The 57,671-nt window shown below is 69.2% G+C and carries 39 protein-coding genes and 3 tRNA genes (2 of these 42 only partly in view); 16 read left to right on the forward strand and 26 right to left on the reverse strand.

What is annotated here, in order from left to right; genetic code table 11:
- Both ACAM58_RS18095 and ACAM58_RS18100 read right to left on the reverse strand, forming a co-directional pair.
- Positions 1-283, reverse strand: the 5' end (the start) of a protein-coding gene (locus ACAM58_RS18095) for a 3-deoxy-D-manno-octulosonic acid transferase (RefSeq protein ID WP_278876723.1). It extends 1,094 nt beyond the left edge of the window; only the first 283 of its 1,377 coding nucleotides appear in the window; its start codon is at positions 281-283; the stop codon falls past the left edge of the window.
- A gap of 5 nt (positions 284-288) precedes the next feature.
- The gene (locus ACAM58_RS18100; RefSeq protein ID WP_369663190.1) at positions 289-1,671 is read right to left on the reverse strand and encodes a phosphomannomutase/phosphoglucomutase; all 1,383 of its coding nucleotides are present in this window, start codon (positions 1,669-1,671) and stop codon (positions 289-291) included.
- Positions 1,672-1,783: 112 nt separating this feature from the next.
- Between ACAM58_RS18100 and ACAM58_RS18105 the strand changes: the two genes are divergently transcribed.
- Genes ACAM58_RS18105 through ACAM58_RS18115 form a run of 3 tightly spaced genes read left to right on the forward strand, consistent with a single transcriptional unit; the run spans position 1,784 to position 4,899 of the window.
- The gene (locus ACAM58_RS18105; protein ID WP_027730095.1) at positions 1,784-3,388 is read left to right on the forward strand and encodes an Ada metal-binding domain-containing protein; all 1,605 of its coding nucleotides are present in this window, start codon (positions 1,784-1,786) and stop codon (positions 3,386-3,388) included.
- Between the two features lie 6 nt (positions 3,389-3,394).
- Positions 3,395-3,889, forward strand: a complete 495-nt coding sequence (locus tag ACAM58_RS18110; protein WP_369663191.1) for a methylated-DNA--[protein]-cysteine S-methyltransferase — start codon at positions 3,395-3,397, stop codon at positions 3,887-3,889.
- A 35-nt stretch (positions 3,890-3,924) separates the two neighbouring features.
- The gene (locus ACAM58_RS18115) at positions 3,925-4,899 is read left to right on the forward strand and encodes a DMT family transporter (RefSeq protein ID WP_369663192.1); all 975 of its coding nucleotides are present in this window, start codon (positions 3,925-3,927) and stop codon (positions 4,897-4,899) included.
- On the opposite strand, the gene ACAM58_RS18120 is transcribed toward ACAM58_RS18115, so the two are convergent.
- On the reverse strand, positions 4,874-5,527 hold the full coding sequence (locus ACAM58_RS18120; RefSeq protein WP_015866507.1) for a DUF1345 domain-containing protein: 654 nt from the start codon (positions 5,525-5,527) through the stop codon (positions 4,874-4,876). The two genes, ACAM58_RS18115 and ACAM58_RS18120, sit on opposite strands and share 26 nt — an antisense overlap.
- Before the next feature lie 224 nt (positions 5,528-5,751).
- Between ACAM58_RS18120 and ACAM58_RS18125 the strand changes: the two genes are divergently transcribed.
- From ACAM58_RS18125 to ACAM58_RS18145, 5 genes are all read left to right on the forward strand, one after another.
- The gene (locus tag ACAM58_RS18125; protein ID WP_015866508.1) at positions 5,752-6,591 is read left to right on the forward strand and encodes a hypothetical protein; all 840 of its coding nucleotides are present in this window, start codon (positions 5,752-5,754) and stop codon (positions 6,589-6,591) included.
- A gap of 98 nt (positions 6,592-6,689) precedes the next feature.
- Complete coding sequence (locus ACAM58_RS18130; protein WP_369663193.1) at positions 6,690-7,580, forward strand: phosphate/phosphite/phosphonate ABC transporter substrate-binding protein; 891 nt, start codon at positions 6,690-6,692, stop codon at positions 7,578-7,580.
- A 46-nt stretch (positions 7,581-7,626) separates the two neighbouring features.
- Positions 7,627-8,331: a glutathione S-transferase N-terminal domain-containing protein gene (locus ACAM58_RS18135; protein ID WP_015866510.1), complete on the forward strand. Its 705-nt coding sequence runs from the start codon at positions 7,627-7,629 to the stop codon at positions 8,329-8,331.
- Positions 8,332-8,571: 240 nt separating this feature from the next.
- The gene (locus tag ACAM58_RS18140) at positions 8,572-9,195 is read left to right on the forward strand and encodes an RNA polymerase sigma factor (protein ID WP_369663194.1); all 624 of its coding nucleotides are present in this window, start codon (positions 8,572-8,574) and stop codon (positions 9,193-9,195) included.
- 15 nt (positions 9,196-9,210) lie between these two features.
- Positions 9,211-9,429 carry an iron dicitrate transport regulator FecR gene (locus ACAM58_RS18145; protein ID WP_369663195.1) on the forward strand — a complete coding sequence of 73 codons (219 nt, stop codon included), beginning with the start codon at positions 9,211-9,213 and terminating at the stop codon, positions 9,427-9,429.
- Between the two features lie 10 nt (positions 9,430-9,439).
- On the opposite strand, the gene ACAM58_RS18150 is transcribed toward ACAM58_RS18145, so the two are convergent.
- Both ACAM58_RS18150 and ACAM58_RS18155 read right to left on the reverse strand, forming a co-directional pair.
- The gene (locus ACAM58_RS18150) at positions 9,440-9,676 is read right to left on the reverse strand and encodes a hypothetical protein (protein ID WP_369663196.1); all 237 of its coding nucleotides are present in this window, start codon (positions 9,674-9,676) and stop codon (positions 9,440-9,442) included.
- Entirely contained in the window at positions 9,673-11,364 is a 1,692-nt protein-coding gene (locus ACAM58_RS18155) for a cyclic peptide export ABC transporter (RefSeq protein WP_369663197.1), read from the reverse strand. The genes ACAM58_RS18150 and ACAM58_RS18155 overlap by 4 nt, the downstream gene beginning before the upstream one ends.
- Before the next feature lie 133 nt (positions 11,365-11,497).
- On the opposite strand from ACAM58_RS18155, the gene fhuF reads away from it, so the two are divergent.
- The 5 genes from fhuF (at position 11,498) to ACAM58_RS18180 (ending at position 18,003) form a co-directional block, all read left to right on the forward strand.
- Positions 11,498-12,343, forward strand: a complete 846-nt coding sequence (gene fhuF / locus ACAM58_RS18160) for a siderophore-iron reductase FhuF (RefSeq protein WP_369663198.1) — start codon at positions 11,498-11,500, stop codon at positions 12,341-12,343.
- Positions 12,344-12,440: 97 nt separating this feature from the next.
- Entirely contained in the window at positions 12,441-13,286 is an 846-nt protein-coding gene (locus ACAM58_RS18165) for a formyltransferase family protein (RefSeq protein WP_278876732.1), read from the forward strand.
- The gene (locus ACAM58_RS18170) at positions 13,283-14,317 is read left to right on the forward strand and encodes a GNAT family N-acetyltransferase (RefSeq protein WP_369663199.1); all 1,035 of its coding nucleotides are present in this window, start codon (positions 13,283-13,285) and stop codon (positions 14,315-14,317) included. Before ACAM58_RS18165 ends, ACAM58_RS18170 begins: the two co-directional genes overlap by 4 nt.
- Positions 14,318-14,351: 34 nt before the next feature.
- Complete coding sequence (locus ACAM58_RS18175) at positions 14,352-15,671, forward strand: lysine N(6)-hydroxylase/L-ornithine N(5)-oxygenase family protein (RefSeq protein WP_369663200.1); 1,320 nt, start codon at positions 14,352-14,354, stop codon at positions 15,669-15,671.
- Positions 15,672-15,831: 160 nt separating this feature from the next.
- Positions 15,832-18,003 (forward strand): TonB-dependent siderophore receptor, encoded by a 2,172-nt coding sequence (locus ACAM58_RS18180; protein WP_369663201.1) that lies wholly within the window; start codon positions 15,832-15,834, stop codon positions 18,001-18,003.
- On the opposite strand, the gene ACAM58_RS18185 is transcribed toward ACAM58_RS18180, so the two are convergent.
- The 11 genes from ACAM58_RS18185 to ACAM58_RS18235 form a co-directional block, all read right to left on the reverse strand.
- A complete protein-coding gene (locus ACAM58_RS18185; RefSeq protein WP_369663202.1) occupies positions 17,991-22,067 on the reverse strand; it encodes an amino acid adenylation domain-containing protein in 4,077 nt (1,358 codons plus the stop codon). The genes ACAM58_RS18180 and ACAM58_RS18185 overlap by 13 nt on opposite strands.
- Positions 22,064-29,944 carry an amino acid adenylation domain-containing protein gene (locus tag ACAM58_RS18190; protein ID WP_369663203.1) on the reverse strand — a complete coding sequence of 2,627 codons (7,881 nt, stop codon included), beginning with the start codon at positions 29,942-29,944 and terminating at the stop codon, positions 22,064-22,066. Before ACAM58_RS18190 ends, ACAM58_RS18185 begins: the two co-directional genes overlap by 4 nt.
- Positions 29,944-33,276, reverse strand: a complete 3,333-nt coding sequence (locus tag ACAM58_RS18195; protein WP_369663204.1) for an amino acid adenylation domain-containing protein — start codon at positions 33,274-33,276, stop codon at positions 29,944-29,946. Before ACAM58_RS18195 ends, ACAM58_RS18190 begins: the two co-directional genes overlap by 1 nt.
- Positions 33,273-37,835: a beta-ketoacyl synthase N-terminal-like domain-containing protein gene (locus ACAM58_RS18200; protein WP_369663205.1), complete on the reverse strand. Its 4,563-nt coding sequence runs from the start codon at positions 37,833-37,835 to the stop codon at positions 33,273-33,275. Before ACAM58_RS18200 ends, ACAM58_RS18195 begins: the two co-directional genes overlap by 4 nt.
- Complete coding sequence (locus ACAM58_RS18205) at positions 37,835-43,162, reverse strand: amino acid adenylation domain-containing protein (RefSeq protein ID WP_369663206.1); 5,328 nt, start codon at positions 43,160-43,162, stop codon at positions 37,835-37,837. Before ACAM58_RS18205 ends, ACAM58_RS18200 begins: the two co-directional genes overlap by 1 nt.
- A gap of 20 nt (positions 43,163-43,182) precedes the next feature.
- Complete coding sequence (locus tag ACAM58_RS18210) at positions 43,183-44,175, reverse strand: TauD/TfdA family dioxygenase (RefSeq protein ID WP_369663207.1); 993 nt, start codon at positions 44,173-44,175, stop codon at positions 43,183-43,185.
- Positions 44,172-44,861: a 4'-phosphopantetheinyl transferase superfamily protein gene (locus ACAM58_RS18215; protein ID WP_369663208.1), complete on the reverse strand. Its 690-nt coding sequence runs from the start codon at positions 44,859-44,861 to the stop codon at positions 44,172-44,174. Before ACAM58_RS18215 ends, ACAM58_RS18210 begins: the two co-directional genes overlap by 4 nt.
- Positions 44,839-45,579 carry a thioesterase II family protein gene (locus tag ACAM58_RS18220; protein WP_369663209.1) on the reverse strand — a complete coding sequence of 247 codons (741 nt, stop codon included), beginning with the start codon at positions 45,577-45,579 and terminating at the stop codon, positions 44,839-44,841. The genes ACAM58_RS18215 and ACAM58_RS18220 overlap by 23 nt, the downstream gene beginning before the upstream one ends.
- Positions 45,580-45,584: 5 nt before the next feature.
- Positions 45,585-45,842: an MbtH family protein gene (locus tag ACAM58_RS18225; RefSeq protein ID WP_369663210.1), complete on the reverse strand. Its 258-nt coding sequence runs from the start codon at positions 45,840-45,842 to the stop codon at positions 45,585-45,587.
- Between the two features lie 104 nt (positions 45,843-45,946).
- Complete coding sequence (locus ACAM58_RS18230; RefSeq protein ID WP_062366144.1) at positions 45,947-46,150, reverse strand: hypothetical protein; 204 nt, start codon at positions 46,148-46,150, stop codon at positions 45,947-45,949.
- 96 nt (positions 46,151-46,246) lie between these two features.
- Positions 46,247-46,792, reverse strand: coding sequence for a sigma-70 family RNA polymerase sigma factor (locus ACAM58_RS18235; protein ID WP_062366142.1), 546 nt, complete (start codon positions 46,790-46,792; stop codon positions 46,247-46,249).
- A gap of 304 nt (positions 46,793-47,096) precedes the next feature.
- Between ACAM58_RS18235 and ACAM58_RS18240 the strand changes: the two genes are divergently transcribed.
- A complete protein-coding gene (locus tag ACAM58_RS18240; RefSeq protein ID WP_369663211.1) occupies positions 47,097-47,963 on the forward strand; it encodes a plasmid replication/partition related protein in 867 nt (288 codons plus the stop codon).
- On the opposite strand, the gene ACAM58_RS18245 is transcribed toward ACAM58_RS18240, so the two are convergent.
- Positions 47,944-48,528, reverse strand: a complete 585-nt coding sequence (locus ACAM58_RS18245; RefSeq protein WP_015866532.1) for a YSC84-related protein — start codon at positions 48,526-48,528, stop codon at positions 47,944-47,946. The genes ACAM58_RS18240 and ACAM58_RS18245 overlap by 20 nt on opposite strands.
- A 294-nt stretch (positions 48,529-48,822) precedes the next feature.
- On the opposite strand from ACAM58_RS18245, the gene ACAM58_RS18250 reads away from it, so the two are divergent.
- Both ACAM58_RS18250 and ACAM58_RS18255 read left to right on the forward strand, forming a co-directional pair.
- Positions 48,823-50,118, forward strand: coding sequence for an ArgE/DapE family deacylase (locus tag ACAM58_RS18250; protein ID WP_369663212.1), 1,296 nt, complete (start codon positions 48,823-48,825; stop codon positions 50,116-50,118).
- A 118-nt stretch (positions 50,119-50,236) separates the two neighbouring features.
- Entirely contained in the window at positions 50,237-51,478 is a 1,242-nt protein-coding gene (locus ACAM58_RS18255; RefSeq protein ID WP_369663213.1) for a phosphatase PAP2 family protein, read from the forward strand.
- A gap of 64 nt (positions 51,479-51,542) precedes the next feature.
- Here the strand turns inward: ACAM58_RS18255 and ACAM58_RS18260 are convergent.
- The 9 genes from ACAM58_RS18260 to folC all read right to left on the reverse strand — a co-directional run.
- Positions 51,543-51,619 (reverse strand) — tRNA-Asp (locus ACAM58_RS18260).
- Positions 51,620-51,688: 69 nt separating this feature from the next.
- A tRNA-Glu gene (locus ACAM58_RS18265) sits at positions 51,689-51,764 on the reverse strand.
- A 51-nt stretch (positions 51,765-51,815) separates the two neighbouring features.
- Positions 51,816-51,891, reverse strand: a tRNA-Ala gene (locus tag ACAM58_RS18270).
- A gap of 72 nt (positions 51,892-51,963) precedes the next feature.
- Positions 51,964-53,352, reverse strand: coding sequence for a glutamate--tRNA ligase (gene gltX / locus ACAM58_RS18275; protein ID WP_278877852.1), 1,389 nt, complete (start codon positions 53,350-53,352; stop codon positions 51,964-51,966).
- Between the two features lie 7 nt (positions 53,353-53,359).
- Positions 53,360-54,580: an O-succinylhomoserine sulfhydrylase gene (locus ACAM58_RS18280; RefSeq protein ID WP_278877849.1), complete on the reverse strand. Its 1,221-nt coding sequence runs from the start codon at positions 54,578-54,580 to the stop codon at positions 53,360-53,362.
- Between the two features lie 11 nt (positions 54,581-54,591).
- Positions 54,592-56,094, reverse strand: coding sequence for an amidophosphoribosyltransferase (gene purF, locus ACAM58_RS18285; RefSeq protein WP_015866537.1), 1,503 nt, complete (start codon positions 56,092-56,094; stop codon positions 54,592-54,594).
- Positions 56,095-56,106: 12 nt separating this feature from the next.
- Positions 56,107-56,592 carry a CvpA family protein gene (locus tag ACAM58_RS18290; RefSeq protein WP_015866538.1) on the reverse strand — a complete coding sequence of 162 codons (486 nt, stop codon included), beginning with the start codon at positions 56,590-56,592 and terminating at the stop codon, positions 56,107-56,109.
- Positions 56,593-56,610: 18 nt separating this feature from the next.
- On the reverse strand, positions 56,611-57,483 hold the full coding sequence (locus ACAM58_RS18295) for an SPOR domain-containing protein (protein WP_307596313.1): 873 nt from the start codon (positions 57,481-57,483) through the stop codon (positions 56,611-56,613).
- A 62-nt stretch (positions 57,484-57,545) separates the two neighbouring features.
- Positions 57,546-57,671: the end of a bifunctional tetrahydrofolate synthase/dihydrofolate synthase gene (gene folC / locus ACAM58_RS18300; protein WP_369663214.1), read on the reverse strand. The gene runs 1,182 nt beyond the window's last position; only the last 126 of its 1,308 coding nucleotides appear in the window; the start codon falls outside the window, past its right edge; the stop codon is at positions 57,546-57,548.

The following is a 57,671-nucleotide window of genomic DNA, read 5'->3' on the forward strand; positions in this document are numbered from 1 at the left end:
CGCGGCCGGTGGCGGTGCCGTGCGTGAGCAGGATCGGTATGCCCGGGTACTGCCTGCGCAGCTCCGCGATCAGGATGGCGGCCGCGCGCGTTTCGCCGAGCGAGACCGCATGCACCCAGCACTGGCCCTCGCCGGTGGTTGCATCGTCGTAGTGGCCGAAGCGCTCCTCCACGGCCACGCCGTAGCCGGGCTCGGCCTCGGCCCTGCGCCGCAGCTTGCGGCGAACCAGTGGTTGCACGGCGGTGGTGAAGGCGCCGTAGAGGCGCAGCAGCAGCGAACGCACGGTGCTCAGTGCGACGCTTCGGCCAGCGTCGCATCGGCCTTCACGGTCTTGAGGAGCGCGAGCATCTCGGCCTCGATGCGCTTGAGAGCCGCATCGGTCTGGCCTTCGAAGCGCAGCACCAGCACCGGCGTGGTGTTGGATGCGCGGATGAGCCCGAAGCCGTCGGGCCAGTCGACGCGCAGGCCGTCGATGGTCGAGACCACCGCGGGGGCCGCGAAGCTCGCGCGCGCGACGAGCTTGTCGACCACCGCATGCGGTTCGCCTTCGGCGCACTTCACGTTGAGCTCGGGTGTCGAGAAGCTCGTGGGCAGCGCGTTGAGCGTGTCGCTCGCATTGGGCGTCTTGCTCAGGATCTCGAGCAGGCGGCAGCCCGCATAGGTGCCGTCGTCGAAGCCGAACCAGCGCTCCTTGAAGAAGATGTGGCCGCTCATCTCGCCGCCCAGCGGCGAATCGATTTCCTTCATCCTGGCCTTGATCAGCGAATGGCCGGTCTTGAAGATCATCGGCTTGCCGCCCGCGGCCTCGATGGCCGGCGCCAGGCGCTGCGAGCACTTCACGTCGTACACGATGGTGCCGCCCGGCACGCGCGAGAGCACGTCCTGCGCAAAGAGCTGCATCTGGCGGTCGGGGAAGATGTTCTGGCCATCCTTGGTGACGATGCCCAGCCGGTCGCCGTCGCCGTCGAAGGCCAGGCCCAGTTCGGCGTCGCCCGAGGCCAGCGCGGCCATCAGGTCCTTGAGGTTCTCGGGCTTGCTCGGATCGGGGTGGTGGTTGGGAAAGTTGCCGTCGACCTCGCTGAACAGCTCGGTCACTTCGCAGCCGATGGCGCGGAAGATGGCCGGTGCCGAGGCGCCCGCAATGCCGTTGCCGGAATCGACCACGATCTTCAGCGGGCGGGCCAGCTGGATGTCGCCGACGATGCGCTTCGTGTAGGCGTCGGTCACGTCGACCTTGCGCACGCTGCCGCCGGGGGCGAGCCTGGCGCTGCCTTCTTCCATCACCTTGCGCAGGCCCTGGATCTCGTCGCCGTAGATGGCGCGTCCGGCCAGCACCATCTTGAAGCCGTTGTAGTCCTTGGGGTTGTGGCTGCCCGTGACCTGGATGCCGCTCGTGCACAGCGTGTGGGCCGCAAAGTAGAGCATCGGCGTGGTCACCGCGCCCACGTCGATCACCTCGATGCCGGTGGCCACCAGGCCGCTGATCAGTGCCTTGGCGAGCGCGGGCCCCGAGAGGCGGCCGTCGCGGCCCACGGCCACGGTCTTTTCACCGGCGGCGCGGGCGGCGCTGCCGAAGGCCCGGCCGAGCGCTTCCGCGACCTCGGCATCGAGCGTGACGGGCACCACGCCTCGGATGTCGTAGGCCTTGAAAATCGACGCACTGAGTTGCATGAAGAGGCATTCCCTGTAGGTTCTGGAGAACGGGCCATTGTAGGCAAGCGCCTGGGGGCCCACATGTCCGAAAACGGCCAGTTGAAACGAGTCGAAACCGTATCATTTGCCCATGCCTACCTCACATGCATCCACCGACGCACTCGAGAGCGACGCCTGCTACCTGGCGATGAAGACGCACGATGCGCGCTTCGACGGCTCCTTCTTCACCGCGGTGACCTCCACCGGCATCTACTGCCGGCCGGTCTGCCGCGTGAAGCTGCCGCGGCGCGAGAACTGCCGCTTCTTCCGCCACGCGGCGCAGGCCGAGGCCGAGGGCTTCCGCCCCTGCCTGCGCTGCCGGCCCGAGCTCGCGCCGCGGGCGGCGAGCTGGTCGACCGAAGATGCCTCGCGCATCCTCGCGCTGCAGGCCGCGCGGCTCATCGACGAGCCTGATGCCTGGTCCGAGGAGGGTCCGGGCGCGGCGCAGATCGCCGCGCGGCTCGGCGTGAGCGACCGCCACCTGCGGCGCATCTTCGAGGCGCAGTTCGGCGTCTCGCCGCTGCAATACCTGCAGACGCGCCGCCTGCTGGCCGCCAAGCAGCTGATCGCCGACACGCGCCTGCCGATGACGCAGGTGGCGCTGGCCAGCGGCTTTGCGAGCGTGCGCCGCTTCAACGCCGCGTTCCTGGAGCACTACGGCCTCAATCCGAGCGCGCTGCGGCGTGCCGGCGGCGCCGAGGGCGGCGGGGGCAAGGCCATCGAGGTGCGGCTGGGTTTTCGGCCGCCCTACGACGTGGGCGCGATGCTCGGCTTCTTCGCGCGGCGCGCGCTGCGCGGTGTCGAGCTGGCCACCACGGCCGACGGCAAGGAGCCGGCCAAGGGCAGCACGCCCACCTTCGTTCGGCTGGCCCGCACGCTGCGCGTGCAGCAGGGCGGACAGGCACACGCCGGCTGGCTGCAGCTGCGCTTCGACATGGAGCGCGAGCAGATGCTGCTGTCGGTCAGCGACTCGCTCGCCGCGGTGCTGCCGATCGTGATCAGCCGCGCACGCGCCATGCTCGACCTCGATGCCGAGCCGATGGCCATCAACGCCGCGCTGCACGAGGCCTTTCCGCACGGCGATGGGCTGCGCGTGCCGGGCACGGTCGACGGCTTCGAGCTGGCGGTGCGCGCGGTGCTGGGCCAGCAGGTCACCGTGGCCGCGGCGCGCACGCTGGGCTCGCGGCTGGTGGAGGCTTTCGGCGAAGCCATTGCCACGCCCATCGAGGGCCTCGACCGCCTGTTTCCCACGCCCGCGGCACTGGCGGCCGCGAGCGGCGATGCACTCGGCAAGCTCGGCATCGTGCGCCAGCGCCAGGCCGCGCTGCAGGCCATCGCGCGCGAGGTCGCGGGCGGCAGGCTCGCGCTGCATGCGGGCGCCGACGTGCCTTCGACCATTGCCGCGCTGCAGGCGCTGCCCGGCATCGGCGCCTGGACCGCGCAGTACATCGCGATGCGCGCGCTGCGCTGGCCCGACGCCTTTCCCGCGGGCGACGTGGCGCTGCAGAAGGCGCTGGGCGTGAGCACCGAGCGCGCGGCCAGCCAGGCGTCGCAGGCCTGGCGGCCCTGGCGCAGCTATGCGGTGCTGCGCGCCTGGCATGCGCCGGCGCCCTCCTCTCCCGCTGCCGCCACTGCAGCCTCGTCGGCGGCGGCAGCGCCTTTCAACAACCTCACTACGGCAGGCGCCTCCGCCTGAAATGCCATGAAGTTCAAGAGCAAAGTCATCTACACCTCGCACATCGACACGCCGCTCGGCGGCATCACGATGGCGGCCACTGACGAAGGCCTGGCAGGCGTCTGGTTCGACCGGCAGCGCCACTGGCCCGACACCACGGGCTGGCAGACCCAGGACGACCATCCCGCGCTGGTCGAGGCCGGCGCCCAGCTGCGCGACTACTTCGCGGGCAGGCGCGACAGCTTCGACGTGAAGCTCGACCTGTCGCACGGCACCGCGTTCCAGCAGAGCGTGTGGCAGGCGCTGCTCGCCATTCCGGCGGGCAAGACCATGACCTACGGCGCGCTGAGCGCGAACGTGGGCAACCCGGCCGCGGTGCGCGCGGTGGGCGCGGCCGTGGGGCGCAACCCGATCAGCGTGATCGTGCCCTGCCACCGCGTGCTGGGCGCCGACGGCTCGCTGACCGGTTACGCTGGCGGGCTCCACCGCAAGACCGCACTGCTGGAACTCGAAGCGAAATAGAGAGCGCGCGCCCGCCCGAGGACCGCGAAGACCCCATGAGCACGACAACAAAAGACAACAGCACCACCGCCCTTCCCTCGCCCAAGCCCAACAAGCCCTGGCTCATCGACCTCGTGCTGCTCGGCGCGCTCTGGGGGGCGTCCTTCCTTTTCATGCGCATCGGCGCGGCCGAGTTCGGCGCCTTGCCGGCGGCCGCGGTGCGCGTGGCGGTGGCCACGCTGTTCCTGCTGCCGCTCCTGTTCATGCGCGGCCACGGCACGGCGCTGGCGCAGCACTGGAAGGCGTCGATGGCCATCGGCGTGCTGAATTCGGGCATTCCGTTCGCGCTGTTCTGCTTTGCGCTGCTGACCATCAACAGCGGCCTGGCGGCGGTGATCAATGCCACGGTGCCGATGTTCGGCGCGCTGGTGGCCTGGGCCTGGTTTCGCGACCGGCCCGATGGCTCGCGCATCGTGGGCCTGGTCATCGGCTTCGCGGGCGTCGCCATGCTGGCAAGCCGCAGCGCGGGCCTGCATGCCGACGCCAACGGCAACGCCGCGCTGTGGGCCGTGCTGGCCTGCCTCGGCGCCTGCGCCAGCTACGGCGTGGCGGCCAGCGCCACGCGGCGCTACCTGGGCGGCGTGCCCGCGCTGGCCACCGCCACCGGCAGCCAGATCGGGGCCACGCTGTTCCTCGCGCTTCCGGCGCTGTGGTTCTGGCCCGCGCAGATGCCGAGCCTGCGCGCCTGGCTCGCGTTGCTGGCCCTGGGCATCGCATGCACCGGCCTTGCGTACATCCTGTTCTTCCGGCTCATCGCCAATGCGGGACCGGCGCGCGCGCTCACGGTGACTTTCCTGGTGCCGGTGTTCGCGGTGTTCTACGGCGCCGTGTTCCTGGGCGAGAACATCACGCAATGGATGCTGATCTGCGCGGGCGTGATCGTCTGCGGCGTGGCGCTCTCCACCGGCATCGTGAAGCTGTGGCCGCGCGCGGGCGGCGCGGCCGCTACATCGCCCCCGCGACCACGTTGACCGACAGCGCGAGCACCAGCATGTTGAAGGCGAAGGCGAGCACGCTGTGCACCAGCGTGATGCGCCGCATCTCGCGCGAGGTGGCCTGCACGTCGGACACCTGCGTGGTCATGCCGACCACGTAGGCGTAGTAGAGAAAATCGAAATAGTCCGGCTCTTCCTTGCCCGGAAAATCCAGCCCGCCGTCGGGCGAGCCGTCGCGCTGGTCGATGTAGTAGCGGTGCGCGTAGTGAAAGGCGTAGATCGTGTGCATCATGAGCCACGAGCCCACCAGCGCCACCAGCCCCAGCGCGATGTGGCCTGCCCGCGCCGGCCCGCTCATCAGCTTGACCTGCTGCAGCAGCATCGCGATGGCCACCACGCTCGCCGCAATGACCACCAGCATCGAGACCAGGATCACCACGTTGGGCTGGTCCAGCGACTGGGCGCGCTTGCGGGTCTGCGCCGCATCGAAGGTGTCGGCCAGCCACCACGTGAGCAGCAGGAACACCGCCGCGCTGGTGCACCAGCCCGCGAGCCCGCGCGCCATGGCGTCGAGCGGCCAAGGGATGGCCGCAACGGCGATGCCCGCCACGCCGGCATAGAGAAGACGCTGCGGCCCGGTGGTGGTGGACAGACTTTTTGGCATCTCCAAAGCTTACCTTGAGTACTTTTTGAGGTGTGCGAACGCCTGGGTCGCCATCGTCCTACACGCACAGCGGCAATCGGCGCATGGGCTTTGCGCAAGGGGGCTATTAACTTGGCGCTCATCAACAGGGAGCAACCGCCCGGAAGACTGGCGCGCACACAAATTGCGTGTCGATCCCGAGGCGTATTTTTTTGTCTTTTCCTCCTCCTCTTAAGGATCTCTCCATGCTGTTGCTCCGCTCCTGCCCGCTTGCCAGCTCTGCAAGGCTGACGAAGCTGGGCGCATTGGCTGGCGCCGGATTTCTCCTTGCTCCCGCACTGGCCTGGGCCGAGCCGTCGCCCGCGCTGGACCGTTTCAGCTTCTCGGCGGGGGCCTTCAGCGCCGATCCCAAATTCAACGCATCGGTCAGCTCGCCGTACGGCGCGCTGCGCACGCGCGACCTGGAGCCCGGCCGCGTGACCATGCCGCGCATCACGGCCGACCTGCTGATCGGTGACAGCCATGGCCTCTCGTTCGACTACTACCGCTACAAGCGCGACTACTTCGGCCAGGCCGCGGGCAGCGATTCCTTCGGCGGCTTCGGCACGTTCAGCGCGGTGGGCAATGCCAACATCAACGTGAAGCTCGACTTCGCCAAGCTCTCGTACAAGTGGTGGCTCGGCTCGGGCAACACGGTGTTCGGCCTGGGCGCCGGCGCCGCCTACTACAGCATCGACGTGGGCACGAACGCCAACGTCGCGGTGAACGGACGGATCCGTACCTTGAACGAGGATGCGAGCGACAACGCCGTTGCGCCGCTGCTCGAACTGGGCGTGCGGCATGCCATCAACCCCGACCTGCGCCTGTTTGCCGACCTCTCCGGCGTGCGCAAGGGCGGCGGCCGCTTCCACGGCAACATCTACAACGCCAGCGCGGGCGTGGAGTGGTTCCCGGTGAAGAACGTCGGCCTGGTGCTGGCCTATGGCGTCACCAACATCGACCTGGCGCGCCAGAGCAGCACGGCGGAGACCCGCGTCAAGGTCAAGCTGCACGGGCCTTCGGCCTTCCTCAAGGCGCGATTCTGAGGCCCCCGCCGCGCGGCTGCCATGCCACGGGCGGGCGGCTGCGCGCATAGGTGCTTGCGATCATCGGCGGCCGGGCGGCGGCCCCCTATGATCTTTTGATGTACATCCCAGCCCCCCTCCGCTCCGGCCAACCCGACGGGAGCGCCGCCAGCGCGCCCCGCGCCCGCCATCCGAACCCGCTCCGCCTTGCCGCCCCGGCGGCGGCAGCGCTGCTGCTGGCAGCGGGCGCCCCGGCGCACGCGCTGGTCATCGGCGTGACCGAAGGCGTGAGCTACCAGACCACCGAAAGCCAGATCGCGCCCCGCTTCGAGCCCATTGCCGAGGTGCTGAGCAAGGCGCTGAAGCAGCCCGTGACCATCAAGGTGCTGATCTCCTACACCAGCGCGCGCGAGGCCCTGAAGGAGCAGCAGGTCGACCTGGCCTTCATCCACCCGGCCCACGTGGCGCTCGAGGCCGTCAAGAGCGGCCGCTACCAGGCGCTGGCCTGGACCAGCGGCTTCACCGCCTACAAGGTGTCGCTGCTGTGCAAGGAGCCGCAGCCCATCTCCAACTGGAAGAGCATCTCCGGCAAGGGCCTGGTGATGCCCGACGCGGATTCGATCACCTCGGTGATCACGCGCGCCATGCTGCGCGAGCAGGGCCTGCAGCCGGCCGCGCTCAAGCTCACCAACACGCGCTACCAGGACGCGGTGCCCTTCTATGTGCAGAACGGCTTTGCCGCCTACGGCGCCACGGCGGCATCGGGCGTGGTCAAGACCTGGAAGGAAGGCGGCGGCAATGTGTGCGCGGAATCGCGCGCGGTGCCCATCAAGCAATGGCTGGCCTCGCGCAAGCTCGACGTCGCCACGGCCAGCGCGGCACGCGAAGCCCTGCTCGGCCTCGCGCAAAGCGATGCCGGCAAGCGCGCGCTCGCCACATCGACCTACACTGGCTTTGTCGCACCCTCGGCCGAGGTCGAGACGGCCCTGATGAGCTGGCTGGGCATCTGACCCCCTGCGGGCGCGGCGTTCCAACTCCGCTTTTCATGAATCGCCCATGACCGACCTGTCCCGCTTTCCCATCACCCAGAAATGGCCCGCACAGCATCCTGACCGGCTGCAGCTGTATTCGCTGCCCACGCCCAACGGCGTGAAGGTGTCGATCATGCTGGAGGAAACCGGCCTGGCCTACGAGCCGCACCTGGTGAGCTTCGAGACCCACGACCAGATGTCGCCGGAATTCCTCTCGCTCAACCCGAACAACAAGATCCCCGCGATCCTCGACCCCCACGGGCCCGGCGGCAAGCCGCTCGCGCTGTTCGAATCGGGCGCCATTCTTCTGTACCTGGCCGACAAGACCGGCAAGCTGATTCCGCAGGATGCGGCGGGCCGCTACGAAACCATCCAGTGGCTGATGTTCCAGATGGGCGGCATCGGCCCGATGTTCGGCCAGCTCGGCTTCTTCAACAAGTTTGCCGGCAAGGACTACGAGGACAAGCGCCCGCGCGACCGCTACGTGGCCGAATCGAAGCGCCTGCTCGGCGTGCTCGACAAGCACCTGGCCAACCGCGCGTGGATCATGGGCGACGACTACACCATCGCCGACATCGCCTCGTTCCCGTGGATCCGCAACCTGATCGGCTTCTACGAAGCGGGCGACCTGGTGGGCTTCAGCGAGTTCAAGAATGTGGCGCGGGTGCTCGAAACCTTCGTGGCGCGGCCGGCGGTTGTGAAGGGTCTGGGCATTCCCAAGCGCGGTTGACCGGCCTTCGGGGCCGCAGCGCGCGCCCCAAGCGAAAACAAAGCTACTCACTTTTCGATCCGAGTGTCTTTTTCAGGCACGCGCACGGGGTTCCTGCGCCTTTTTCAGCTTCGTTAAGAAGCGGTTAAGGTTACACTTCAATAAGAATAATTCTTATTCAATCGCCCCAGCCACCCCGCATCGCGCGGCGGTGGCCGGCCCAGGGAACCCACACGTTGATGCTTGCGAGAAGGCGATCGGATGCGCGACATCGTCCAGGAACTGCTGGCCCACTATGCGGACTTGCGCCGGCAGCTGACGCGCGACCTGCGCGACCCGCACTACGCGGCGGACATCGCGCAATCCAGCTTCGAGCGCGTGTATGCGCACGCGCTCAAGATGAACAACGGCATCCGCATCGACGATGCGGCGCCGGGCGGCACGCAACAAGGCACCGGCGGCATCGAGTCGCCCCGCGCGCTGCTGTTTCGCGTGGCGCGCAACCTGTGCGTGGACGATGCGCGCCGCCGCAAGGTGGCGCAGGACTGGGTCGGCACGCATTTCAACTCGGGCTCGCGCCAGGTGGCGCCTTCCTGCGAATTCATCGCGTCCCAGCAGCAGGTGCTGGCGCGCGTGGTCGAGACGCTCGAAACGCTGCCTCCCCGCCGGCGCGAAGTGTTCCTGCTGTTCCGCGCCTACGGACACACGCGCGCCGAAATCGCGCAGCAATTGAACATCAGCGAGATGGCGGTCGCCAAGCACCTGCTGCGCGCCGCCATCGACTGCTCGCGCGCGTTCGCCCGGCTGCGTTCGGAGCTGGTCGAGCAGCCGGCCGTCTCGATGCGCCCGGGCTTCGACGCAATGTTCGCCGAAGACTTCGCCTGAGCGGACGGCTGCACCGTGGCGAGCGTCCCGAACGAGAAGCTCATCGAGCGTGCCCTCGCGCTGATCGTGCAGAGCGAGATCGCCGCTGCGCACGACGCCGCCATGGCCGCCCGCCTGGCGCTCGCGCGGTGGCGCAGCCGGTCGGCGGAGCATGCGGCCGCGGCCCAGGAAGCGCGCCGCCGTTGGGACGCGCTCGGCGGCATCGCAGCGGATCTGCGCGACCGGCAGAAGTAGCGGCCAGGCTTCACTGCAGGCGCCCCCGGTCACGCAGCGCCTCCTGCATCGACGGCTTGATCAGCGCGGCCCCGGCCAGCGCCCACAGCGTCAGCACGTCGTCCAGCGCGCAGATGTTCCCGGGGTCCACGCCGAGCCAGCGGATGAGCTCTTCGGCGCGCTCCGGCGAGGGCGAGTCGTGCAGCGTGCAAAAGAGCGTCCACGCGGCGTCGAAGGCGGGATCGTCGGGCACACGGTCACGCATCATGCAGCCAGGCTTTCGGGCGGGACGTACGCCTTGTCTTCCTCGATCTTTCCGGCGCGCATCGTGACCACGCGGTCGGCCAGGTGGAAGTACCTGTCGTCGTGCGAGATCACCACCAGCAGGTGCCCCTTGGCGCGCAGCTCGGGCAGGAGCTCCGTGTAGAACAGGTGCCGGAACGCCGGATCCTGGTCGGCGGCCCATTCGTCGAACACCAGCACCGGTCGGCCTTCCAGGTACGCATGCACCAGCGCCAGCCGCTTGCGCTGCCCGGTCGAAAGATCGGTGGTGGTGAAGGCGCCGTCCTTCACGCTCACCTTGTGCGCGATTTCCAGGCGTTCCAGGTAAGGCAGCGCGGTCTGCGGCAGCGTGGCCGTGCCCGCGCCCTCTTCGCCGGCCGCCAGGTCCTCGAACAGGTAGAAGTCCGAGAACACCGTCGTGAACAGCTGCCTGTAGTCGTCGCGCCCCTGTGGCGTCACCACGCCGCCGTCGAGCAGCACTTCGCCGCCGTGCGGTGCATAGAGGCCGAGCAGCAGCTTGATCAGCGTCGTCTTGCCGGAGCCGTTGTCGCCCACGATGAACACCATCTCGCCGGGCCGCAGCAGCAGGTCGATGGGCCCGAGCGTGAAAGCCTCGCCGCCTTCGGGCGCATCGAAGCGGTAGCACACGCCGCGCATGGCGATCTCGCGGTGGAGCATCACGCCGTTGGATGCGCGCTCCAGGTGCAGGTGCGGCTCCGGCGTTGCAAAGCGCGCCGACAGGTCGGCAATGCGCCGGAACGCGATCCTGGCCCGGCCCACGCCCGGCAGCGCGCCCGCGATCTGGTCCACCGGCCCCTTCAGGAACAGCATCACCAGCACGAAGCCGCTCAGCACCGCGGGCTCGGTCGGCCGGAACGCGGCCCAGCCCAGGATCAGCGCGATCAGCAGGAAGAACAGCGCCGAGCCGAAGGCCGTCGCCATCACATAGGTGTTGATGGCGCGTCCGTTCACGGTGCGGATGCTGTCCACGATGCGCTCGATCTGTCCGCCGAACATCCGCGTGCGGCGCGCGCGGTGCATGCGGAATTCCTTCGCGCCTTCGCTGATCGCGCGGTAGGTCTTGTGCAGCTGCTCCTCGTATTCGCGCGCTTTCCAGAAACCCACCTCGGCGCGCACCTGCGCGCGCGTCTGGATGGTCGCGCCGATCGCGAGCGCCACCACCAAGAGGCAGAACAGCGGCAGCGACAGGTAGGCGAGGTACGCCAGGCAACCCAGCGCAATCGCGAACGCGATGAGCGTGGACGACAGCACGAAGGCCACGTCGCTGATCATGTCCACGTCCTGCGACAGCACCGGCATCAGCCGGTGCGTGCGGTAGCGCTCCAGTGCATCGATGGGCGCCGAGAGAATCTTCTGCGCGAGGCTCTTGCGCACTTGCGCCACCAGCCGCTGGCCGACGAAGTTGGTCGACACGTCCGAGGCCATGCGCCCCAGCAGCGCCACCGCGCACAGCCCGACGAAGGTCAGCAGCAGCCCGCCCGCCATGCCGCCCTCGCGGTTGAGCACCTGGTTGATGGTGCCCAGCAGCGCGACGGTGGCCGCACCCGCGCAGATGCCCGTGACCGCGGACAGGAGGACCCACGGTAGAAACGGCTTGAGCAGGCGCCCGAGTTCGGAGGTGTTGCCACGGGGGGTCGTGGTGGTCGGTGTCATGCAAAGGCTCTTTCCGCCCACCCGGGGCAAAACGGCTTGAAAACGGCCATGCCCTGTCGACATCGCCCGTGCGGCTGCACGCCGCTTACTGCATAGACGGTTGGGTCCGGCCAATGTTCATGCGCGGCGCCGGATGAACACCCCCGCCGCCAAACCGTCTTCAAGGGATGCATTCCCCGCACCTCTTGCAGGCCGCCTCGTGATCGCGCTGCTGGAACCCCTGTTCCCGGGTGCACTGGCCGTGCATGCCGAGCGGCTGCAGTGCGCGGACACGGTACCGGCCGGCGCACTGCGCGTGGCCGACCTGGCGCATTCGCGCTCGCTCCTGGCCGACGTGCTGCACCTTCACGCGCGAGCGCGCGGCGCGGCCGGCGCGCGCGACCTGCGGCCGGTCGCCTCGGCATGGAGCCTGGACTATCTCTCCGCGTTGCTGCCGCCCGTGGTGGCCGCCGCCAGCGTGCTGCAGCACGTGCTTCCCGTTTCAGCGGAGCACATCTGGGTGCGGCTCGACGACAAGGGCGCGCCCGCGAGCTTTCATGTGCTGCACCTGGGCGATGCGCGCCGCGGCGCCGACACCGCCCAGCGCTATGCGCCGCTGCTGTGGCAGCACCTTCAGCCGCTTTTCACTGCCCTGTGCAGCCTCACGCGGCTTGCGCCCAAGATCCTGTGGGGCAACACCGCGCGCCACCTCGAACCGATCTTCGACATGGCGCTGGCCGCGACCGGCGGTGCAGCCCACATCGCACACGACCGCGACCGTCTCCTGCACCACCCCGCCTGGCCGGACGAGGCCCGGCCACTCAACCCCTTGCACGCCCGCTGCCGCGAGGTGCGGCCGGCCGGCGCCGGCCAGGGCCGGCCGGTCAAGCTGCACCGCCAGTGCTGTCTCTACTACCTGCTTCCGCGCGAGGACTACTGCGGCGCCTGCCCGCTCGCGCCGCAGCACCGCAAGAGCGCCGGCGAAATCCTGCAGCCGTGAACAGATGGCGCGCTGCCACGTCTTCTCTCCTGAAGGCCCCACGCCTGCCCGCTCCCGAGCCAACTCCAACGCCGATCCATCCTTTCACGCCACACCCATGTCCAAGGCAAAGCTCGTCTACATCCTGTCCTTGAGAAACGCGGCCGCCGACAAGGCCGGCCAGTACATCGACTTCAAGGGCACGCAGCGCTATATGGCGTCCCCGCTCGAATACCTGGCCAAGGCACTGGACGAAAGCCCGCTGGGCGAGGCCTATTCGCTCGAAGGCATCGTCTACGACGACGACGAAGGCTCGCCGCGGGACCGCGCGGCGCTACAGGACTACGGCTTCTCCTGCCAGCCCGGCCGCCAGTGGATATTTCCGGGCGACCTGAAGACGCAGGGCAAGCTCGTCAACGGCATGCTCCACGCGGTGCCGTCCGAATACCGGCGGCTTCCGCTCGATGCGAAAGAACGCCCCGCCGCCAAGAGCGCCTTCGAGCGCCGCCTGCTGGACAAGCTGCTCACGCTGCAGGCCGACATCGTCGTGCTCGACGGGCTCCTGGTGATCCTGGACGAGCTCGTGCGTCCGGGTGCGCCGTTCCACCGCAGGATCGTCAACATCCACCCCGGCATCACGCGCATCGAGTCGCCCTACGAGCGCCGCGGCGCCCGCGCCACGCTCGATGCGCTGCACGGCGCCAAGGGCCGCAAGGTCGTGAACTGGCAGACGATGGAAAGCATCGCCGCCCCGCCGCTCCTGAAGACCGGCGCTTCGCTGCACTACGTGGACAACGGCATCGACTCCGGCGAGGTCATCCACGACGTGCTCGGCACGCACATCGACCCCGCGGACTCGATCCTCGAGCTGCGCTGGAACAACTTCAACCACAGCCTCTTTCCGGCGCTCCACCAGGGCCTGGCCCTGCTCGCGAGCCGCCGGTCCACCGAAGGAACCCCATGACCCTCACCTCCTACGCCGACGGCACGCCGCACGACATCACCCTGGACGGCGGGATGCTTGCCGTGCGCAGCCGCCAGGGCGACACGCGCTCGCTCTGGCGGCTCGCGACCGGCGGGGCCGATGCCGCGCTCCAATGGGTCGACGGCAGCGCGGCCTCCACCCCTCACCTGCTCGCGGCCCTGGAAGCCGCCTTCGAGCACCTTCCTGCGCACAAGAGCCTCGCGGTGGCGGCGCCCGCGCTGGCCGAGGAGCTGGCCCACACCGGCGTGCTGCTCGCGTCGCCGGACGGCGGCGTGCGCGCCTTTCGCGACATGCTCTGGCAGCAGCCGCGCCTGTGGCTTCCCGCCGTGCATGCCCCGATGGCGCAGCGCTATGCGCTCAGCAACGGCAAGGTGCATCCGCTGCGCACGCCCAAGCCCCGCGGCGTGCTCTACCAGCGCTTCATTCCGTGGCTCGGCAAGACCTTCTCGTTTCGCAGCATCGACTTCGAGCGCGACCTGGGCATCTTCAACCGCTGGATGAACGACCCCGAGGTGGCCGAGATCTGGGAGGAGGAAGGCGACCTGGACAAGCACCGCGCCTATCTCTCGGGCATCGATCGCGACCCGCACATGTACTCGATGATCGCGAGCTTCGATGGCGAGCCCTTTGCCTACTTCGAGATGTACTGGGCCAAGGAAAGCCGCATTGCGCCCTTCTACGACGTGCAGGACTACGACCGCGGCTGGCACGTGCTGGTCGGCGAGCCGTCGTTCCGCGGCAAGGCATTCGCCACTGCGTGGCTCACTTCCATCTCGCACTACATCTTCCTGTGCGACCCGCGCACGCAGCGCGCCGTGGGCGAGCCGCGCATCGACCACGTGCAGCAGATCCGCAACCTGGACAAGTCGGGCTACGCCAAGGTGAAGGAATTCGACCTGCCGCACAAGCGCGCGCAGCTCGTGATGATGCTGCGCGAACGCTACTTCATCGACGGCCTCTGGCTGCCGCGCAGCGACGCGCCGGCAGCCACTCGCGCCAAGCCCGTCTAACTCCCCAACCGCTTCGCAGCAAAAGGAATCCGCCATGGTCATCCACGACGTCATCGGCATCGGCTTCGGCCCCTCGAACATTGCGCTGGCGATCGCGCTCGACGAGAAGCGGCGCGACGGGCACCGGCTCGACGCGATGTTCATCGAGAAGCAGCCGGCCTTCGCCTGGCACAAGGACATGATGCTGGAGCATGCGCACATGCAGATCTCCTTCCTGAAGGACCTGGCCACGCTGCGCAACCCGACCAGCCGCTTCACCTTCATCAACTACCTGCACGAGAAAAAGCGCCTGCAGGACTTCATCAACCTGAAGACCTTCTTTCCGAGCCGCCACGAGTTCAACGACTACCTGGCCTGGGCCGCCGCGCAGTTCGAGGATGCCTGCGTCTACGGCGAGGAAGTTTTCGAGGTGCTGCCCGAGCGCGAGGCCCATGGCGACGACGTGACGCTGCTGCGCGTGCGTTCGCGCGACCGCACGGGCCGCCAGAGCGAGCGCCTCGCGCGCAACCTCGTGGTGAGCGTCGGCGGCATGCCGAACATTCCGGACTGCTTCCGGGCGCTGCGCAGCGACCCGCGCGTGTTCCATTCGAGCACCTACCTGCAGGGCATCGCCGCGCAGGACGGCGCGCAAAGAATTGCCATCGTCGGCGCCGGCCAGAGCGCCGCGGAGATCTTCATGGACCTGCAGGGCCGCCCCCATGCGCCGCAGGTCGACCTCGTCATGCGGGCCCGCTCCATCCGTCCTTCGGACGACAGCCCGTTCGTGAACGAGGTGTTCAACACCGAGTTCACCGACTACATGTACAGCCGGCCCGACGACGAGCGCGCCGCCCTGCTCGCGGAGTTCGGCCACACCAACTATGCGGTGGCCGACCTGGAACTGATCCAGCAGATCTTCGAGATGTTCTACCAGCAGAAGATGCGCGGCGAGAACCGCATGCGCTTCCTGCGCCGGCACGACATCCACGCCGCCCGCGCCACCGCCGACGGCATCCACCTGACCATGTGCGACCAGAACACCGGTCGCGAAAGCACCTCCCGCTACGACGCCGTGGTGCTGGCCACCGGCTACGCGCGCGAGCAGCACAAGGAACTGCTGACGCCCCTCGCGCCGTACCTGGACGGCTTCTCGGTGGACCGCCACTACCGCGTGCGCAGCACCGGGGACTTCCGCCCCGCCATCTTCCTGCAGGGCGCCTGCGAGTCCTCGCACGGCCTGAGCGACACGCTGCTGTCGGTGACCTCGGTGCGCACGGGGGAGATCGGCAGCGCGCTGCTGAAGGCCAGCGCCGCCAACACGGGCCGGAGCGAGCGCCAGGCCGTCCGCATCCAGGCAGCCGCCGAAGCCCGGTGACGCGGGCGGACGGCACGCGCTGAAGCATGGGGTACAGGGTGTCTCTCTTTTTGTAGTTCAAACGTCTCATGTACGGAAGCGCCAGAACTGCGGAAACGGCAGGCCTTGCGCTGAAACCCGAACACGTCGTTTTTTCACTGCTCCTGGAGTACCTCAACCTATGCGTCCCCTGCCCCGACCCCGCCTGCTGAGCGCCGCGCTTGCCTCGGCCTTCGGAACCGCCTGCACCCTGTGGGCGGCCCCCGCCTTCTCGCAGGACAGCAGCAACCTGCCGGCGGTGACCGTCACGGCCGATACGGAAGCGTCGGCCAAGGGCCATGTGAACGGCTACGTGGCCAAGCGCAGCGCCACCGGCACCAAGACCGACACCCCGATCCTGGAAACCCCGCAGTCGATCTCGGTGGTCACGGCCGACCGCGTGGCCGCCATCGGCGCCACCACCGTGAAGGACGCGCTGGGCTACACCCCCGGCGTCACCACCACCGTCTTCGGCGCCGACTCGCGCTACGACTGGATCTCGATCCGCGGCTTCGACGGCTACGCGCCGGGCTTCTACCTGGACGGCATGCCCCTGCGCAACAACGGCAACTGGGGCGTCTGGCAGATCGAGCCCTATGGCATGGAGCGCATCGAAGTGCTGCGCGGACCGGCCTCGGTGCTCTACGGCCAGGCCAGCCCCGGCGGCGTGGTCAACGTCGTGAGCAAGCGCCCCACCACCGAGCCGCTGCGCGAAGTGCAGCTGCAACTGGGCAGCAACAACCGCACCCAGGTCGCCGCCGACTTCTCCGGCCCCATCGATGCCGAAGGCAAGCTCAGCTACCGCCTGACGGCCGTGGGCCGCGACAGCAAGCTGCCGGCCGCCAGCATGGACGACGACCGCTTCTACATCGCGCCCTCGCTCACCTGGCGCCCCTCGGCGGACACCACGCTCACGCTGCTGTCGCACTTCAACCGCGTGCGCGGCGGCGTGTACACGCGCGGGCGCCCGACGGTCGGCTCGCTGGTCCCCACGCGTTTCGGCAACTACATTCCCGACTCGCTCTTCGTGGGCGACCCCAACTTCAACCACTTCGACGTGGACCAGTGGATGGTCGGCTACGAGTTCGAGCACCGCTTCAACGACACCTTCACCGCGCGCCAGAACCTGCGCTACGGCCGGCTCGACGTCGACTACGGTGCCGTGCAGGGCCGCGCGATCGTGCCGCTCAACAGCAACGCCGCCGACCCGCGCAACTACCAGATGCTGCGCCGGAGCATCTCGGGCAGCCGCGAGAGCGTCTCGACCTTCACGCTGGACAACCAGCTCGAAGCCAACTTCGTCTCGGGCGACTGGAAGCACAAGGTGCTGATCGGCCTGGACCACCAGCGCACCGGCATCGAGCAGGCCAGCTACAGCGGCGGCAGTGCGCCGAGCATCAACATCTACGCGCCCGTGTACGGCGGTCCGTTCTTCGTGCCCGCGCCCTATGTGGACGCCAACACCCGCCTGACGCAGACCGGCCTGTACATCCAGGACCAGATCAAGTGGGGCGAGCGTTGGAGCCTCACGCTGGGCGGCCGCTACGACCGCGCCTCCACGGTCATCCACAGCAACCTGGACGGCACGCGCAGCGACATCCCCGAGCACAAGTTCACCAAGCGCGGCGGCCTGGTCTACACCTTCCCGAGCGGCTGGGCGCCCTACCTGAGCTACTCCGAATCGTTCTCGCCCTCGGCGCGCCTGAACCCGGACACCCAGAGCCCGTTCAAGCCCGAGACCGGCCGCCAGTACGAAGCCGGCGTGCGCTACCAGCCCGTGGGCACCACGGACAGCTACAGCGCCGCCCTCTTCGACCTGCGCCGCCAGAACTACATCACGGCCGACGCCAACTTCCGCCCGCGCCAGACCGGCGAGGTGCTGGTGCGCGGCCTGGAGCTCGAGGCGGCCTTCCAGCCCGTCAAGCGCATGAACGTGACGGTGTCCTACGCCTACACGCCCAAGGTCGAGATCACGGCCAGCAGCACGCCGAGCGAAATCGGCACGCCGCTGCTCGCGGTGTCCAAGCACCGCGCCGCGCTCTGGGCGGACTACCGCTTCGACAACGGCATCAAGGTCGGCCTGGGCGCGCGCTTCACCGGCTCGAACCGCGGCGACCTGAACAAGGCGCCGGTCCAGGTGCCTTCGTACACCGTGTTCGACGCGATGATCGGCTATGACATCGATCGCTGGAGCCTTGCGCTGAACGTGCGCAACCTGGCCGACAAGACCTACTTCGCGAACTGCGACCAGTACGGCAACTGCTACTACGGCGACCAGCGCAAGGTCACGGCCACGGCCACCTACCGCTGGTAGGCCGCGGACTGGGCCGGCTGCACGGCGCCATGCGCCGCATCGGCCCCGCGCAGCAGCGCCTTCAGCGACGCGCACAGCGCGGGGTGGCGAACGATGTCCAGGTGATCGGCCTGCGGCAGCACTTCGGCCGACACCACCGGCGCATGGTCGGCCCAGTTGCGCAGCGTCTCCTCGCGGCGCAGCGAGCTGTCCGCGAGGAACACATGCAGCGGCAGCGGCGACCGCGCGCAGGTGTAGCGCGCGGCCTGCACGCGCTTGTCGATCGTCGCCCACAGCAGGTACTCGGCCGCCTCGTCCTCGGTGCCGTCGAGCGGCAGCGGCTGCGCCGGGTTCAGCACCTGCTCGGCCACCCAGGCAAGCTCCTCGCCGTCCATGCGGGCGAACAGCGCCTTCCAGTGAGCGGCCATTTCCGAGCGGCCCAGCCACTGCGCGAGCACCTCGTCGGCCTGGGCGCGCCGGGCGGCGTCGAGCGGCGCCGAGGCGCGCAGCGGCGCGGTCTCGAACACGTCCAGCATGCCGGTGAACACGATCTCGATGCGTCCCTGCAATTGCCGCGCAAGCTCGAAGGCCAGGTCGCCACCCGACGACCAGCCCAGCAGCGCGCAGCGCCCCTCGGTGGCCGTGGCGAGGATGAAACTCGCGTACTCCGCGGCCAGCGCCTGCAGGTCGAAACCGCGCCAGCGCTTGCGCGTGTAGACGTGGCTCACGAAGCCGTACACCACGCGCTCGCCCTGCAGCGCCTCTGCGAGCGGCAGGAACTCGCGCGTGTTCACGATGAGGCCCGGCAGGCAGAACAGCGGCACGCCGGTGCCGCTCGCACTCAGGCAGACGGCATCGTGCGAACCCTCGAACTTCTGCCGCAGCCGCTCGGCGAGGCTGCCGAGGCTGCTGGCCTGCATCACATCCGGCAGGCTCAGCTGGCCGCCGCCGGGCAGCTGCTTGCGGATGCGCGCCACCAGCTTCAGGCTCAGGATGGAATCGCCGCCCAGCGCGAAGAAGTTGTCGCCGCGCGCAATGCGGTCCACGCCGAGCACCTGGCTCCAGATGCGGGCCAGCGCCTCTTCGGTCGGGCCCTGCGGGGCGTCGAAATGGCGCGCAGGCTCGGGCTGCGCCGGGCGCGGCAGCGCCTTGCGATCGATCTTGCCGTTGGCCGTGAGCGGCAGCGCGTCGAGCAGCACGATGCGCTCGGGCACCATCCACGCCGGCAGGCTGTCCGCCAACGCGTGCCGGAGCTCTTCCACATCGAGCGAAGTGCCCGGCCTGGCGACCACGTAGGCGCGCAGCACCGCGCTCTCCTGCGCGCCCTGCTCCGCGACGACCACGGCATCGGCCACGCCATCGAGCTCGCGGATGCGGCCCGCCACTTCGCCCGGCTCGACGCGGTAGCCGCGAATCTTCACCTGGTCATCGCTGCGGCCGAGAAACTCCAGCGTGCCGTCGCTGCGCTGGCGCACGCGGTCGCCCGCACGGTAGATGCGCTGCCCGTCGCCGAAGGGCGAGGCAACGAAGCGATCGGCGCAAAGACCGGCGCGCGAAAGATAGCCGCGCGCCACGCCGGCACCCCCGATGTAGAGCTCGCCCGCCATGCCGGGCTGCACGGGCTGCAATGCGTCGTCGAGCACCCAGGCGTCCATGTTCGCGATCGGCTTGCCCAGGGGCAGGTTGCCGGTATCGCCAGCCTGCGCCGGCGCGGCATGCGTCAGCATGCCGACCGCGGTCTCGGTCGGCCCATAGTGGTTGAAGATGCGCAGGTCCGGCCGCAGCGCGCGAATGGCCTGCAGCGTTGCCGCGTCCGTCGCCTCGCCGCCCAGCACGAGCGCGTGCGACGGCAGCACCGCGGCCGCGCGCTGCGCGTTCAGCAGGCCCTTCAGGTGGCTGGGCACGATCTTCAGCACGCCGGCGCGCGTCTTCGCCATGCTGTCCGCAAACGCATCGGGATCGAAGGCCGCCTCGCTCGAGACGAGGTGCAGCGCACCACCCGAGCACAGCGCACCGAACAACGAGGTATGGCCAAGATCCGCCGCGACGGTGGACACCATCGCGAAACTCTCGCCCTCGGGCAGCGCCAGCCGCGCGAGCACGCCCTGCACATAGTTGGCCAACGCGCCGTGGTGAACGACCACGCCCTTCGGCCGGCCGGTCGACCCGGAGGTGTAGATCAGGTAGGCCGCCTGCGCGGGGTGCACCGCACGCGCGCGATGCGGCATGAAGCCGCCCGGCACGTCGAAGCCCACCTGCATGCATGGCAATGCTGCCTGCCGTGGCTTCCCGCCGGACACCAGCACCAGCGCGGCGCCGCAATCGGCCAGCAGCTCGTCGATGCGCTGCTGCGGTAGCGCCGCGTCGATGGGCACGTAGGCGCCGCCGGCCTTCAGCACCGACAGCACCGCCAGCACGAACTCGGGCGTGCGCTCCATGCAGACGGCCACGCGCTGCTCGGCACCAATGCCGCGGCTTTCGAGCTCGGCCGCCCAGTGGCCGGCCGCGCGCGACAGTTCATCGAAGCTGTGCGCGCGGTCGCCGAAAGTGAGCGCCGTCGCGCCGCCGCGCCTTGCGGCCGCCTGGTCGAACAGGGCCAGCACGTTGTCGGCAGGCCAGGATGCGCGTTCGCCGCGCAGGCTCGAATCGCCGGACAGTTGCGTTGCGGCCAACGCGCGCGCCGGATCGGCCGCGACCTGCGCAGCCAGGCTGCACAGCGCATCGGCCAGCCGCTCGATGGTCGCGTGGTCGAAGATGTCCGCGGCATACGCGAGAACAAAGGACAGCGCGCTGCCGGTGTCGACCAGGTCGAAGCTCAGGTCGAAGTGCACTTCGTCCACGCCGATGCCGTGCGCGGCAGCGGCCGGATCCGCGGGCACCGCCCCCGCCGCCTGCTGCGTGGACTTGATCTGGAACAGCGGATGCAAGCCCGGCATGCGCTCCAGCGCCAGCGCCTCGACGAGCATGTCCAGCGGCAGGTCCTGGTGGCTCTTGGCTTCGAGCACGCGTTCGCGCACCTGCGACAGCAGCGCGACGAAGCCGGCCGCGGGGTCCACCTTCATGCGCAGCACCAGCACGTTGGTGAAGTGGCCCACCAGGGCGGCCAGCTCGGAGCGGTCGCGCGTGGTCGACGGCGAGCCGATGCACACATCGCGCTCGCCGCAGTAGCGGTAGACCAAGAGGCCGAGCAGCGCGATCGCCACCATGTACGGCGATGCGGCGTGCTTGCGCGCCAGCTCCTTCAGTCGCTGCGACACATCGGGCGGCAGCGCGAAGTTGATCTGGCCGCCGCGCGCATCGCGCGCCTTCTGGCGCGGGCGGTCCAGCGGCAGCGGCGTGCTTTGCGGCGCATCCCGCAGCTGTTCGCGCCAATACGCGGTTTGCCTTTCGAGTTCGCCGGCTTCGAGCCACTGGCGTTGCCACACGGCGTAGTCGGCGTATTGCAGGGCCGGTGCCGCAGGCTGTGTGTTTCCGGCGGGCGCCGCGAGCAGCGCCTGCAGTTCGCCGACGAGCAGCGCCACCGATTGGCCGTCGGCCGCGATGTGATGCACCGCGAGAAAGAGCTCGGGCGCGCCATCGGCAAAGACGTTCAGTTCACCGCGAAAGACAGGTCCGTGCTCCAGGTCGAAGGGCCGCGCGCCAAACTCGGTGGCGGCAGCCGCCAGCTCGCGCTCGCTGTCCGCGCGCGAGCCAGCCCATTCGCGCACCGCCCAGCCGAAGCGATGCGCGGGGTCGATGTGCTGCAGCGGCTGCCCTTCGGCGCCGGCCGGGTAGGTGGTGCAGAGCACCTCGTGCCGCGCCACCAGCTGGGCGAGGCAGGCCTGCACCTGCTGCGGCGTGCACGGCAGGGGCAGCGCCAGCCGCCCCGACAGGTTGTATGCCGGCGACTGCGGCGCGCGCTGCCACACCAGCCACAGCGCGCGCTGCGCATAGGCCATCGGCACCGGTGCCGCGGGGTCGCGCGGCACGATGGGCAGCGTCTCGAAGCCCACGCCGCTCGCGCGCAGCTTCTCCAGAAACACGCGCTGCCTGGCCGCGGGCAAGGCAGCGAAGCGGCGCGAGAGCGCGGTCATTTCCAGGCTCATAGGTCTTCCATCTCCAGTTCGCCCAGCAGGGCGTCGATATGGCCGATGCCGCGGTCTTCGGAGACCGTGGCGCCGTCCGGCAGTTCAGCGGCCGCGGCCGAGACGGCGGCGGCGAATGCCATCAGCGAGGGTTGCTCGAACACCGTGCGCAGCGGCAGCTCGATGCCGAAGCGCCGCCTGGCACCCGACACCAGTTGCACCGCCAGCAGCGAATGGCCGCCGAGCTCGAAGAAGTTGTCGTGGCGCCCGACGCGCTCCACGCCCAGCACCTCGGACCAGATCGTCGCGAGCGCGGTCTCGACCTCGCCCTGCGGCTCGGCAAAGTCCGTTGCGCTGGCCAGCTCCGGATCGGGCAGCGCCCTGCGGTCGACCTTGCCGTTCGCGTTGAGCGGCACCGCGTCGAGCGGCACGATGGCCGAGGGCACCATGTAGTCGGGCAGGTGCTGCGAGAGCCGCTCGCGCAGCACCGCAACGTCCAGCTCATGGCCGGCCCGCGGCGACACATACGCGACGAGCCGCGCACCCGCCGGCCCGTCCTTGGCCAGGACCACTGCTTCGCGCACCTCGGGCTGCGCCTGCAGCCGGGCTTCGATCTCGCCAAGTTCGATGCGAAAGCCCCGGATCTTCACCTGGTGGTCGATGCGCCCCAGGTAATCGAGCTGCCCGTCGGCACGCCAGCGCACCAGGTCGCCGGTGCGGTACAGCCGGCTGCCCGGCTCGCCGAAGGGCGCGGCGATGAAGCGTTCCGAGCTCAGGCCGGCGCGGTTGAGATAGCCGCGCGCCAGGCCTGCGCCGGACACGTGGAGCTCGCCCGCCACGCCCACGGGCAGCGGGTTGAGGTCGCCGTCCAGCACCCACAGGCCGAGGTCCGGGATGCACACGCCCACGGGGCTGCGCTTCTCGTCGAGGTCGGCCCGCACGATGGGCCGGTAGGTGACGTGCACCGTCGTCTCGGTGATGCCGTACATGTTGACCAGCTGCGGCTGCGCATCGCCGAAGCGATCGATCCAGGGCCGCAGGCTCTCCGGCTCCAGCGCCTCGCCGCCGAAGATCACGCAACGCAGCGCAAGGCGTTCGCCGCCGTCCAGCGCCGGGCTGTGGATCAGCTGGCGGAAGGCCGACGGCGTCTGGTTCAGCACGGTCACGCGCTGTGCGCGCAGCAACGCCAAGAAGTCGTCGGGCGAGCGGCTCACCCAATACGGCACGATCACCAGCCTGCCGCCGGTGCACAGCGCACCGAAGATTTCCCACACCGAGAAGTCGAAGGCGTAGGAATGGAAATTCGTCCACACGTCCTGCGCGCCGAAGCGGAACCAGCCGTCGGTCGCGCCCAGCAGGCGCGCCACGTTGCGGTGCGTGAGCTGCGTGCCCTTGGGGCGGCCGGTCGAGCCCGAGGTGTAGATCACGTAGACGAGGTGGTCGGCGTGTACCGTCACCTCGGGTGCGTGCGCCGGCTCGCCGCGCAGGTCGAGCGTGTCGAGCGCCAGCACCTGCAGGGCATCGCCCAGCGGGAGCTTCGCCTTCACATGGCTTTGCGTGAGCAGCAGGCCGATCGCGCTGTCCTCGATCATGTAGGCCAGGCGGTCGGCGGGGTACTCGGGGTCCAGCGGCACATAGGCGCCGCCGGCCTTCAGGATGGCGAGCAGGCCCACCACCATCTCGATGGAGCGCTCGACCGCGATGCCGACCTTCACCTCGGGCCCCACGCCTAGCGCGACCAGCCGGTGCGCCAGGCGGTTGGCATGGGCGTCGAGCTCGCCGTAGCCGAGCGCCTCGTCGCCGAGCACGAGCGCGGTGGCTTGGGGGTTCGCCCTGGCCTGGCGCTCGATCCAGCGGTGCACGGGCTCGGCGTCGTTGTGCGTATTGCGCATGGCCTCGCCCGGCGGCGGCAGCTTGTCCGCGAGCCCCACATCCCCGAGCCGCGCATCGGGCGCGTGGGCCAGCAGGCCGAGCAGCCTGTCCATGTGCGCGGCCAATGCATGCACCGCCGCTTCGTCGAACTGGCTGCGCGCGTGGCTGTAGCCCAGCACCAGCGTGTCGCCCTGGTGTACGGAAAGGGTCAGCGGATAGTTGGTTTCCTCGCGGTTGCGCACCTCGCCGAAGCGCAGGCCGCCGGGTGCCTGCTGCTTCAGTGCCTGGTCGAGCGGATAGTTCTCGAACACCACCAGGCTGTCGAACAGGTCCTGCCCGCCCTGCCCGGCCCAGCGCTGCACTTCGTACAGCGGCGTGTGCTCGTGGTCCTGCGCCGCGAGGTTGCGCGCCTGCAGCGCGCGCAGCCAATCGCCCACGCGTTGCTCCGGCTGCAGCGTGGCGATCACCGGCAGCGTGTTGATGAACAGGCCCAGCATCTGCTGCGCGCCGGGAAGATCCACCGGCCGGCCCGCCACCGTGGCACCGAAGCTCACGCTGCGCTGCCCCGTGTGGCGCGCCAGCAGCAGCGCCCACGCGGCCTGCACCAGCGTGTTGAGGGTCACGCGTTCGCGCCGGGCCGCTTTGAGCAGCGCGCGCGTGCGCGGCGCGTCGATCTCGTGGCGGTGCATGCCGTGCCCGCCCTGTTCGGCCGCGGGCTTGGGCAAGGTGTTGGCCAGCCAGGTGGGGCCGTCGAGGCGGGCGAGTTCCTGGCGCCAGTGGCGCTCGTCGGCGGCGCCGTCGCGCCCTTGCAGCCACGCGATGTAGTCGGCATAGCGGCCGCCGGGGGCCGCGGGTGCTTCGCCCGCGTAGTGCCGCAGCACCTCGCCCATGAGCTGCGACGTGCTCCAGCCGTCGAGCAGCAGGTGGTGCATGGTCCAGACGAAGTGGTACCGGTCATCGCGAACGCGCACCAGCACCAGCCGCATCAGCGGCGGCTGCGCAAGGTCGAAACCCTGCGCAAGCTGCTCGCCGGCCAGTGCGTCCAGGGCCTCGGGCGCGTCGGCGCGCCCCCGCCAGTCGTGTTCGGCCAGCGGCACCTCGACCTGCCTTGCCACCCATTGCCACGCAGCTTCGCCCTGGACGAATCCGGTGCGCAGCACCTCGTGCCGCTCGAGCACCGCGCGCCAGGCCGCCTTGAAGCGCTCGGCATCGAGCCCGTCGATGTCCACGCGCAACTGGTTCAGGTAGGCGCTGCCGCCGGGCGCGAGCAGGCTGTGGAACAGCATGCCGGCCTGCATCGGCGAGAGCGGGTACAGGTCCGCGAGGTTCGCCACCGGCAATGCCAGCGCATCGAGCTGCGGCTGGCCGATGGCGGCCAGCGGAAAGTCAGCCGGCGTCACCCCTTCGGCACCGCTTGTGCAATGCCGCACCAGCGCTTCGAGTTCCTCGCGGAAGCGCTGCATCCAGCCCTCGACCGCGTCGCGGTCGTGGCGTGCGCGGCTGTAGCTTGCGCGCAGCGAAAGCTCGCCGCCGTAGACCTGGCCGTTGATCGAGAACTCGTGCGTGAGCGGCGCGCCGCCATCCACCGGCGCGCCGCTGGGCTCCTGCGCAAGGCTCCATTGCGCCTGCGCATCGGCACCGCTGTTGTCGAACTGGCCGAGGTAGTTGAAGACCACCTGCGCCCTGGGCAGTGCGCGCAGCGCCTCGCGCTGCGCGGCATCGCCCAGGTGCTTGAAGACACCATGCCCCACGCCCTTGCGCGGAACGCGGCGCAGGTCTTCTTTCACGCGCTTGAGTGCCTCGCCTTGCGCGCCGAGCGGATCGAGTGCCACCGGGAACAGCGTGGTGAACCAGCCGACGGTGCGCGACAGGTCGATGTGCGCGAACAGGTCTTCGCGGCCATGGCCTTCCAGATCGACCAGCACCCTGCCGTGCCCGCTCCATGCGCACAGCGCGCGGCCCAGCGCCGTCAGCAACAGGTCGTTGGCCTGTGTGCGGTAGGCCGCGGGCGCATCCTTCAGGAAGGCCTCCGTGGTGGCCTGGTCAAGCCGCAGCTCGACGCTCTCCTGGTCGGCCGCGGTGTTCGATCCATGCGGACGCGCGCATGGCAGCGCGGCCGGCACATCGGCCAGCGACTGCCAGTGGGCGAGTTCGTCGCCATGGGCCTTCGCATAGCCCTGCAATGCGACGGACCAGTCCTTGCAGCTGCTGCTGGTAGCAGGCAGCGCGACAGGCTGGCCCGCAAGGCTCTGCCAGTAGGCGGCCTGCAGGTCTTCGAGCAGGATGCGCCACGACACGCCATCGACCACCAGGTGGTGAACGACGAGCAGCAGCCGCGAGTCGCCGTCCGGCAGCTCGATGGCGAGCGCGCGGACCAGCGGGCCGTGCGCAAGATCCAGGCTGCGCTGCGCCTCTTCGCACAGCGGCGCCACCTGCGCGGCATCCGTCGCGTGCCGCACCCACACCAGCTCCGCGGACTGGTCTTCGGGCACGCTCTCGACGGCCTCATAGGTTTGGTGCCACAGCCCGCCGGCGTCCTGCCGGTAGCGCAGGCGCAGGCTGTCGTGCTGCTGCACCACTGCGCGCAGCGCCTGCCTGAAGGCCGGCAATTGCAGCGGCTCGCGGTTCTTCAGCAGCAATGCCTGGTTCCAGTGCGCCCGCACCGGCATGTCCATCTCGAAGAATTCATGCTGGAACGGCAGCAGCGGCGCCTCGCCCTGCACGTCGCCCACCGCGGCACGCAACGCATCGGCCGGCATTGCAACAGCCGCGAGCTGCGCCACCGTCTGCCGCTCGAAGATCTGCCTGGGCGCGACCTTCCAGCCCGCCAGCCGCAGGCGCGCCACGATCTGCAGGCTCAGGATCGAATCGCCGCCGAGCTCGAAGAAGTTGTCGCCCCGGCCCACGCGCGAGAGACCCAGCACATCGGTCCATACCGCCGCAATGGCTTCTTCGGCCGCGCCCTGCGGTGGCTCGAAAGCCTTGCCGTGTTCGGCGGCCGGCTCCGGCAGCGCCTTGCGATCGACCTTGCCGCTCGGGGCGAGCGGCAGCGCATCGACCACCACCAGCGTGCCCGGCACCATGTAGTCGGGCAGCGCGCGGGCGAGCCGCTCCTTCAGCTCGGCCGCATCGACAAGGCGGCCGGCTTGCGGCGACACATAGCCCACCAGCCGCGCACCGCCCGGCCCGGGCCTTGCGACCACCACCGCTTCGCGCACTTCGGGCTGGGCCAGCAGCTGCGCCTCGATCTCGCCAAGCTCGATGCGAAAGCCCCGGATCTTCACCTGGTGGTCGATGCGCCCCAGGTATTCGAGCTGCCCGTCGTCGCGCCATCGCACCCAGTCGCCGGTGCGGTAGAGACGCCCGCCTCCGGCATCGAAGGGGTCCGCCACGAAGCGCTCGGCCGTGAGCGGCGCGCGATGCAGGTAGCCGCGCGCCAGGCCCTCGCCGCCGAGGTACAGCTCGCCGGCTACGCTGCGCGGCACCGGGTTCAGGTCCGCATCGAGCACGTAGGCGCTGCGGTTGCCCACGGGCCGGCCGATGGGCGCATAGCCCTCGGAGAACGCCGCGGTGTTTGCAACCTTCCAAAGCATCGGCGTGACGACCGCCTCGGTCGGGCCGTAGCCGTTGATCAGCAGCGCGGGCTTCAGGTGCCGGCACACGGCGTCGAAGCCTTCGCGCGACATCGCCTCGCCGCCGAAGGAGTACAGGTGCACCGGCGGGCAGCGGCCGGTGTCGCGCGCCCAGTTGGCCAGCTGCCGCAGGTAGGCCGGCGGGAAGCCGGCGTTGGTCACGCCGTGGCGCTGCATGGCGTCGAGCGTCTGCTCGGCGGTCCAGAGCGAGGCATCGCGCAACAGCAGCGAGGCGCCGCAGCACAGCGCGGTGAAAAGCCGCTCGTGCGCCCCGTCGAACGAGAACGACAGGAAGTGCAGCTCGCGCGACCGAGGTCCCATCTCGTAGAGCACCGCGGTCTCGACGCAGTGCGCGGCGAACTGGCCGTGCGACACCATCACGCCCTTCGGCATGCCGGTCGAGCCCGAGGTGTAGATGACGTAGGCGAGGTTGTCCGCATGCACGGGCACATGAGGCGCGTCGTCGGGCTCGCCGGCCAAGTCGGCGGTGTCCAGCTGCAGCACGCGCAGGCCGTCCCGCAGCGGCAGGCCGGCCATCACATGGCTCTGCGTGAGGAGCAGCGCAATGCCGCTGTCCTCCACCATGTAGGCCAGGCGGTCCGCGGGGTACTCCGGGTCGAGCGGCGCATAGGCGCCGCCGGCCTTCAGGACGCCGAGCAGGCCGACCACGATATCGAACGAGCGCTCCACCGCGATGCCGACGCGCGTCTCGGGCTTCACGCCCATCGCGATCAATCGATGAGCCAGGCGATTGGCGGCCCGGTCGAGTTCGCCGTAGCTCATCACCTCGTCGCCGAAGAGCAGCGCGGGCGCATCCGGGTTGGCCTTCGCGTGCCGGGCCATCAGGCGATGCACGGGCTCGGTGCTGCGACCACCGGAGTCGTTCACGCCCCATGCCGCGAGCCGCTCCTTCTCGCCCGCGGTGAGCAGGTCGATGTCTCCCACCGCCTGTTCGGGCCGTTCGGCAAGTGCGCGCAGCACGCCCAGGTAGTGCGCGGCCATGCGGGCGATGCTCTCGGCGTCGAACAGTTCCTGCGCCACATGGAAACTCGCTTGAACGCAGCCTTGCGCGTCTTCGATGGTGCTCAGGGTCAGCTCGAACTGGGCCGTCTGCGTGCCGATCTCGTAGTCCTGCAGCGTGAGGCCGGGCAGCTTGGCGAGCGCGGCCTGGTCGCGGCGCTGGTGGTTGAACATCACCTGGAACAGCGGCGCGGTGCCCAGGCTGCGTTCGGGCTGCAGGGCCTCGACCAGCTGTTCGAACGGCAGGTCCTGGTGGGCCTGCGCGCCGAGTGCCGCCTCGCGCGTGTTCTGCAGCGCCTGCCGCAGGCTGGTGCGGCTGCCCAGCACGTTGCGCAGCACCTGCGTGTTGACGAAGAAGCCGATGACGCGCTCCGACTCCACCCGGTGGCGGTTGGCCACGGGCACGCCGACGCGGATGTCCTGCTGCGCGGTGTAGCGGTGCAGCAGCACCTGCAGCGCGGTGAGCAGCACCATGAAGAGCGTGCAGCCCTCGGCCTGCGCGCGCCGGTGCAGCGCATCGACGACGGACTGGGGCAGCGCCATCTCGTGGCGGGCGACGCGGTACTTGCCGTCGCCGCGCCGCGCGTGGTCCGTGGGCAGCTGCAGCACCGGGTGCTCGGCGCCCAGCTGGGCCTTCCAGTAGTCGAGCTGGCGCTCCTTCTCGCCCGCTTCGAGCCAGTGGCGCTGCCACAGCGCGTAGTCGGCGTACTGGATCGGCAGGGGCGCGAGCCGCGGCGTTTGCCCGGCGGCGCGCGCGTGGTATTGCGCGGCGAATTCGTCGACCAGGACCTGCATCGACCAGCCGTCCGACACGATGTGATGCATCACGACGACCAGCAGGTGCTCGCCTTCGGCCAGGCGGATGAGCGCCACGCGCAGCAGCGGCCCGGCCGTGAGATCGAACGGTGTTTCGGCAAGGCGAACGGCCGCCTCCCACGCGCGGGCCTCGCGCACTTCGGCATCGATGTCCGAGAGATCGGTGAACGGAATCTCCAGCGCCATGCGCTCGCGAACCAGTTGCTCGACATGCCCTTCGGCATCGGCCTGGAACACCGTGCGCAGCGACTCATGGCGTTCGAGCAGGGCGTCGAAGCTGGCCTGCAGCGCTTCGCGGTCGAGCAGGCCCCTGAGCTTCAGCCCGCCCGAGATGTGGTAGGCCGAACTGCCGGGCTCCAGCTGCCACAGGAACCATTGGCGCAGCTGCGCATACGAGGCGGGGCACCGCGCCTGCGCCGCCGTATCGCGCGCAAGGATCGGGAACTGCCCGATGGCCAGGCCCTCCGCGCGGATCTTCTGGTAGACCGCGCGGCGCTGCGCCGGATCGAGGCCCGAGAAGCGCTTGCCGATGTGAAGGTGGGTTGCCGTGATTTCCATCAAGCGATCTCCAGACTGTCGATGAAGGAATCAATGTCCGAAAGGGATTGGGCGACGGGCTTTCTGGCCGCCGCCGCGGCAACGAGGCCCGCCATGGCGGCGAGCACCGGGTGCTGGAAGACGTCCTTCACCGAGAGCTCCGCGTGCATCGCGCCCTGCACGCGGGCCACCACCTGCACCGACATCAGCGAATGGCCGCCGAGCTCGAAGAAGTTGTCGTGGCGGCCGACGCGCGCCACGCCGAGCACTTCGGCCCAGATCGCGGCGAGCGCTTCTTCCACCTTGCCCTGCGGTGCTTCGTAGACGCGCGCGCTCGCCAGCTCGGGCGGCGGCAGCGCCTTGCGGTCCACCTTGCCGTTCGGGTTGAGCGGCAAGCTGTCCAGCGCGACGACGAGCGCCGGCACCATGTAGTCCGGCAGCACGCGGCCGAGGCGTTCGCGCAGCTGCGCGGCATCGACGGCCCGGCCCGCCTGCGGCGAGACATACGCCACGAGCTGCGCACCCGCCGGCCCCTGGCTCGCGGCGACGACGGCCTCGCGCACTTCGGGCTGCGCGAGCAGTTGGGCCTCGATCTCGCCGAGTTCGATTCGAAAACCGCGGATCTTCACCTGGTGGTCGATGCGCCCCAGGTAGTCGAGCTGCCCTTCGCTGTTCCATCGCACGAGGTCGCCCGTGCGGTAGAGGCGCGCGCCCTCGGCCATGCCGAAGGGGTTCGCCACGAAGCGCTCGGCGGTGAGCCCCGCGCGCTCCACATAGCCGCGCGCAAGCCCGATGCCGCCCAGGTAGAGCTCGCCCGCCACACCGGGCGCGACGAGGTTCAGGTCGGCATCGAGCACGAAGGCCTGCGTGCCGGCAATGGGCCGGCCGATCGGCACCTGGGTGCGGCCGTCGCGGCGGCAGGTCCAGTGCGTGACGTCGATGGCCGCCTCGGTGGGGCCGTAGAGGTTGTGCAGCGCCGCTTGCGGCAGCCGCTGGAAGACGCCCAGTTGCGCCTCGGCTGGCAATGCCTCGCCGCTGCAGACGATCTGCCGCAGGCTGGTGCAGGCCTCGATGCCATCGTGCGCCAGGAAGGCCTGCAGCATCGAGGGCACGAAGTGCAGCGTGCTCACGCCGTGGCGCTGGATCAAATGTGCAAGGCGTGCGGGCTCGCGGTGATCACCGGGCACCGCCACGGCCAGCCGCGCACCGGCCATGAGCGGCCAGAAGAATTCCCACACCGACACGTCGAAGCTGAACGGCGTTTTCTGCAGCACGGTGTCCGCGCCATCGATGGGGTAGGCCGCCTGCATCCACGCCAGCCGGTTGTGCAATGCGGCGTGCCGGTTGGCCGCGCCCTTGGGGCGGCCGGTCGAGCCCGAGGTGTAGATCACATAGGCGAGGTTTTCGCCGCTGAGTGCGACCACGGGGTCGGTCTGCGCCATGCCCTCGAGATCCAGCGTGTCGAGCGCGAGCGCCGCGACGCCGGCCGGCAGCGCAAGGCGATCGGCCAGGCTGCTGTGCGTGAGCACGAGGCCGAGCTTGCTGTCTTCGACCATGTAGGCGATGCGCTCGGCCGGATACTCGGGATCCAGCGGCACGTAGGCGCCGCCGGCCTTCAGGACCGCGAGCAGGCCGGCCACCAGTTCCAGGCTGCGCTCCAGCGCAACGCCCACCTTGACCTCGGGGCCCACGCCCTCGGCGATCAACCGGTGCGCGAGCCGGTTGGCGCGGCGGTTGAGTTCGCCGTAGCTGAGCGATGCATCGCCGAAGAGCACCGCGACCGCATCCGGATGCCGGGCCGCCTGCTGTTCGATGAGGCGGTGCACCGGCATGGCGTCGCCGTGGCTGTGCGTGTTGACGCTCCACTGGCCAAGCTGCGCTTTTTCTTCGGGGCCCAGCAGGTCGAGTTCATTCAGCGTCGATGCGGGCCGCGCGGCCAATGCTTCGAGTACGCGGCCGTAGTGGCCTGCAAGCCGCTCCACGGTCTGCGGCTCGAACAGCTCGGCCGCATAGCGGAAGTTGGCCTGGATGCCGCCGTCCGCGCGCTCGATGGTTTCCAGCGTGAGCTCGAACGGTGCGGCGCGCTGGGCGAGGTCGATCCGGCGCACGCGCAGTCCGGGCCAGCCCTGCAACGGCCGGTCGCCCTGGCCAAGATGGTTGAACATCACCTGGAACAGCGGCGAGCCCGCATGCCCGCGCTCGGGCCGCAGGGCCTGCACCAGCCGCTCGAACGGCAGGTCCTGGTGCGCCTGTCCCTCGAGCGACACATCACGCACCTGCAGCAGCAGGTCGGCCAGGCGCATCTGCCCGTGCATGCGCGCATCGAGCACCACGGTGTTGATGAAGGCGCCGATGACGCCCGAGGTCTCCGGCCGGCCGCGCCCCGCCACCGGCACGCCGACGCGGATCGCCTGCTGCCCGGTGTGGCGGAACAGCAGGGCATGGAACGCAGTGAGCAAGGCCATGAACAGCGTGCCGCCCTGCTCGCGGGATTGGCGCTTCAGCGCCTCGACGAGCGCTGCCGGCACATCCAGCGTGTGCTGCGCCGCGCTGTAGTCCGCGTCGGCGGAGCGCGGCCGGTCGGTGGCGAGCGCGAGCACCGGGTGGCTGTCGCCGAGCCGGCCGCGCCAGTAGGCGAGCTGGCGCTCGCCTTCGCCGTCGTCCAGCCACTTGCGCTGCCAGCGGGCGAAGTCGACATAGCGGATCTCCGGCTGCGGCAGCGATGCCGGCAAGCCTTGAACGCGCATCGCATAAAGCTGCGCCAGCTCGTCGAGCATCAGCTCGACCGACCAGGCATCGGAAACGATGTGATGCATCATCAGGAGCAACTGGTGCTCGCCGTCCGCCATCTTCAACAGCGTGCCGCGCAGCAAGGGGCCTGCCCTCAGGTCGAAGGGTGTGCGGCAGGCGTCCGCCACCACCTCGGCATGGCGCGATTCACGCGCCGCTGCGTCGAGCGCGGCCAGGTCGATGAAGGGAATCCCGATCTCGACCGCCGCCTGGACGCACTGCTCGGGCAACCCACCCTCCCCCGGCCGGAAGACGGTGCGCAGCGCCTCGTGCCGCGCCACGAGCGCCTGCATGGCTTCCCGCAAGGCAGCGATGTCGAGCGGCCCCGAGAAGCCGAGCCCGCCGCCGACGTGATAGGCGGTGTTGCCCGGGTTCAACTGCCACAGGAACCATTGCCCTTGCTGCGCGAAGGACACGGGCGCAGCGCCATCGTCCTGGCCGCGCACGATCGCCGCGCGCGCCGGCGCCGGGGCCGCGTCGCGCTTCAGGCGCTGCTGCAGCAGGCTCAGTTGCGCGGGCGTCAGCCGGGCGCGTCGTTCGGAAAGATTCGGTGTCTCGCTCATGGTGCGCTGTCTTCGGTGGTTTCTGCGGTTTCGGCTTCGCGTTCGATGTCCTCGATCAGGCGCAGCTCGACCAGGGTCGCCAGCTCGGCGACGGTCGGTGCCTTGAAGAACGCGGCGGGATGCAGCTCCACGCCGTAGGCCTTGCGCACGCGGGCCAGCAGGCGGATGGCGAGCAGCGAATCGCCGCCCAGCTCGAACAGGTTGTCGTGCACGCCCACGGGGACGATGCCCAGCGCATCGCTCCAGAAGCCGGCAAGCGCTTCTTCCAGTTCGCCTTCGGGGGCGGCATACGGCGTCTGCAGCACGGGGCGCGAATGGCCGGTGCGCACCTCGGCCGCGGGCGCGTCGTCGAGCGAATCGAACAGGTCGTCGAGCGGCCTGAGGCGCGGCGCCAGCGGCGAGACGGACACGATGGTCTGCGGCAGGTCGGGGCCGTTGGCAATGCGCTCGAAAGCGAGCACGCCGGTGCGTTCGTCCAGGCCCACGCCCTCGGGCAGGTCCATGTCGAGCGCCACGCCAACGTCGCGCCACGCATCCCAGTTGACCGAGAACAGCGGCAGCGGCGAGCTGCGGCGGCTGGCCGTGGCCAGTGCGTCCAGGTAGGCGTTGGCGGCGGCGTAGTCGCTGCGGCCGAGGCCGCCGATGAGCACCGAGATCGACGAGCAGAACAGCACGAAGTCCAGCGGCTCGGCACGCAGCGCATCGAGCAGCGCGAGCGTGCCCGCGACCTTGGGCCCGAAGGCCGCTTCGACCAGCGCCGGCGTGCGCTGGGCGATCATGCCGCGGTCGGGGTGCACGACGGCATGCACCACGCCGTGGACTGCACCGAAGCGCGCATGCACGGCGGCGAGGGCCGCGCGCAGTTGCGCGGCATCGTTGACGTCGGCCGCCACCGGCAGCACCTGGGCGCCGCTCGCTTCGAGATCGATCAGCTGCTGCAGCTTGCGCCGCAGCGCCACGGGCTGGCCGGCGTCCGCAACGAGGCGCTCCCAATCGCTGCGCCCGGGCAGCGGCGTACGGCCGAGCAGCACGAGCTTCGCTTTCCAGGTGCGGCTCAGGTAGCGCGCCATCGCAAGGCCGACGCCACCCATGCCGCCGGTGATGAGGTAGACGCCGCCTTCGCGCAGGCGCTGCCTTGCGGCGGGCGCGGGCACATCGGGCAGCGGCGCATAGCGCTTCCGCCAGCGATGCGGCCCGCGGTAGGCCACCAGGAATTCGTCCGGTGGCGCTGCCGCCTCGTCGGCCACGCGGCGCGCGAGCTCGGCCTCGGCTGCGCTCTCGGGTGCGGGCAGCACCACATCCACGACGCGGCAGCCGATCGATGGGTACTCCTGGCCCAGGATCTTCGCGAGGCCGAGCAGCGTGGCCTTCTCGGGTGCGAGCGGCTCGGTGCCGGCAACGTCTTCGACGCGATCGGTGACGACGGTGAGTGCGAGGGGCCCGCGGCCCGCTGCGCCCGCTGCATCGAGCGCGTGCGCGAGTGCGAGCAGGCTGAAGTAGCCGGCCTCGAAGACTTGCGCGTGCGATGCCGCGGGCCGGTCGCCGTCCAGGCTCCACAGGTGATGCAGGCGCAGCACCGGCCCGGCTTCGGCTTCGACCTCGCGCAGCAGCGCTTCGTGGTCGGAGCGCTCGCCCGCGCGCAGGGCGTACTGGGCCGGCGCGGTGCGGGCAAAGCGCGGTCCGCGCAAGGCCAGCACCACTTTTTCGCCGCGCTCGCGCAGGGTGCGCGCGAGCCGGTCGGTGAAGCTGTTCGCATCGCCGAGCACCAGCGTGCAACCTGCGCGCTCGCCCTGCTTTTGAGCGGGCGGAAGCGGTGCGCTGCGCTCCCAGCGGGGCGCGTAGAAGAGGTTCGGCGTCGTGCTCTTCGCAGGCTGCGCGGTCTCGCCCGCCTCGATCCAGAAGCGCTTGCGCTGGAAGGCATAGGTGGGCAGCGGCACGCGGCGCCGGCTTGCGCCTTCCGCACGGCAGGCCGCCCAGTCGATGTCGACGCCCGCGGTCCACAGTCCCGCCACGGCAACGGCCAGCTGCTGCGCGTTGCGCGCCGTTTGCTGCGGGTGCGCCTGGCTCGCCCAGATGCCCGCGGCCTCGCGGCTTTGCGAATGCTGGCGCGCGAGGCCCGCGAGCGTTTCGCCGGGGCCGACCTCGAGCAGCACGCGGCCCGACGCGGCGAAGATCTCGCGCAGGCCCTCGGCAAAGCGCACGGTGCCGCGCAGGTGGCGGCCCCAGTACGCCGGGCTGGTTGCCTCTGCTTCGGTGATCGGCCGGCCCGTCGCGTTCGACAGGAAGGGAATGCGCGGCGCATGGCGCGGCAGCGAGGCGATCAGCTGCTCCAGCTCGGCCACGATGGGATCGACCAGGCTCGAATGCGAGGCGATGGCCACATGCAGGCGGCGCGGCAGTTGCTGGCGCGCGCGCAGCGCTTCTTCGGCGCGCTCGATGGCGTCCAACGGGCCGGCCAGCACGCAGAGCTGCTCGCCGTTCACCGCGGCCAGGTCGCAGCCGTCGCGAAGGAATTCGGCCAGCGCCGATTCGGGCAGCGACACCGCCGTCATCGCGCCCGCCGCGAGCGTCTGCATCAGGCGGCCGCGCGCGGCCACGATGTGCAGCGCGTCTTCGAGCGAGAACACGCCCGACAGGCAGGCCGCCACGTATTCGCCGAGGCTGTGGCCGAGCATCAGCGCGGGCTGCACGCCGCAGCTCATCCACCAGCGCGCCATCGCGTACTCGACGGCGAACAGCGCGGGCTGCGCGTATGCCATGCGGAACAGCCGCTCGTTCGCCGCAGCTTCGTCGCCGTCGGCCGGGAACACCAGCGCGAGCAGGTCGATGCCGCAGCCGGCCCTCAGCAGTGCGGCGCAGCGGTCGAGCTCCTCGCGGAACACGGCGCTGCGCTGATAGAGCGCCTCGCCCATGCGTGCATGCTGCGTGCCGCCGCCGGGGAAGAGGAACACCACCTCGGGCGCGGCGGCGGGCACGCGCGTCGACGGGGCCATGGGCGAAGCCAGCATCTCGGAGGCCATCGCCGGCTGGTTGGCCACCACGGCACTGCGCCAGGCGAAGGGGCGGCGTCCGCTTTGCAGCGTCTGGGCCACATCGCCCAGCGCCAGCTCCGGATGGGCCTGCAGATGCGCCGCGAGTTGCAAGCGGCCCTGCGCCAGCGCGGCTTCGTCCTTTGCCGACACGGGCAGCACCTGCCAGCCGGAAGCAGGCTGTGCCGCGGCAACGGCCGGCGCCTCTTCGAGCACCACGTGCACGTTGGTGCCGCCGATGCCGAACGAGCTCACGCCTGCGCGGCGCGGCGCCTTGCCTTCGGGCCACGGACGCAATTGCGCATTGACGTAGAAGGGGCTGGAGGCGAAATCGATCTGCGGGTTCGGGCTCTCGTAGTGCAGGCTGGGCGGCAGCATGCGGTGCTTGAGCGCCATCACCGTCTTGATGAGCCCGGCCACGCCGGCCGCGGCATCCAGGTGGCCGATGTTGGTCTTCACCGAACCCACGGCGCAGAAGCCGCGGCGTTCGGTCTCGGCGCGAAAGGCCTGCGTGAGCGCGGCGAGTTCGATCGGGTCGCCGAGCGTGGTCGCGGTGCCGTGGGCCTCGATGTAGCCGATGGTGTCCGCGGGCACGCCCGCGATGAGCTGGGCCGCGCGGATCACCTCGGCCTGGCCGTCGACGCTGGGCGCTGTGAAGCCGACCTTGGCGGCGCCGTCGTTGTTGGCCGCGCTGCCCTTGATGACTGCATGGATGGTGTCGCCGTCGCGCAGGGCGTCGTCCAGCCGCTTGAGCACCACGATGCCCGCGCCGCTGCCGATGATGGTGCCGGCCGCCTTCGCGTCGAAGGCGCGGCAGTGTCCATCGGGCGAGAGGATGGCGCCGGCCTGGTAGCGATAGCCGCCTTCCTGCAGCAGGTTGAGCCACACGCCGCCGGCCAGGGCCATGTCGCAGTCGTGGCTCAACAGCGCCTGGCAGGCCGTGTGGACCGCGGTGAGCGACGTGGAGCAGGCGGTCTGCACCGTCACCGCGGGACCGCGCAGATCGAGCTTGTACGACACGCGGGTGCACAGCGAGCCGCCCGAGTTGCCGCTCATGAGGCCCAGCAGGTCGGCGATGCCGCTCGCCGCGCCAAGGCCGAACGACGGCAGCAGGTTGCGGATGAGGTACACGTTGGCGCCCTCGCCCGCATACACGCCGACCTTGCCCGGCCAGCGTGCGGCATCGCAGCCCGCGTGCTCCAGCGAGGCCCAGGCGCATTCCAGGAAGATGCGCTGCTGCGGGTCGAGCGTTTCGGCCTCGCGCGGCGAGTAGCCGAAGAAGCCGGCATCGAACTTGTCGAAGCCCTCGAATATCACGCCGGCCTTCACATAGTCGGGATCGTCCAGCAGCGACTGCGGCACGCCTTGCGCGCGCAGCTGCTCGTCGGTGAAGCGGGAGACCGAGGCCACGCCGTCCCGGATGTTGCGCCAGAAGGCGTCCACGTCGCCCGCGCCGGGAAAGCGCCCGGCCATGCCGACGATGGCGATCTCGATGCCGCTCGGCTCGGAGGATTCGAAGGGGTGGGACATCAGTTGACTCTCTCTGCCGCTTTGCGGCGTTGAAGCATGGCGGCGCGCTGGCGCAGCGCCCGGTCGTCGCTCGCCGTGGCCTCGCTGGCCGATGCGGCGGCACGTGCGGGCGCCTGCTCCAGCCACTGGACCAGCGATTGGACGGTGGGGTACTTGAAGAGATTGACCACCGGGATGGCGGTGTGCAGCCGGTCTTCCAGCAGCCGGTGTGCGCGGATCAGCAGCAGCGAGTGGCCACCCAGGTCGAAGAAGTTGTCGTGCAGGCCGACCCGCGCGACCTGCAGCACCTCGGACCACACCGCGGCCACCGTCTGCGCAACATGGCCCTGCGGCGCCTCGTAGGCCTGGCCGCCGGCAAGGGCCGGCTCGGGCAGTGCCTTGCGGTCCACCTTGCCGTTGGCGTTCAGCGGCAGTGCATCGAGCAGCTCGAAGGCGCGCGGGACCATGTAGTCGGGCAGCACCTGTGCGAGCCGCTCTTTCAGCGCCCCGGTGTCGATGGCCTCGCCCGCATGCGGCGCGAGGTAGGCGACGAGCCGCGCACCGGCCAGGCCGTCCCTGGCCACCACGACGGCTTCGCGCACGGCGGGCTGTGCCAGCAGCTCGGCCTCGATCTCGCCGAGCTCGATGCGAAAGCCCCGGATCTTCACCTGGTGGTCGATGCGGCCCAGGTACTCCAGTTGCCCTTCGCCGTTCCAGCGCACGAGGTCGCCGGTGCGGTAGAGCCGCCCGCCGCCAGCGCTGTCGAACGGGTCGGCCACGAAGCGCTCGGCGCTCAGGCCGGCACGCTTCAGGTAGCCACGCGCAAGGCTGACGCCGCCCAGGTACAGCTCACCCGCCACGCCCTGCGGCACGAGGTTGAGTTCGGCATCCAGGACGTGGGTGCTGGTGTGGCTGATCGGCTTGCCGATGGGCACCTGGCTCTGGCCATCGTTGCGGCAGGCCCAGTGCGTGACGTGGATGGTGGTCTCGGTGGGGCCGTAGAGGTTCTGCAGGCCCGCGCCGTGCAGGCGCTCGAGCGTTTCCTTCTGCGTCTCGGCCGGCATTGCCTCGCCGCCGCAGATGATGTGGCGCAGGCGCGTACTGGCCTCGATGCCCTTGTGCGCGAGAAAGGCCTGCAGCATCGAGGGCACGAAGTTGAGCGTGGTGACCTGGTGGCGCTGGATCAGCTCGACCAGGCGCGCCGGGTCGCGGTGATCGCCGGGGTTGGCCAGCACCAGCCGCGCGCCCGAGCTCATCGGCCAGAACAGCTCCCACACCGACACGTCGAAGCCGAAGGGCGCCTTGTGCAGCACGGTGTCGGCATGCGTGAGCTTGTAGATGCCCTGCATCCACGCCATGCAGCTGTGCAGCGCGCTGTGGCGGATGGCCGCGCCCTTGGGCTTGCCGGTCGAGCCCGATGTGTAGATCACGTAGGCGAGGTTCTCAATGTGCAGGCCGATCTGCGGATCGCTCTCGGGCTCGGCGCTGAAATCGGCCGCATCGACTTCGAGCACCGTGAGCGCGCGGCGGTCGGGCACGCAGTTGGCCACGCAATAGGCCACGCTGCGCTGCGTGAGCAGCAGGCCGATGCCGCTGTCCTGCACCATGTAGGCCAGGCGCTCGGCAGGGTATTCGGGGTCGAGCGGCACATAGGCGCCGCCCGCCTTCAGCACGCCCAGGATGGCGACCACCATCTCGACGGAGCGCTCCATCGCGATGCCCACGAGCACCTCGGGCTTCACGCCCAGCGCGATCAGCCGGTGCGCCAGGCGGTTGGCGCGGCGGTTCAGTTCCGCAAAGCCGAGCGACTCGTCGGCGAACAGCAGCGCAGTGGCATCGGGCTGCATGCGGGCCTGCCGCTCGATCATGCGATGCACGGGCTCGGGCTGCGGCTCGCGATGCCCATTCACGCCCCACTGCGCGAGCCGGGCCCGCTCCGGCGCGCCGAGCAGTTCGATGTCGCCGATGGGTTGATGAGGACGATCGACCAGCGCCTGCAGGATCGCGACATAGTGGCCGGCCATGCGCGCCATGGTGTCGGGCTCGTACAGCTCGGCCGCGTAGATCAGGGCGAGCGAGAGCTGGCCGCCCGGCCGCTCGCGCGCTTCGAGCGTGAGCTCGAACTGCGCCGCGAGATCGGGCAGCGCATGGTCTTGCGCGGCGATGCCGGGCAGCTGGCCGAGCGAGCGGTAGTCCTCGAACAGGTGGTTGAACATCACCTGGAACAGCGGCGTGCGGCTCAGGCTGCGCTCGGGCTGCAGCATCTGCACGAGTTGCTCGAAGGGCACATCCTGGTGCGCCTGTGCGCCCAGCACCGCGTCCCGCGCCTGCGCCAGCACCCGCGATGCACCGAGGCGGCCATCGATCGGGTTGCGCAGCACCAGCGTGTTGACGAACAGGCCGACCACGCCTTCGGCTTCCACGCGGTTGCGGTTGGCAAACGGTGCGCCGATGCGGATGTCTTCCTGGCCCGTGTAGCGGTGCAGCAGCGCCTGGAAGCCGGCCAACAGCACCATGAAGAGCGTGGCGCTACCGCCGTCCGCGGCCTTGCGCAGCTGCGCGAGCAGGCTCGCCGGAAGCTCGAAGGCGTGGCGCGCGGCGCTGTAGCCGGCTTGCGGCTTGCGCGGGTGGTCGGTGCGCAGGTCGAGCACGGTGTGCGTGTCGCCGAGCTGCGTGCGCCACCAGGCCAGCTGCCGCTCGCCCTCGCCCGCCGCCAGCCACTCGCGCTGCCACAGCGCATGGTCGGCGTACTGGATGCGCGGCGCGGGCATGCGCACGGTATCGCCCTTCAGCTGCGCGGCGTAGCCTGCGGCCAGTTCGTCGATCAGCAACTGCATCGAGGCACCGTCGGACACGATGTGATGCATCACCACGGCAAGCACATGCACCTCGTTGGCGGTGCGGATCAGCGCGGCGCGCAGCAGCGGGCCCTGCGTGAGGTCGAAGGGCTCGGCCTTGAGACGCCGCGTGGCTTCGTCCAATCGGGCATCGGCTTCGGCTTCGGCGCCGCGCAGGTCGACCAGCGCCAGCGGCACGGAGCCGCCCGGCCTGATCCACTGCTCCACGCTGCCATCGGCACCGGCGCTGAAGACCGTGCGCAGCGATTCGTGGCGCGCCACCAGATCGTCGAGCGCTGCTTGCAGGGCATCGACCCGCAACGCGCCGGCCAGGCGCAGCGCGCCGCTCACGTGGTAGGCCGCGCTCTCGGGATCGATCTGCCAGAGGAACCACTGGCGCTCCTGCGCGTGCGAGAGCGGCAATGGCAACAGCCGGCGCTCCGCGGAGAGCACGGCAATGGGCGCGAGCTGCGGGCGCACGCCCTGCCGCTGCAGTTCGCGGATGGCCGACGCGCAGTCGCGAAGGCGCGGTTGCTCGAAGAGCCTGCGCGCGGGAAAGTCGATCTGCCAGCGCGCGCCGATGCGCGCGGCCGCCTGCGTGGCGGTGAGGGAGCTGCCGCCGCGGTTGAAGAAGTGGGCATCGCGGCCAAGCGGGCGGTCGTCGCCGTACTTGCACACATCGCGCCAGATGGCGGCGACGGCCTGCTCGACTTCGTCGAGCGGTGCCTCGGCAACGGCTTCGCCCGGGCCTCCGCGCACGAAGGCGCCATGCTGGTAGACGGCATACGCATCGGCGCTGCCCTCGAGCCAGCCCGCGCGGCAGGCACTGCGCTGCAGCTTGCCGCTGGTGGTCTTGGGCATGCCGCCGGGGTTGAGCAGCAGCACGGCCGACAGCGTCTCTCCGAACACTTCGCTCACGGCGGCGCCCAGCGCATCGACCAGCACCGCGGCCGGCACCAGCTTCTGCATGCTGCGCGACACCTCGGCGGCCACGCCGATGCCTTCGCCGCCCGGCCCCGGCGTGGCGAAGACCGCGACGCGGCCCTTGCGCACCGCATCGACCTCGGCCTCGATGAGCCGTTCGATGTCCTGCGGGTAGATGTTGTGGCCGCGGACGATGATCAGGTCCTTGATGCGGCCGGTGACGTAGAGCTGGCCCTCGTGCATGAAGCCGAGGTCGCCTGTGCGCAGCCAGCGCTGGCCGTCCCGCTCGACGAAGGTCTCGCGGGTTTCGCGCTCCTTGCCCCAGTAGCCGTGGCCGATGCTCGGACCGCAGGTCCAGATCTCGCCGATCTTTCCGGGGGCCGCGGCCGATAGCGATTCGGCATCGACGATCTCGATGCGATGGCCGGGCGCGACGTTGCCGCAGCCGACCAGCGCCGCGCCCTCGTCCGCAGGCGTTCCCGTGCCGCTGGCGAGGCCGGTGGCGGAAAACGTGGGCGCGACCAGGCCGCCACCCCGGCGGCCGCCGGTGACGAAGAGCGTCGCCTCGGCAAGGCCGTAGCAGGGATAGACGGCTGCCGCATCGAAACCCGCGGATGCGAAGCGCGAGATGAATTCGATCTCAGTGTCGGCGCGCACGGGTTCGGCGCCGGTGTAGGCCACGCGCCAGCTCGACAGGTCGAGCTGGGCCAGCTGCGCATCCTTCACGCGTTCCAGGCACAGGCGGTAGGCGAAGTCGGGGCCGCCGCTGCAGGTGCCGCGGTAGCGCGAGATCAGGTCGAGCCAGCGCACCGGGCGCTCCAGGAAGTAGCCCGGAGAGGTGAGCACCAGCGGAATGCCGCTGTAGAGCGGCTGCAGCAATCCGCCGATCAGGCCCATGTCGTGATAGAGCGGCGCCCACGAAACGAAGCTGTCGCCCGGCCCGATGCCCATGCTGTGCTGGATCGCCTCCTCGTTGGCCATCAGGTTGCCGTGCGTCACGATCACGCCCTTGGGCGCCGAGGTGGAGCCCGAGGTGTATTGCAGGAAGGCGACGTCGCCGCCAGCCGGCTCGAAGGGCGTCCATGCATCGGCGAGCGAGATGTCCACGGTATCGACCGCAACGATGTGCGCATCGCCGAACTGGCGCAGGCCCGCGCTCGCTGCATTCATCGTGCGCGCCATGGCCTCGGAAGTCAGCACGCAGCGCGCCTGCGAATCGGCGGCGATGCCGGTCAACCGCGCGAGGTGCTGCGGGCGCGCCGATTCCGGCGGGAACACCGGCACCGCGATCACACCCGCGTAGAAGCAGGCCAGCATGCTCACCGCATAGTGGTCGCCGTTGTCCAGCATGACGAGGGCGCGCTCTCCCTTGGCGAACTGCTGCTGCAGCCGGGCCGCGAGCGCGCGCACGCGGCGCTCGAAGACGCGGTAGCTGATCGGCTCCGCGCGCTCCGTGCCATCCACCGCGCTCACGACGGTGAGCCAGATGTCGTCGCGCCGCGCGTCGGCCAGCGCGCGAAGGTGCGCCACGAAATTCGTTGGACGCGGCGAGATCGGCGCCTGCTGCGCCTGTGTGTTCTTTTCCATCCTGCGGACTCCCTGCGGTTCTAGAAGCGGCCCAGATTGCCGTGCGGCTCGGCCATGGCCACGATCACCTTGCGCGGCCCCTTGAACGGCGAGCGCGCATGCGCCACCAGCATGTTGTCGAGCATCAGCACGTCGCCCTCCTCCCACGGGAAGGCCACCGTCTCCGCATCGAGCACGGCACGCACCTCGTCGAATATTTCGTCGCTGATGGTCGAGCCATCGGCGAAGAAGGTGTTGCGCGGCACGTTCTCGATGCCGTAGATTTCTTCGAGCACTTCGCGCTCCTCGGCCTCGCGTGCAGAGATATGGAACAGGTGAGCCTGGTTGAACCACACCCGCTCGCCCGTGAGGGGATGCGTCTCCACGGCCTGGCAAAGCTGCCGGGTGCGCAGGCCGTCGCCGTCCTTCCATTCCCACGAGATACCCGAGCGCTCGCAGAAGGCCTGGACTTTGGCGCGGCTTTCGGTGTTGAACACCTTCTGCCATGGCACGTCCATCTCGCCGAAGTTGCGCACGTACAGGATGCCGGGCTCGAAGCGCTTGCGGATGTGCCCGGGCATGCGGCGGTAGACCGCGCGGCTGTCGGCAATGGGTGTCTCGCCGCCTTCGGGCGACGCGGTCACGCAGTGGAACCAGATCTTCATCGGCCACTCGCGCGTGTAGGCCTGCTCGTTGTGCAGCGGAATGCTCTGGTGCGCCGGGTATTCGGTCGAGGTGTAGACACCTGCGCCGGTGGAGGCCGACACCGCGGAGCGCGGCGTGGAGGCGAACTCGTACTTCAGCAGCGGATGGCCGAACGACGAGGCGAACTGCTGGAAGGTCTCCACCGCCGGCACCGAGAAGCCGCGCAGCAGCACGCCGCCGGCAAGCAGCAGCGACTCCTCGATCTGCGGACGCAGGCGTTGCACGGCCGAAAGCAGGTCTTCGCCGGCATGCGCGGGCGTCATGAGGACGGGCAGGTCGGAGCCGGCGGGCGCCTTGCTGCGCACGAAGCGGGTGAGCGTTTCATTCATGTCGATTCCTTGGCACGCCACGCGAGCGCGGCGGCATAGCCCGTGGGCGCATCGAGCGCCACGGCGTGAAGGCCGGACCACTCGGGAACGGCGCATTCGAGGACGTATCGCCCCTGCACGCCGGAATGGATGCCGATGGATTGAAGGTGCTCGGCCACGCCGACGCCGACGGCTTTCAGCACCGCCTCCTTGCCGACCCAGCGGCTGTAGAGGGCCTGCAGCGGGTCGCCGGCTTCCTGCAGCGCGCGGCGTTCGCTGCCGGTGAAGGCGAGCGAAGCGACGGCCTCGATATCGACGTCACTCCTGCAGGCCTCGATGTCGATGCCCACGGCGCTCACCACGCGGGGATCGGCGAGCGCGATGAGCGCATGGGCGCCCGAGTGCGAGACGTTGAAGAGCGGCGCATCGCCGCCGGCCACGTCGAGGAAGGGCTTGCGGTGCGGGCCCGTTGCGAACCGCACATCGGCCGGCTGGCAGCCCACGCGCCGGGCAAGCAGGCCGCGAAGGGCCGCGCGCGTGGCGGTGAAGCGCACGCGGTCGGCGCTGCGCGCATACCTGTCGGCCTGCGCGCGCTCGGCGAGTGCCAGCAGCTGGCGCTCGGCCGAGACATCGGCGTCCAGGTCGAGGTCGAGGCGGTGGACCTCGATGCCTGCGGGGAGCGGGTCAGGCCAGGACACGAGGCCCATGGCGCTCTCCTGCAACGGCTTGGCCAAGCCGCTCGATGAGTGCGGCCAGGAATGCTGTTTCGTGCTGCCGGATGAAGAAGTGGCCGCCGTCGAACCAGTCGAGCGTGAAGACACCGCCCACCTCGGCCGACCATGCATGGACGGATGCCGCGTCGATGTCGTCCTCGCGCCCGGCAAAGACATGCACGGGCATGGGCAGCGGCGCTTCTTCTTCGCGGTACCGGAAGCTCTCGCACACGCGGTAGTCGGCACCGAGCATGTCGAGCGTGATGCGCATGAGTTCCGCGCTTGCGAAGGCTTCTTCGGGCGTTCCGCCCTGCTTGCGCAACTCGGCCGCGAGCGATGCGTCGTCGGTCTTGCCGGCGAAGCGCGCGGGATCGCGCCGCGAAGGTGCGCAGCTGCCGGAAGCCAGCAGCGCAAGCGGCAACGGGCGCCCCATCGACCGCAGCCGGCGGGTGATGCCGTAGGCCAGCAACGATCCCATGCTGTGGCCGAAGATCGCGAAGTTGCCGCGCAGCGCCTCGGCCTGCTCCGCGCAGACCTGCGCGACGAGCTCATCGAAGTTCCGGACCAGCCGCTCGGACAGCCGGCCACCGCGGCCGGGCAGCTCCACGGGCACGACGTGGACCCAGCGCGGCAGCAGCCGCCGCCAGCGCAGGTACATCGTTGCGCTGGCACCCGCACACGGCAGGCACAGCAGCGAGGCGCTCGCGTCCATGCGCGTCAGCCAGCCGTGGTTTGGGCTGCAGTTCCGGTCGCCGGGTTCTGCTGCGCCATCCATTCGCGCAGCGAGCGCGGACGCATGTCGGTCCAGTTCTGCTCGACATGGGCCAGCACGGTCTTCTTGTCGCCCTTGGCGCCCTCGACCGCCGTCCATCCCTTCGGCACGGCCTTCCAGTGGGGCCAGATGGAGTACTGGTCTTCGTGGTTGACCAGAACGATGAAGGTCTCGTCTTCGCGATCGAAGCAGCTCGTCGACATGGGTGCGTCCTTGTGCGGTTGAACAGGGTGAAAGGCGATCAGGTGGCCAGGCGGCCATCTCATCGCTCCTGATCAACAAGACGTTTCAGGACGCGATCTGTTCACTACTCCTTGGCGGCCGGTGGCACCAGTCCGGCCAGCAGCCACAGCCGGGCGGCTCTGTCGTAGGCCTTGCGGTGCAGCGGATCGGCAAGAAGCCAGGCCGTCATCTCGGCGCGCGCCGGGGCATCGAAGCGCTCGTGGTCGTGCTCGCGCTGCACCCACTGCCATGCGGTGCTCCAGATGGGATCGTCCTGTTCTTGTGTCATGCGTGAAGGATGTGATGCATCACGCGACAGTACATCGGCACGCCGCGCGGGAGTTAAGGCTTTTACCCTACACCAATCCCGCAAGCGTGCGAAGGCTCAGTCGTCCTCGAGCAGGCGGCCGCATTCCTTGATCGCCAGCGCCGCCTCGGCAATCAGACCGTTCACCAGTCCGAGCGCGCATCCCAGGCGCTGCGCAATCTCGCGCTGGGTGAGGCCCTCGAGCCGGTAGAGCTCGAACACCAGGCGCGTGCGTGCAGGGAGCCCCGCGAGCACCTTGTCGATGGCCTGGATCGCCTGGCGTTCGCGCATCAGGCGATCGGGCGAAGGCGGGCCGGCCACGTCGAGCGCTTCGACATCGACATCGAAGCTGCGGTAGTTGGCCTCGACGGTGTGGCGCCGGCAGCAGTCGAGCGCGACATTGCGCACCACCTGGCAGCAATAGCCGATCGGCCGGTCGGCCTTGCGCACGCAAGGGCCGTCGGTGATCTTGAGGTAGGCGTCCTGCACCACATCGTCGGCCAGCTCCGCGGTGCGAACGATCCTTCGCGCCACGCGCAGGAGCTGGGCACGGTTCGCGATGAAGACCTCCGCGAGCGTGGGCTCCGAAAGATGCAGCGCGCTGTCGACCGGCTCTCGCATCATGCGAGGCGGGGCGCGGACCGCCCGGGAGAAGGTCGGGGAGGATGCAGACACATCAACATGAAGGCGGTGCTCCTGAAGTTTTCAATACAAATGAGAATTATTACTACTTGTGGCTACAAAAAAACCCGATGTCCCGACCTCTTCTTGCTCCATATCCATTAGACGTTCGAGCACGCAAAAGCGAGACAGGCGGGCGCCGGAAATCGGCCGGTCCGCTCATCGATGGTGGAGCGCTTGCATGACGGCAGGATGATCGGGCCCACCCTGCATCTAGAATTCCGCCCCTCTCTCCGATCCCGTCCCCATGAACATCGTCGTCAACGAAGAACTCAAAGCCTATATCGATCCATTGACTCCGGAGGAGCACGAAGCGCTGGAACGCAGCATCCTCACCGAAGGCTGCCGCGACGCGCTGGTGCTGTGGGGCGATGTGCTGGTGGACGGCCACAACCGCTACGGCATCTGCCAGAAGCACGGGCTGCCGTTCCAGACGGTGCAGAACACGCGCTTCAAGACCATCGAGGACGTGCACCTGTGGATGATCGACCAGCACCTCGGCCGGCGCAGCATCTCGGACTTCCTGCGCGGCGTGCTGGCGCTCAGAAAGAAGGACATCGTCGACGAGCGCCGTGCGCGTGCGCTGGCCGAGACGGCGCAGCCCGACGACGGCGCGCCCTTCGACGCCGACACGCCCGCTGCCGAATCGCCCGCCGAATCGCCCGCCGAGAGCGCCGCGGCCCTGCCCTCGCCCGCTCCCTTGAGCAGCCGCGAAGCCATCGCGAGGGCCGCGCGCCTGAGCAGCAACCAGGTCGTGATGATCGAGAAGATCCAGAAGCAGGCCGCACCCGAACTGGTGGCGGCCGTGAAGTCTGGCGTGATCTCCATCAACACGGCGGCGGCCGTGGCCAGCCTGCCTGCCGAAGAGCAGGTCTCGGCGGCGAACGCGGGCAAGGACGAACTCAGGCAGGCCGCCAAGCGGGTGCGCGAGGCCAGGCGCAAGCCGCGCGAGGCATCGGCCGAATCGGACACGGCCGACCAGCCCGCAGGGCAGCAGCTCGACGCCGTTCAAATGCTGGAACGGCGCGTGGCCGAACTGACGGCCGAGAACGACGGCTTGCGCAGGCAAGTCGCCGAACTGCGGGCGCAGTTGGCTACAGCCGGATCTCCGTGATCTTCGCGCCCGACAGCGAAACGCCCGCCTCGAGCCCCACGTTGGTCAGCACGAAGCCGACCACGGGCTGGCGCAGCGTGTTGGTGTCGATGCTGCCGTTCGCGCCGATGGTTGCGGCGGCCACGGTGGCATCGGCGCCCGCCGTCCATCCCTTGCTGTTGCGGAACTTGTCGAGCGCGGCCTGCGTGGTGAACACATAGATCACGGCCTTCGACTGCGCGCCGGCCTGGAAGCCGATCGAGCCCGCGGTGGTGCTGTAGTAGGCCTGGGTGCGCCCGTTCACGCGCAGCGCGCCCCGGCCGTATTCGGCACCGATGCCCATGCTGGCGCCGACCACGGCAGGAAACACCAGCACGCCGCTGGACGAGGAGACGACCTCGCGCGAGCCCTTGACCGAGTCGTACAACTTGGACAGTGCGGCGTCGACCTGGGCATCGATCGATGCACGCGATGAAGCGGTGCTGGCATGGTCCTGGGGCCGCGTGGTGGTGCAGCCCACCACCGCGGCGCCGCCCACTGCAACGGCACACGCGAGCGCAAGGTTTCTGAACTGGATGGATCGCATGACGCTCTCCTTTACTGGCTGGAACGATGGAAAGGCCGAGGCGCTTTCTTCTTTCGCGGCCCTCGGCAGCCTGTTCGAACAGCCATGCTAAGACGGCAAAATACCGCTGGAGCCGACTTGGGAAAACGGCCTACGCGAAGTCGAGCCATTGGCGAACGAGGGCCCGGCGTGGGGAAACTACCTTGTCGGCATGGCACCTGCAGCCCGGCCACCCGCGGCTGCGGCGGCGCCTGCGCGGCGTGGAAGAATGAAGCTCCTTCTTCCAGCGCCGCCAACGCAGGCGGCCCCGACCCCATGCCCCAGCCCACTGAAGACCGGATCACCGAAGCCGCCATCGTGGAGGCCGCCCACGCGCTGCGCGCGCCGGCCGTTCGAATGCTCGAGCAGCTCGTTGCGCATCCTTCGCTGCTGGGACACGAGCAAGGCGCGCAAGCCTTCATGGCCGAGACCTTCACGAAGCTGGGCCTGCGCGTGCACCAGTTCGAGATCGACGAGCAGAAGATCCGCCAGCATCCGGGCTACTCGCCCTCCATCGTTCCGTACGAAGGGCGCACCAACGTCGTGGGCATTCACCGGCCCCGCGGGCCGCAGAAGGGCCGATCGCTGATCTTCAATGGCCACATCGACGTGGTGCCGACCGGCGCCGAGCTGCTCTGGAAGCACCCGCCCTTCCAACCCGTGATCGAGGGAGACCGGCTCTACGGCCGCGGCGCGGCCGACATGAAGGCCGGCATTGCGGCCTACACGATGGCGTATGCAGCGCTGCAGTCGCTCGGGCTCGAACCGGCATCGCCGGTGTTTTTTCAGTCGGTGGTGGAAGAGGAGTGCACGGGCAACGGCGCACTGGCCTGCCTGGTCGAGGGCTATCGCGCCGACGCGGCCATCATCCCCGAGCCGCTCGGCGGCGTGATGACCTGCCAGATGGGCGTGCTGTGGTTCGCGCTCGAGGTGCTGGGCAAGCCGGTGCATGCTTCGGTGGCCCAGACCGGCGTCGGCGCGATCGACTTCTCGCTGTATCTTTTCTCTGAACTCAAGAAGCTCGAGCAGCGCTGGAACGAGCCCGCCAACCGCTATCGCAGCTACGCGCACCATGCGCATCCGATCAACTTCAACCTCGGAAAGATCCAGGGCGGCGAATGGGCTTCGTCGGTGCCCTCGGCCTGCCTCAGCGACATTCGCATCGGCTTCTATCCCGACATGAACGTGGCCCGCGCCAAGGCCGAGGTCGAGGCCGTGCTGGCCGCCGCCTACGCTGCGCATCCGGCCCGCGAGAGCCTGCGCTACCGGCTGATCTACGAAGGCTTCCAGGCCGACGGCTTCGACCTCGGCCTGGATTCGCCGATCGTCTCCGAGCTCTCGAAGTGCCACCAGGACATCGTCGGGCAGCCGCTCGAACCCACGGCCTTCACGGGCACGACGGACGCGAAGTTCTTCAACATCTATGGGCAGACGCCCGCGGTCTGCTACGGCCCCACGGGCTCCAGCATCCACGGCATCGACGAGTGGGTTTCCATCGACAGCCTGGTGCAGGTGAGCGCCGTGCTGGCGGTGTTCATGGCGCGCTGGTGCGGCGTCGAGCGCGTCGATTGATCGATCGAGACCGAAGAAGAAGCGTCGTGTCACACCCGCGCGGCGAAGCTCGTTTTACGATGCAGCCACGCCGTTCGCGTGGACGGCCCGGACCCGCAAGGAAAGTGAATCAAAAAGGATGCATCCGCTGAATCTCGCGCTCTTCGATGCACTTGCGGCGGGCTTTTCTCCCTCGCCCGCGGTGCTTCAACTGGCATCGGCCATCGCGCTGGGTTCGTCGTGGGCTTGCGCAGCGGTTCTGGCCTGGGCCGCGTGGCGGCGAGTTGCGCAGCGGCCTTGCGTGCTGGCGGTGCTGGCCGCCGGAGGAGCGGCTTCCCTGGTCTCGCAGGAGATCGCTGCCTCCGTGGGCATGCCCCGTCCCTTCATGATGGGGCTGAGCCCTGCGCACGTTCCCCACGGCCTGCGCGCGGGACTGCCCAGCACGCATGCCTCGGTGATGTTCACCATGGCCTTCGTGCTGCTGCTGCGGCGCCCGATGCGCGACGTCGGGCTCGTCATTCTTGCCGCCGCCGTGGCCACGGGCTGGGCTCGCATCCATGTCGGCATTCATTTTCCGTTCGATGTCGCGGCGGGCGCGCTGCTGGGTGCGGCCATTGCCGCAGCGCTGTTTGCGATGCAGGCGATTGCGCCGAGGCTCGCGCCCCAGGCTGCGGCAACCCTGGCGCGGCCGTTGCGCGCCTTGGCTGACGGCAGGGCCGGGCCATGCCTGGTGATGGTGTTCGTGCTCGTTGCCGCGTGGGTCGGCTCGAATACACCCGGCATGGTCGGGCCGGGCATGCTGGAAGAAGACGGGCCGGTCGAGAAAGGCACGGTGCTCTTGTACCTGGCCGCGGTGCTTTGCCTGCCGATGGTTCGCATGACCTCTCTCTCGCGCCTGGACCGCACGGCCATCGGCGTCCTGCTTCTTGCCTTTGCAGCGCGCGAGGCCGATTGGCACCTGGCGCATTTCGGCGCCGCCGGCCTGCTCGACGCGCCCCTTCCGCGGGTGCTTGCTGGTGCGGCCATCCTCGCGCTCATTGCCACCGCAGCCGGATGGCTGGCCAGGCGCGCATGGTCGGCCAGCCGCGCGATGCGCTCCTGGCGCCAATGGCGCCCGGAAGCCGCCACCTCGCTGACCTTCGTTGCGGTGATCGGGGCGGCGGTCATCCTCGACCAGTTGCCCGCTTCGCTCGCCGGACAGCAGCCGGACCTGCTCGCCGTGGGTTCTTCTTCCGCGGCCTTTCGCAGCTACCTGATGCACAGCTTCGAGGAAATCCTGGAGCTGGCCCTGCCGGTGCTGGCGCTGCTGGCCATCCTGCAAGCGAGACTGGGCGGAAGCCAGGATCCGGCTCCCGGCGGCATCGCGCGCTCGTACGCATAGCGCGCGTGCGTACAGCCCAAAGAAAAACGGGTTGCACCATTTCTGATGCAACCCGTTCTTTGACTGGCGGAGTGGACGGGACTCGAACCCGCGACCCCCGGCGTGACAGGCCGGTATTCTAACCAACTGAACTACCACTCCTGGTAGACAACGTTCACTCCTTGCGGAGCCAAGTGCTGACGACTTGTGCCTGCTTCACTTGCGCGAAACTGGCGACCCTACGGGGATTCGAACCCCGGTAGCCACCGTGAAAGGGTGGTGTCCTAGGCCTCTAGACGATAGGGTCAAAACCTTAGGAACCGTGCTGCGATCAGCACTTATCTTCTCGACACTTTGATGGTGGAGGTAAACGGGATCGAACCGATGACCTCTTGCATGCCATGCAAGCGCTCTCCCAGCTGAGCTATACCCCCATTTGACTTTCAGGCTTTTCTTTTCAGAATTACCCTGCGTCGCTGTCGAGCCTCAAATTATAGACCGAAAAATCAGGCCCTTTTCAAACGCTCGATAACTTTTTCACGAGAAAAGATGGCGAGCACCGAATCGAGGGATGGCGTCTGCGGTGTTCCCATCAGGAGGACGCGAACCGGCATCGCCAACACAGGCATTTTCACCGAATGCGCGGCCAGGACTTCCTTGATGGCCGCGGCGATCGAAACTTTTTCCCATGCCACGCCCGCGAGCTTCTCGGCGAGCGTTGCGATGACGGGCTTCACTGCATCGGTCACGTGCTGCGCGAGGTCGGCTTCGCTCGGCGCCACGTCCGTGTAGAACGCGGCGGCCCAGTCGGCCAGCGCGACCGTGGTTTCGCAGCGGTCCTTGAAGAGCGCGCAAATGGCGGGCAGCCGATCGTCGGCCTCGATGCCGCGCTTACTCAGCTGCGCGGCCACGAGCGGTGCAAGCTCCGCGTCGGGCTTGGCCTTGATGTACTGCGCGTTGACCCACGCGAGCTTCGCGGCATCCCATTGCGCCGGGCTCTTCGAAAGGTGCGAGCCGTCGAACCAGCTCACCATCTGCTCGCGCGTGAAGAGCTCGTCGTCGCCATGGCTCCAGCCCAGGCGCGCCAGGTAGTTGAGCATGGCTTCGGGCAGGTAGCCGTTCTCTTCATAGGCGGTGACGCTCACCGCGCCACGGCGCTTCGAGAGCTTCTGCCCGTCGTCGCCCAGGATCACCGGCACGTGGCCGAACGCAGGCAGCGGCGCACCAAGCGCGCGGAAGATGTTGATCTGCCACGGCGTGTTGTTGATGTGCTCGTCGCCGCGGAACACGTGCGTGATGGCCATGTCCCAGTCGTCGACCACCACCGCGAAGTTGTAGGTGGGCACACCGTCGGGACGCAGGATGATGAGGTCGTCGATCTCGCGGTTGTTGATGGTGATCTCGCCCTTGACCAGGTCGTTCCAGCTCACGTCGCCTTCGGGCGGGTTGCAAAAGCGCACCACCGGCGGCACGCCTTCGGGCACGGGCGGCAGCACCTTGCCGGGCTCGGGGCGCCAGCGGCGGTCGTACAGCGTCTTCTCGCCGCGCGCGCGCTGCGCCTCGCGCATTTCGTCGAGCTCGGCGGGCGTGCAGTAGCAGTGGTAGGCCGTGCCGGCCGCGAGCATCTGCGCGATGACTTCGCGGTAGCGCTCCAGGCGCTGCATCTGGTAGATGGGGCCTTCGTCGTAGTCCAGTCCGAGCCAGTGCATCGAAGCGAGGATCTGGTCGGTCGAGTCCTGCGTGGAGCGGGCCACGTCGGTGTCCTCGATGCGCAGCACGAACTCGCCGCCGTGATGGCGTGCATAGGCCCACGAGTAGAGCGCGGTGCGGGCCGTGCCCAGGTGAAGGAAGCCGGTGGGAGACGGAGCGATGCGGGTGCGAACTTTGCCGGTCATGGATCAATCAGGATTTCAGGGTGCCCAGGCCACGCAGCAGGTCGGCCTTGATGTCGTCGATGTGCTCCAGGCCGACCGCGAGGCGGATGAGCCCCTGGCTGATGCCGGCGGCCTGGCGCTGTGCTTCGGTCAGGCGGCCATGCGAGGTGGTGCCGGGGTGCGTGATGATGGTCTTAGTGTCGCCCAGGTTGGTGGCGATGCTCACCACGCGCGTGCTGTTGATCACGTGGAAGGCATTGGCGCGCGCCGCCTCCGGCGTGTCGCCGACCACGTCGAACGACAGCACCGCCCCGCCCTGCCCCGACTGCTGGCGCATGGCCAGTTCGTGCTGGGCGTGCGAGGCCAGGCCGGGGTAGTAGACGCGTGCGATGCCGGGCTGCGTTTCGAGCCACTGCGCGACAGCCAGCGCATTGGCGCACTGCGCCTGCATGCGGATGCCCAGCGTCTCGAGGCCCTTGAGCACCACCCACGCGTTGAACGGCGAGAGCGCCATGCCGGCGGTGCGCACCACCGGGCCGAACACGTCGACGATGAGCTTGGAGGGGCCGCAGATCGCGCCGGCCATCACGCGGCCCTGGCCGTCGAGGTACTTGGTGCCCGAATGGATGATGAGGTCGGCCCCCAGTTCGGCCGGGCGCTGCAGCACGGGCGTGCAGAAGCAGTTGTCGACCGCGAGCAGCGCGCCGGCGCCGTGCGCCAGGTCGGCCAGCGCCCGGATGTCGCAGACCTCGGTCAGCGGATTGGTCGGCGTTTCGGCGAACAGCAGCCTGGTGTTGGGCTTCAGGGCTGCGCGCCATTCGGCCACGTCGGTCTGCGAGACGAAGGTGGTCTCGACGCCGAACTTGGCAAACTCCTTGCCGAACAGGTTGAGCGTGGAGCCGAACACCGAGCGCGAGCACACCACGTGGTCGCCGGCCTTGAGCAGGCCCATGCACATCATGAGGATCGCGCCCATGCCGGTGGAAGCGCCGATGGCGGCTTCCGTGCCTTCGAGCGCGGCCAGGCGCTGCTCGAAGCTGGTGACGGTGGGGTTGGAGGTGCGCGAGTAGGTGAAGCCCTGCTCGGTGCCGGCAAAGCGGCGCGCCGAGGTCTCGGCATCGGGCTGCACGAAGCCGCTGGTCAGGAACAGCGCTTCGGAGTGCTCGCCGTGCTGGCTCGGCGCCAGGCCGGTGCGCAGCGCGAGCGTGTCGCGGTGCAGCCCGGGCGGCAGGGTTCGTTCGTCGGTCACTTCTTCGGCTCTCACTCGCTGTGGTTGGGAAGCGCCAGGCGCGAAGAATCTTCTTCGGTCTCCTCGACGCGCGGACGGTTGCCGTTCATGCGCGAGATGGCTTCGGTGTCGATGTCGCCGGTCACGTACACGCCGTCGAAGCAGGAGGCATCGAAGCCGTCGAGCTTGGGGTTGAGCGAGCCGATGGCGCGCTTCATGGCGTCGACGTCCTGGTAGATCAGCGCGTCGCAGCCGATCAGCTCGCGGATCTGCTCGACGGTGCGGTCGTGCGCGACCAGCTCGTCCTTGGTGGGCATGTCGATGCCGTAGACGTTGGGGTAGCGCACGGGCGGCGCCGCGCTGGCCAGGTAGACCTTTCGCGCACCGGCGTCGCGCGCCATCTGGACGATCTCGCGGCTGGTGGTGCCGCGCACGATGGAATCGTCCACCAGCAGCACGTTGCGGCCCTTGAACTCGCTGGCAATCACGTTGAGCTTCTGGCGCACCGACTTCTTGCGCACGCCCTGCCCCGGCATGATGAAGGTGCGGCCCACGTAGCGGTTCTTCACGAAGCCTTCGCGGTACGGCACGCCGAGCAGGTGCGCGAGCTGCGTGGCGCTCGGCCGGCTCGATTCGGGGATGGGAATGATCACGTCGATCTGGTTCGGCGGCACGGTGGACACCACGCGCTTGGCCAGCGTTTCGCCCAGGTTGAGCCGCGCCTGGTAGACCGAAATGCCGTCGAGCACCGAGTCGGGCCGGGCCAGGTAGACGAATTCGAAGATGCACGGGTTGAGCGTCGCCCCTTCGGCGCACTGCATCGAATGCACGTTGCCTTCGAGGTCGATGAACACCGCTTCGCCCGGCTCGATGTTGCGCTCGAACACGTGGCCCGAGCCTTCGAGCGCCACCGATTCGCTCGCCACCATCACGGTGCCGTCGGCGCTGCGGCCCATGCACAGCGGACGGATGCCGTAGGGGTCACGGAAGGCCAGCAGGCCGTGGCCGGCGATCAGCGACACCACGGCGTACGAGCCGCGCAGGCGCTTGTAGACATTCTTGACAGCGGCAAACACCTCGGCCGGATGCAACGGCACGCCGCGCGAGGAACGCTCGATCTCGTGGGCCAGCACGTTGAGCAGCACTTCGGAGTCGCTCTCGGTGTTGGTGTGGCGGTGGTCGGTGGAGAACAGCTCCGAGCGCAGCGCATGCGCGTTGGTCAGGTTGCCGTTGTGCACCAGCACGATGCCGAAGGGCGCGTTCACGTAGAAGGGCTGCGCCTCTTCCTCGCTGTAGGCGTTGCCCGCGGTCGGGTAGCGCACCTGGCCCAGGCCCACGCTGCCCGGCAGCGCGCGCATGTTGCGCGTGCGGAACACGTCGCGCACCATGCCCTTGGCCTTGTGCATGAAGAACTTGCGCTCCAGCAGGGTGACGATGCCGGCCGCATCCTGGCCGCGGTGCTGCAGCAGCAGCAAGGCGTCATAGAGCAGCTGATTGACGGGTGCGTTGCTGACAACGCCGACGATTCCACACATGAACGATTCCTCTCAGGGCAGGTAGCTTGCCAACTTTTCAGGCAGCGCGGGTTTCAGGCCCTGCAATGCCGCATCGAGAACATTGGCGCTGTGCGATTCGTGCCACCAGGCACTGTCGCTCAACGCCAGCAAATGAACAATGACCGCCAGCACGAGCAGGGCAACCACGCCCCGCGCCGCCCCGAAGGCCCCACCCAATATCCGGTCCACCGGCCTGAGGCCGACAGCCGCAATCAGCTTTCGCGTCAGCGCCGCCACCAGGCCCACGCCGAACGCCACCCCGACGAACACCAGCACGAAGGCCAGCGGATAGCGCCAGGTGGCCTGCGGGTCGCCGAAGGGCAGCCAGGCCGCCACATCCGACGCCAGCCACTGGGCGGCAATGAATGCAGCCACCCAGCCCACCAGCGAAATCACCTCGAACACCAGGCCGCGCACCAGGCCGAACAGCATCGACACGACGACGAGCGTGACGGCGATCCAGTCGAGCAGGGCCACGGCGGCGGGCGATGGCTACTACAACGTGAGGATGGCAGCCGACAAAGACAAGCCCTTGACCTTCTCGGCGGCCTTGTCCGCCTCGGCACGCGAGCCGAACGGGCCGACACGCACACGCGTGCGCTCGCCATCGGCCGTCTTGGCCACGTGCACATAGGTCTTGAGGCCGGCCTTCTCGAGTTTCTGCCGCACCTCGCGGGCCTTGTCGGCATCGGCAAAGGCGCCGACCTGCACCACGAAGCGGCCGCCGTCTTCGGACGCAGCGGGCTTGGTGCTGGTGTTGGACGGCTTGCCTTCGAGCAAGGCACGCGCGCGGTTGCCGTCGTCAGCCGAGGCCGGCTTGGGGGCGGCGGGCTTGGCTTCGGGTTTGGCTTCCGGCTTGGCTTCGGGCTTGGGCTTCGGCTCGGGTTTGTGTTCCGGCTTGGGCTCGGGCTTGGGTTCTGGCTTGCGCTCCGGCTTGGCCTCGGCCGCGGGCCGGGTCTCGGCCGGAGGCGTGCTGGCCGCCGGCTTGCCGGGATCGGTTATCTCGGTGCCGTCGGCGCTCTCGGTGATCATGCCGCCGCTGCCCGACGGTGCAGCGGCCACGCGGGCGCCGGGATCGGCCGCGCCGGTCGCCGGTGCGGCGGGTGCCGGCGTGGCGGGCACGGGCAGCGGCTTGACCTTGTTGCGGTCGGGAATCTCGATCGGAATGTCGACCGCGACCGGGCGCGGCTGGGTATCGAACAGCAGCGGGAATCCGATCACGCCAAGCAGCACCAGGACCGCCGCGCCCACCAGCCGGTGGCGCGCACGGCGCCGCATGGTTTCGACACTTTCCGCGGGGACGGCGGCCGGTGCGCTGCGTCCTTCGTTGCCTTGCTGGCCGCGCGTGCGGAACTTGAAAAACGCCATGAAGTTCGATCCCTGAAGGAGTGCAGCGAGGTGTGTGCCAGATGGTGCGGACGGGCCGGCGATCAGCCGCCGGGCAGCAGGTGTTTGGCTTGCAGCCGCGGAGTGCCATGCTCCAGCACGCCACCCACGGTGAAGAACGATCCGAAGACCACGATTCTATCAGCGGGGTCCGCGCGCTCGATGGCTGC

Origin of the sequence: Variovorax sp. V116, assembly GCF_041154435.1 — a bacterium.
GTDB lineage: Bacteria > Pseudomonadota > Gammaproteobacteria > Burkholderiales > Burkholderiaceae_C > Variovorax > Variovorax paradoxus.

Bases quoted from the DNA above. Each gene is read 5' to 3' on its own strand.
- ACAM58_RS18100 (WP_369663190.1), bottom strand. From the start codon at position 1,671: ATGCAACTCAGTGCGTCGATTTTCAAGGCCTACGACATCCGAGGCGTG.
- ACAM58_RS18105 (WP_027730095.1), top strand. From the start codon at position 1,784: ATGCCTACCTCACATGCATCCACCGACGCACTCGAGAGCGACGCCTGC.
- ACAM58_RS18110 (WP_369663191.1), top strand. From the start codon at position 3,395: ATGAAGTTCAAGAGCAAAGTCATCTACACCTCGCACATCGACACGCCG.
- ACAM58_RS18115 (WP_369663192.1), top strand. From the start codon at position 3,925: ATGAGCACGACAACAAAAGACAACAGCACCACCGCCCTTCCCTCGCCC.
- ACAM58_RS18120 (WP_015866507.1), bottom strand. From the start codon at position 5,527: ATGCCAAAAAGTCTGTCCACCACCACCGGGCCGCAGCGTCTTCTCTAT.
- ACAM58_RS18125 (WP_015866508.1), top strand. From the start codon at position 5,752: ATGCTGTTGCTCCGCTCCTGCCCGCTTGCCAGCTCTGCAAGGCTGACG.
- ACAM58_RS18130 (WP_369663193.1), top strand. From the start codon at position 6,690: ATGTACATCCCAGCCCCCCTCCGCTCCGGCCAACCCGACGGGAGCGCC.
- ACAM58_RS18135 (WP_015866510.1), top strand. From the start codon at position 7,627: ATGACCGACCTGTCCCGCTTTCCCATCACCCAGAAATGGCCCGCACAG.
- ACAM58_RS18140 (WP_369663194.1), top strand. From the start codon at position 8,572: ATGCGCGACATCGTCCAGGAACTGCTGGCCCACTATGCGGACTTGCGC.
- ACAM58_RS18150 (WP_369663196.1), bottom strand. From the start codon at position 9,676: ATGATGCGTGACCGTGTGCCCGACGATCCCGCCTTCGACGCCGCGTGG.
- ACAM58_RS18155 (WP_369663197.1), bottom strand. From the start codon at position 11,364: ATGACACCGACCACCACGACCCCCCGTGGCAACACCTCCGAACTCGGG.
- fhuF (WP_369663198.1), top strand. From the start codon at position 11,498: ATGAACACCCCCGCCGCCAAACCGTCTTCAAGGGATGCATTCCCCGCA.
- ACAM58_RS18165 (WP_278876732.1), top strand. From the start codon at position 12,441: ATGTCCAAGGCAAAGCTCGTCTACATCCTGTCCTTGAGAAACGCGGCC.
- ACAM58_RS18170 (WP_369663199.1), top strand. From the start codon at position 13,283: ATGACCCTCACCTCCTACGCCGACGGCACGCCGCACGACATCACCCTG.
- ACAM58_RS18175 (WP_369663200.1), top strand. From the start codon at position 14,352: ATGGTCATCCACGACGTCATCGGCATCGGCTTCGGCCCCTCGAACATT.
- ACAM58_RS18180 (WP_369663201.1), top strand. From the start codon at position 15,832: ATGCGTCCCCTGCCCCGACCCCGCCTGCTGAGCGCCGCGCTTGCCTCG.
- ACAM58_RS18185 (WP_369663202.1), bottom strand. From the start codon at position 22,067: ATGAGCCTGGAAATGACCGCGCTCTCGCGCCGCTTCGCTGCCTTGCCC.
- ACAM58_RS18190 (WP_369663203.1), bottom strand. From the start codon at position 29,944: ATGGAAATCACGGCAACCCACCTTCACATCGGCAAGCGCTTCTCGGGC.
- ACAM58_RS18195 (WP_369663204.1), bottom strand. From the start codon at position 33,276: ATGAGCGAGACACCGAATCTTTCCGAACGACGCGCCCGGCTGACGCCC.
- ACAM58_RS18200 (WP_369663205.1), bottom strand. From the start codon at position 37,835: ATGTCCCACCCCTTCGAATCCTCCGAGCCGAGCGGCATCGAGATCGCC.
- ACAM58_RS18205 (WP_369663206.1), bottom strand. From the start codon at position 43,162: ATGGAAAAGAACACACAGGCGCAGCAGGCGCCGATCTCGCCGCGTCCA.
- ACAM58_RS18210 (WP_369663207.1), bottom strand. From the start codon at position 44,175: ATGAATGAAACGCTCACCCGCTTCGTGCGCAGCAAGGCGCCCGCCGGC.
- ACAM58_RS18215 (WP_369663208.1), bottom strand. From the start codon at position 44,861: ATGGGCCTCGTGTCCTGGCCTGACCCGCTCCCCGCAGGCATCGAGGTC.
- ACAM58_RS18220 (WP_369663209.1), bottom strand. From the start codon at position 45,579: ATGGACGCGAGCGCCTCGCTGCTGTGCCTGCCGTGTGCGGGTGCCAGC.
- ACAM58_RS18225 (WP_369663210.1), bottom strand. From the start codon at position 45,842: ATGTCGACGAGCTGCTTCGATCGCGAAGACGAGACCTTCATCGTTCTG.
- ACAM58_RS18230 (WP_062366144.1), bottom strand. From the start codon at position 46,150: ATGACACAAGAACAGGACGATCCCATCTGGAGCACCGCATGGCAGTGG.
- ACAM58_RS18235 (WP_062366142.1), bottom strand. From the start codon at position 46,792: ATGATGCGAGAGCCGGTCGACAGCGCGCTGCATCTTTCGGAGCCCACG.
- ACAM58_RS18240 (WP_369663211.1), top strand. From the start codon at position 47,097: ATGAACATCGTCGTCAACGAAGAACTCAAAGCCTATATCGATCCATTG.
- ACAM58_RS18245 (WP_015866532.1), bottom strand. From the start codon at position 48,528: ATGCGATCCATCCAGTTCAGAAACCTTGCGCTCGCGTGTGCCGTTGCA.
- ACAM58_RS18250 (WP_369663212.1), top strand. From the start codon at position 48,823: ATGCCCCAGCCCACTGAAGACCGGATCACCGAAGCCGCCATCGTGGAG.
- ACAM58_RS18255 (WP_369663213.1), top strand. From the start codon at position 50,237: ATGCATCCGCTGAATCTCGCGCTCTTCGATGCACTTGCGGCGGGCTTT.
- gltX (WP_278877852.1), bottom strand. From the start codon at position 53,352: ATGACCGGCAAAGTTCGCACCCGCATCGCTCCGTCTCCCACCGGCTTC.
- purF (WP_015866537.1), bottom strand. From the start codon at position 56,094: ATGTGTGGAATCGTCGGCGTTGTCAGCAACGCACCCGTCAATCAGCTG.
- ACAM58_RS18295 (WP_307596313.1), bottom strand. From the start codon at position 57,483: ATGGCGTTTTTCAAGTTCCGCACGCGCGGCCAGCAAGGCAACGAAGGA.